Source organism: Hymenobacter aerophilus DSM 13606 (assembly GCF_000382225.1).
GTDB lineage: Bacteria > Bacteroidota > Bacteroidia > Cytophagales > Hymenobacteraceae > Hymenobacter > Hymenobacter aerophilus.
Window position 1 is genome coordinate 1 of the sequence record NZ_KB907816.1, and the last position, 56,662, is coordinate 56,662.

Genomic DNA, 56,662 nt, shown 5'->3' on the forward strand with positions numbered 1-56,662 from the left:
CCATAAACTTAGTGGGGTAAAACAGTGGCTAGCCGGGCGGGGCGTGGAACTGCTGTTTCTGCCGCCCTACTCGCCCGACTTCACCCCCGTCGAGCAGGCTTGGAGCAAGCTCAAAACCAAGCTACGGGCGGCACAGGCCCGCACCCGCGAGGCGTTAATCGACGCGCTGCAAGAGGCCGTCAACTGGATTACCAGCGCTGATGCGCTCGGGTGGTTCAACCACTGCGGCTATCACGTCGCACAAGCGTAAAGATGGGCTAGATGTTCACGAAACCGCTATATACACTTATCCAGACTTATACAATTACCCATCACACCTGAATAACCCCCACATTGTACGCCTTCTCAATGGGCGCGTGGTTGGCCATGCTGATGCCCTGGGAAATAACCTTGCGGGTTTCGCGGGGGTCGATGATGGCATCGACCCAGAGGCGGGCGGCGGCGTAGTAGGGCGAGAGTTGCTCGTCGTAGCGGGCCTTGATGGTGTCGAGCAGCTCCTTCTCGGCTTCGGGCGTGATTTCCTGGCCCTTGGACTTAAGCGAGGCCACCTGAATCTGGAGCAGCGTGTTGGCGGCTGCCGCGCCGCTCATCACGGCCAGCTGGGCCGTGGGCCAGGCCACGATGAGGCGCGGGTCATAGGCCTTGCCGCACATGGCGTAGTTGCCGGCGCCGTAACTGTTGCCCACGATTACCGAGAACTTGGGCACCACGGAGTTAGCCATGGCATTCACCATCTTCGCCCCGTCCTTGATAATGCCGCTGTGCTCACTTTGCGAGCCCACCATGAAGCCCGATACGTCGTGCAGGAACAGCAGCGGAATCTTCTTCTGGTTGCAGTTCATGATGAAGCGCGCGGCCTTGTCGGCCGAATCGGAGTAGATGACGCCGCCCATCTGCATGGCGCCCTTCTTGGTTTTCACGATTTTGCGCTGGTTGGCCACGATGCCCACTGCCCAGCCATCAATGCGGGCCAGCCCGCACAGTAGCGTCTGGCCGTAGAGGTCCTTGTAGGGCTCAAACTCCGAGTTATCGACCAGCCGGTTGATGATGTCCATCATGTCGTAGGGCTTGGCGCGGTCGGCGGGCAGCAACCCCAGGATTTCCTCGGGGTTTTCTTTGGGCAGCGCGGGCTCCTTGCGCGAGAAACCGGCCGTAGCCTGGCCGCCGAGCTTGTCGAAGATGTTGCGCAGGTGGTCGAGGCACTCCTCGTCGTTGGCGAACTTGTAATCGGTCACGCCCGAAATTTCGGAGTGGGTAGAAGCGCCGCCCAGCGTTTCGTTGTCGATGCTCTCGCCGATGGCCGATTTCACCAGGTAGGAGCCCGCCAGGAATACCGAGCCGGTGCCGTCCACAATCATGGCTTCGTCGCTCATAATGGGCAGGTAGGCCCCGCCGGCCACGCAGGGGCCCATAATGGCGGCCATCTGCACGATGCCCATGGAGCTCATCACGGCATTGTTGCGGAAGATGCGGCCGAAGTGCTCCTTGTCGGGGAAAATCTCGTCCTGCATGGGCAGGTACACGCCCGCCGAATCGACGAGGTAGATGATGGGCAGCTTGTTTTCGATGCTGATTTCCTGGGCCCGCAGGTTTTTCTTGGCCGTAATCGGAAACCAGGCGCCCGCCTTCACGGTGGCGTCGTTGGCCACCACCACGCACTGCCGGCCCTGCACCCAGCCAATCATCACCACCACGCCGCCGCCGGGGCAGCCGCCTTCGGCCTCGTACATCCCGTCGCCGGCAAAGGCCCCGATTTCCACGCTGTCGGCACCCTCATCGAGCAGGTAAGCAATTCGCTCGCGGGCCGTGAGCTTGCCTTTGGCTTTGTGCTTGGCCATGCTTTTCTCGCCGCCGCCCAGCGCCACGCGCTTTTGCCGCTGCGAAAGTTGAAACAGGAGTTGCTTGAGGCTGTCTTCGTTCTTGTTGAATTCGAGGTCCATTGCGTGGGTGGGAATGAGTAGGTGGGATGGGTAAGGTTAGCTTTTTATCTAAATGTCATGCAGAGCGCAGCGAAGCATCTCGCGTGCTGACGTTGAAGTTACTTCGGCAACGTCAGCACGCGAGATGCTTCGCTGCGCTCTGCATGACGTTCTTCGGTGTTCATTACCAGTTCAGATACCAGTTAAAACCAAAGAAATCCGCCTGGGTGGGCGGATTTCAAAGGTAAGCAGATTGGCGAAAGCCGGCCGGGCTATTTCACCGTTTTGGTTTCCACTTCGGTTTCGATAGTCGTGCCGTTGGGCTTGGTAACGGTGGTTTCGACTTCCTTCTTCGACTTCTTGCCGCCGCCGAATACCGAGAAGTGCACGTATTTCTTGGGGTTGGCCTGCAAATCGGAAATCAGGGCGTTGGAGCTGGCCGCAGTGGCGTTGAGGTTGCGGTAGAGCGTGCTGTCGGAGAGCAGCTTGCCCAAAGAGCCCTGCTGGTCGGAGAGCGAGCGGTTGAGCGTCGTAACGGCACTCTGGGCCTCGGTCATGGTAGCGTTGAGCTTGCGCATGGCCGGACCGATGGGCGCATCCTTGAGCGAGTCGCTGAGCACGGCGAAGTTGGCGGCAATGCGGTCGAACTTCTGGCTCGTCTTGTTCAGGTCGGCCGTAAGGCGGGCCATGTTGGTGGTGATTTCGTTGACGTTGCGCTGGTTGAGCAGCAGCAGGTTTTTGAGGCTCTCGGTGGCGGCCTGGCTGTTGAGCAGCGTGGCCTGCAAGCTCAGGCGGGCGTCTTTGCTGAGGAAGGCATTCACCTTGGTCAGCGTCGAATCGACGGTGCCGAGCACCGGCAGGGCCTTGGCCTGGAAGGCGTCGGTGAGGCTGGCCACGGTGTACGATTTCAGCTCCTCGCCGCCGTCATACACTTTCGAGTTGCGACCCAGAAACAACGTGATGGTTTTCGAGCCCAGCAGCGAGCCGCTCAGGCTGGCCACCGTCGAGTCGCCCACCACAATGCCTTTCTGGAGCTCCACGGCCACTTTTACGCGGTTGGCCTCGTCGGGCAGCAGCTCCATCTGCTTCACCTGGCCCACCTTCACGCCGTTCAGAATGACGGGGTTGCCCACGGCCAGCCCGTCTACGTTGTCGTATTTGGCAAAGTAAGTACGGTCCGACGACAGAATATTACTGCCTTTCAGGAAGTTAAAACCGAAAATAAGTAGCGCCACGGCCACAATGCCCAGCAGGGCCACTTTTATTTCTTTGGACACGGGAGGTCGCGGTTATATGGATAGTGAGTCAGCAAGCGGGGCCGTAGTTGCACGGCCCGGCTAGTCGCCCGAGCCGATTTCCAGCTCCTGCTTGTATTCGCGGAAGGCCTGGTAGATACCCGAGGCCATATACGCCTGATTGGTTTTATCGTTCAGATAGATCTCTTCCTGCCGGTTGGTCAGAAAGCCCGACTCAATCAGCACCGAAGGCATAGCCGATTTCCAGAGCACCAGAAAACCCGCCTGCTTCACGCCCCGCGAGGGTCGCTTGAGCGTGGTGCGGAACTGCCGGTCGACCTTCTGGGCAAAGCGCAGGCTGTTGACCATGTAGGCGCTCTGGAACAAGCTGAACAGGATATGACTCTGGGGTGAGGTGGGGTCGAAGCCGTTGTACTGCTCCTTGTAGTTGTCTTCCTGCAGAATAACCGAGTTTTCGCGCTTGGCCACGGCCAGGTTGGCGTCGGTTTTGTGCGGGCCCATCGTCCAGACTTCGGTGCCGTGGGCCGAAGGCGAGGCGGCGTTGCAGTGGATGGAGATGAACAGGTCGGCGTTGTGATTATTGGCGATGTTGGCGCGGTCGGCCAGCTCCACAAACACGTCGGTTTTGCGGGTGTACACCACCTTCACGTCGGGCATTTTCGTCTCGATTTCCTTGCCCAGGGCCAGCACCAGCTTCAGCGCCACGTCGGCTTCGCGCGCCGATACGCCGGCGCAGCCGCGGTCTTTGCCGCCGTGGCCGGCGTCGAGCACCACCGTCCGGAGCTTGTAGCGCACGGGCGGGGGGGCTGCCGACCGCGGGGCCGGAGTGAAGGGAGATGTGAATTCGGCGAAAAGAAGGAGGGCCGCCGTGCCCAGAGCGACAATATTCCGCACGGTGTTCGTTAGTTGAGGTAGCTACCGGCTACCTTTGCAAACCGCTACAAAATAAACGATAAATAACTACGTGGCCCCATTCGCGCCTGTGTTTCATCTAGTAACACGCTTATTCGGGCACCGGCCGGTGCAGCTGGTGGTGCTTACGCTGCTGCTGAGCCTGGGGTTGCTGGCCGCGCCCGCCCGGGCCCAGCAGACGCCCGCCCCGAAGACGCCGGTGCGGCAAAAGCCGCTGCCCGCCCAGCAGGTGCCCCACCCTACCCCGCCGCCCGGCACGGCCGTGTCGCCAGCCACCAACGTGCCCGGCGACGTGCGCCCACTGCCCACCATCGTGAACCCGCCCAAGCCCGACGGGCGGGTGCGCACCGACACCACCGGCCTGCAGGTGGGCGGCACGCCCGATTCGCTGGGCGTGGCCGCCGGCCGCAAGGGCGCCGTGGAAACCACGGTGGTCTACAAGGCCCAGGACTCCATCCGGTTCGAGGTGCAGAACAAGCGCGCCATCCTCTACGACAAGGCCGACGTAACCTACGGCGACGTGAACCTGAAGGCGGCCCTGATTACGGTGGACTATGAGCGTAACCTGGTAACGGCCGAGGGCGCGGCCGACTCGACGGGCAAGGTGCAGGACCGGCCGCTGTTCACGCAGGGCGCCGAAACCTACCAGGCCGGCCGCATCGACTACAACATCAAAAGCAAGCGCGGCCGCATTACCGATGTGGTGACCAAGCAGGGCGAGGGCTTCATTCATGCCGATAAAATCAAGCGCCAGCCCAACGGCGACATCAACGGCCTGCATGGCAGCTACACCACCTGCAACCTCGAACACCCGCACTTCTACATCAACGCTTCCAAGATGAAGCTCATCCCCGGCCAGCAGGTGATTACGGGGCCTTTCAACCTGGTTATCGGGGATATTCCGACGCCGCTGGGCTTTCTGTTCGGCTACTTCCCGACGCCCAAAACCAACAAGCGGGCCTCGGGCCTGATTATCCCGACGTTCGGGCAGGCGGCCGACCGCGGCTTTTTCCTGCGCAACGGCGGCTACTACTGGGCCGCCAACGAGCACATCGGCGTGCGCCTGACGGGTGACATTTACGCCGGCAACGGCGACCGGTTTGGGGGCTGGCGGGGCACGGCCGAGATGCAGTACATCACCCGCTACAAGTACGACGGCCTGTTTTCGTTCGGCTTCAACTCGCAGCCGATTGAGCGCATCTTCAACAGCACCGACGCCAACACCGACCCCACGTACAAGCCGCCTACTTCGTCGAACTCATTTATGCTTTCGTGGCGGCATACGCCGGTGCCGCGGCCGGGCGGCGGCCGTTTCTCGGCCAGCGTGAACCTGCAATCGAGCGACGGCTCGTACCAGCGCAGCTCTACGTTCAATACGCGCAACTACCTGAGCGCCTCGTTTCAGTCGAACATCAGCTACTCCAAGCAGCTGCGCAACCTGCCCATTAACTACTCGCTGCAGCTCAGCCAGACCCAGGACACGCGGCTGGGCACCATGACGGCCAACCTGCCCGACGTTTCGGTGGGCCTGGCCCGGCAGTACGTGTACGATATTCTGAAGCTGCAGCCCCGCAAGGCCTACGAGCAGTTTGCATTTTCCTACAACCTCACGTTCCGTAACAGCCTCAGCAACAACGTGCCGGCCCGCCTGCTCAACAACGGTACTATTCCGCTGCTGGGCGGCTCGCGCGAGCCCTTCATTGTGCCCATCAAGCTTGGCAACCTGAACCAGTTGCTACGCAACTCCCAGACGGGCATGAAGCACGATTTCAACATCACGCTGGGCAGCTACACCATCAAGCACATCAATATCAGCCCCGGCGTCACGTACAACGAAACCTGGTATTTCAAGAAGCTCGACTACAGCTACAACCCGCTGGCCCGGGCCGTGGCCATTGATACGATGGTGGGCCTTTACCGCCTGCCCACGGGCTCGGGCAACCTCAACCTGAACACGTCGTTTTACGGCACCTGGATTCGCAAGGGCAACCGCAAGATTCAGGCCCTGCGCCACAAGGTGACGCCCAGCATCGGCTACAGCTATGCGCCGGGGCAGCTGGGCCGCAACCCCTTCCAGAGCGTGCAGCTGGGCAACCTGCGTGACCCGGCCACAGGCCAGCTCTATTCTGATATCGAATTGTATAAGAAGAATGGGGTGCCGTTTTCGCAATTCAACAACTTTATCTACGGCGTACCGCTCAACAACTCCAACAACCGGCTGTCATTCCAGCTGCAGAACTCGGTGGAAATGAAGGTGCGCAACTCCGACGACACCACCGGCACAGTACCCTTCAACAAAGTGGCCCTGATCCGGGACCTGACGTTTTCGGGCGGCTACGATTTGGGGCGCGACACTTTTCAGCTCGACCCCATTTCCTTCTCGTTCAACACCGAAATTGCCCGCAAGCTCACGGTATACATCAACGGCCAGCTCAACCCCTACCAGCAGGATTCGCTGGGCCGGCTGCGCGACAAGTACCTGTGGCAGCAGTCGAAGGTGCGGCTGTTACGCCTGACGGGCGCCAGCATGAACCTGGCCTACCAGTTCAACCCCAGCCAGGGCGGCCGCAAATCGGCCATCAAGCGCGATGTGGCCCCCGTGAATGACCCGCAGCTGGGCGCCGTGACACCGCTCAACCCGTACGAGGACTACGTGAACTTTGAGATTCCGTGGGAGCTGAACACCACGTTCGGCCTGACTTACCAGAACCAGGGGCCGCTGCCGGCCCGGCCCGGCCGGGTGCGCAAGGGCCCCTACACGGCCGCTTCGCTCAACCTCAACGGCTCGGTGAAGCTGACCGAAAGCCTGCGCTTCGGCTTCAGCTCCAACTACGACTTCGTGAACAAAACGCCGGCCTTCACCCGCCTCGACCTGACCAAGGACCTGCACTGCTGGCAGATAAACGGCACCTGGACGCCCTTCGGCCCGGCCCGCGGCTACTTCATCACCATTGCGGCCAAATCGGCGCTGCTGCAAAGCCTCAAGCTGAGCCGTAACCGCACCTTCCTCAACAACCTGTAGCTTTTTAGCTGTTAGCTGACAGCTATCAGCGGTTAGCTTTGCGCACATCTTCTGAAAAAACCGCAGCTTTGCTTTCCCGCTCCGACAAGACCCGGCAAGCTTGAAGCCGGCCGATTACTTTGCAGCCTCCCAATTCCCCTGCTACTTGCTCGTGAGCACAGGCAGATTGCGCGGCGCTAAAGCAGACCGGAACTACTATTCAGAACCTCAGCTAACGGCCATCAGCTGGCAGCTAACAGCTAAAACCCATGTCCATACACAAGGAAGTAAAGATCGTAACCACGCATCAGCTGCTGAGCATGAAGGAGCGCGGCGAGAAAATCTCCATGCTCACGGCCTACGACTTCTCGATGGCCCAGATTCTCGACGGTGCGGGCGTCGATGTGCTGCTCGTCGGCGACTCGGCCTCCAACGTGATGGCCGGCCACGAAACCACGCTGCCCATCACCCTCGACCAGATGATTTACCACGCCCAGAGCGTGGTGCGGGCCGTGAAGCGGGCGTTCGTGGTGGTCGATATGCCGTTTGGCTCCTACCAGGGCAACTCGTCGGAGGCGCTGCGCTCGGCCATCCGCATCATGAAGGAGTCGGGCGGGCACGGCATCAAGCTGGAGGGCGGCGCCGAAATCAAGGACAGCATCACCCGCATTCTCACGGCCGGCATTCCGGTGATGGGCCACCTGGGGCTTACTCCGCAAAGTATTTATAAATTTGGCACGTACTCGGTGCGGGCCAAGGAAGAAGTGGAGGCCCAGAAGCTCATCGACGACGCCCTGCTGCTGCAGGAAATCGGCTGTTTTGCCCTCGTGCTGGAGAAAATTCCGTCGGGCCTGGCCAAGCGCGTGGCCGAGCAGCTCACCATCCCCGTCATCGGCATCGGCGCCGGCCCCGACGTGGACGGGCAGGTGCTGGTGGTGCACGACATGCTGGGCATCACCAAGGAGTTCAAGCCGCGCTTTTTGCGCCGCTACGCCGACCTGGGCGACGCCATGCACGACGCCGTGCAGCGCTACATCAGCGACGTAAAATCGCGCGACTTCCCCACCGCCGACGAAGCGTATTAATTTAATTAGTAATGAATAATTAATAATTAGTAATTGGCATTGAAGCCGGCTTACGCTTGCCTTGTTGCAAACAGTGGCTGTTCTTTTAATTCCTAATTACTAATTATCAATTATTAATTAACACTCAGTGAACCGTCCCAACCTGTGGTCGGAGCAGAAGGAAATTCTGTTCGAAGACAACCATCTGCTCATCATCAACAAGCCCGCCGGCCTGCTCGTGCAGGGCGACGCCACCGGCGACGAGCCGCTGTCCAACAAGGCCGAGGAGTACCTGCGCTTCAAGTACAAGAAGCCCGGCGCGGCCTTCGTGGGCGTAGTGCACCGGCTCGATAGGCCCGTGAGCGGCGTGGTGGTGCTGGCCAAAACCAGCAAGGCCCTCAGCCGCATGAACGAGCTGTTCCGCGACAACAAAATCAGCAAAACCTACTGGGCCCTTACCGGCAAGTGCCCCGCCCCCACCGAGGGCCACCTCACGCACTGGCTGGTGAAAGACCCCATCCGCAACGTGGTGAAAGCCTACTCCGAGCGCCACGGCCAGGGCCAGAAGTCGGACCTCGACTACAAGGTGCTGGGTGAGGCCGGCAGCCGCTTTCTGCTGCAGGTAAACCCCATCACGGGCCGGTCGCACCAGATTCGGGTGCAGCTGAGCACCGGCCTGGGCACGCCCATCGTCGGCGACGTGAAGTACGGTTTCCTGGCCCCGCTGCCCGACGTGAGCATCGCCCTGCACGCCCGGGAATTGGTCTTCAAGCACCCGGTTACGAAGGATGATATGCACATCGTGGCCCCGCTGCCCGATATCGCCCATTGGGAAGCTGCCGAGGCGTATTATTAATTTTGAGCTGTTAGCTGAAGGAACGTCATTCAGAGCGAAGCGAAGAATCTCGCGTGCCAAAGTAATCCTATCATCAGGAGTTACCATTGCACGCGAGATTCTTCGCTTCGCTCTGAATGACGTTCTGGTTTTCCGACGTATTCGGTTCTCACCCCTACTGGCTCCCCAACAACATTATGACCTTTTGGGCAGGGAAATTGCACTGGCGGCGGGGGTAGCCGTAGTTTTGCGGTATGGTTGCTGAACTTATATAGCATTTCCGCGCTTTGCTGCCTGTATGCTCCGGCGGCATCTCCCCGAGACCTCCTCACCTTTTCTGCCCTTTTCATGGCAATACTCGTTTTCTTCGTCGCGCACTACTACCTGTCGCTGTTCACCCAGACGTTTTACCTGCACCGTTACGCGGCGCATAAGATGTTTACGATGAACAAGTTCTGGGAGAAATTCTTCTTCCTGTTCACCTACATCTGCCAGGGCTCCTCGTTCCTGTCGCCACGGGCCTATGCGCTGCTGCACCGCATGCACCACGCCTACTCCGACACCGAGCTCGACCCGCACTCGCCGCTGTACTCGTCGAACGCTTTCACGATGATGTGGAAGACCAAGAACATCTACAACGCCGTGCTCAACCGCAACTACGAAGCCGCCGAGCGGTTCGAGGGCGACTACCCCGAGTGGAGCCTCATCGAGAACCTGGGCGACAAGTGGTACTCGCGTTTGGCTTGGGGCACGTTCTACGTGCTGTTCTACGTGAACTTCGCCACGGCCTGGTGGCAGTTCCTGCTGCTGCCGCTGCACTTTCTGATGGGCCCGATTCATGGCGCCATCGTGAACTGGGGCGGCCACAAGTACGGCTACCAGAACTTCGACAACCACGACCACTCCAAGAACACGCTGCCCTTCGACTTCCTGGCCTTCGGCGAGCTGTTTCAGAACAACCACCACAAGCTGCCCATGCGCGTCAACTTCGGCGTGAAGAAGTGGGAGCTGGACCCGACTTACGCCTTCATCTGGGCGCTAGACAAGGTGAAAATCGTGAAAATCAAGCGCAAGTGGCAGGAAAACGTGCAGATGGCTGCTTAGTTAGCTGTTAGCTGTTAGCTGTTAGCTGGCTACTGAATTGTAGTGAAAAGGGTTTCTCCGCATGGAGAGACCCTTTTTCATTGGCTTGGGCTTGGCCGCAAGCCAACTCCGGCTAAATTAATCAGCGTAATCAGCGTAATCCGATAAATCAGTGATTACCTTTGCACCTCATTTTCAACCAGACGCACGGGATGCGTCGCTTAACCCCACCGGTTTATGGCAGTTAAAATCCGCCTCGCCCGCCGCGGCCGCAAGAAGGCCGCAATGTTCGACATCGTTATTGCTGACTCGCGCGCTCCGCGTGATGGTCGCTTCATCGAGAAAATCGGTACCTACAACCCCCAGACCAACCCCGCCACCATCAATTTCGATGGTGAGAAGGCGTTCGACTGGATTATGAAAGGTGCCCAGCCCACCGACACCGTACGGGCCATGCTCTCGTACCGCGGCGTGCTCTACCGTAAGCACCTGCAGCTGGGTGTTATCAAGGGCGCTATTTCGCAGGAAACTGCCGATGAGCGTTACACCGCCTGGAAAGAAGACAAGGATGCCAAGATTGAAGGCAAGCGCACCAGCCTCGGCACCGCCAAGGAGGACGCTCGTCAGCAGCGTCTGGCCGCCGAAACCAAGGTAAAGGATGCCCGTTCGGAGGCTCAGCGCGCCAAGCAGGCCGCCATCGACGCCGCCAACGCCCCGGCTCCCGTAGCCGAGGAAGCCACGTCGGAAGCCGAAGGCGAAACGACCGAAGCCGCTGCTTCGACCGAGGAAACCACCGAAGCCGCCGCCGAATAGTTAGCGAGCTGAGCAGCTGGAAAGCACCAATGCCGCCAAGGCGCTGATTCTTTCCGGTTGCTCAGCTTCTATCGCGCCAAGCACCACCCCGCCATGAAACTCGACGACTGCTACCAGCTGGGCTCCCTCGGGAAGCCCCACGGCCTGAAAGGGTTTGTGGTGGCCTTCTTCGACGTGGACGACCTCAACGACTACCGCAAGCTCCAAACGGTGTGGCTGGAAATGCCCGCCGCCCCCGGCAAGCTGGTAGCCTACGACGTCGAGAAATTTCAGCCCCAGACCGATAACAAGGTCCTGTTCAAGCTGAAAGGCATCGACCGGATTGAGGACGCCGAACCGCTGCGCAACGCCAAACTCTGGCGCCCGCTGGCCGAGCTACCCGCTCTGGCCGACGACCAGTTCTACTTTCACGACGTGGTAGGTTACCTCGTGGTGGATGAGGCGCTGGGCGAGCTGGGCACCGTGGAAGCCTTCTACGAACTGCCCCGGCAGGACGTGCTGGGCATGCGCTACCAGGGCCAGGAAGTCCTGATTCCGGTGGTGGATGAGCTGGTGCTGCGCGCCGACCAAACGGCCCGTCGCCTGCTGGTGAAGCTGCCCGACGGTTTGCTCGACGTGTACCTGAGCCCTTCCTCGCCCAACGACGAGCAGGATTCGGATGACGACGAGCCGGCCGCGTAACCGTTCAACTGATGCGGATCGACATTGTCACGTGCCAGCCGGATTTGCTGGTCAGCCCCTTTGCGCATTCCATCGTGAAACGCGCTCAGGAAAAAGGTCTGGCCGAAATCCATCTGCACGATCTGCGCCGCTACGCCATCAACAAGCACGGCCAGATTGACGATTACGTGTTTGGAGGCGGAGCCGGCATGGTGTTGCGCGTGGAGCCGATTGCCGCTTGTTTCGACGAGTTGCTGGCCCAGCGCCCGTACGATGCCGTCATCTACCTCACGCCCGACGGCGAAACCCTGCGCCAGCCGCTGGTCAACCGTCTGTCGCTCAGCGGCAACTTACTGTTGCTGTGCGGGCACTACAAGGGCGTGGATGAGCGGATTCGGCAGGCCTACATCACCCACGAAATCAGCGTCGGCGACTACGTATTGAGCGGGGGTGAGTTGGGCGCGGCGGTGCTGATAGATGCGGTGGTTCGGTTGCTGCCCGGTGTGCTGGGCAACGAAGAATCGGCCCTGAGCGACTCGTTTCAGGATAATCTCCTTTCGCCGCCCATCTATACCCGGCCCGCTGAATGGCGCGGCCAACCGGTACCAGAGATTCTTCTTTCGGGCAATACTCCGAAAATTGACATCTGGCGCCACGAACAGGCCCTGGCCCGCACTCAACAGCGGCGCCCGGACTTACTAGAGTAGTGAAATGGTGAGCTGGTGAAATGGTGAGTTTTATGTTCCAGGAGCCTGTCGGCAACCCGGGTGCATTTAGGACCACAAGAACATAAAACTCACTATTTCACCAGCTCACCATTTCACCATTTAAAAACAGAGCGCTATATTTGCGCCTCTTTACCAGAAACCCTCGGGGCGGCGCGACCGTCCTTTATAGTCTTTTTCAGCCATGAGCGTACTACTCGATTTTATTGAGCAAGAGTCCCAGGAGCGCCGCGCCAGCTTCCCCCGGTTTGCCGCCGGCGACACCATCAACGTCCACGTGAAAATTCGCGAGGGCAACAAGGAGCGCGTGCAGCAGTTCCAGGGCGTTGTTATCCAGCGCAAGAACGCCAGCACCAACGGCGAAACCTTCACCGTGCGTAAAATCTCGAACCAGATTGGTACCGAGCGGATTTTCCCCCTCCTCTCGCCCAACATCGAGAAAGTGGAAGTTATCCGTCGTGGTAAGGTGCGTCGCGCCCGTCTGTACTACCTGCGCGGCCTGTCGGGCAAAGCGGCTCGTATCAAGGAGCGTCGCCTGAACGCCCCCAAGGAAGTAGCCGCCGCGTAAGCAGCGTTGCTTTCAACACAAAAAGCCGGCTCCCTACAAGGGGAGCCGGCTTTTTCTATGTGGTATCGGTAGTATTGCTTTATGTCATCCTGAGCGGAGCGAAGGACCTATACAGAAGCTAACGTCAATTATACCTTCTGTATAGGTCCTTCGCTCCGCTCAGGATGACACAAGGAATAAGCGGACCTACTTGTTCTGGGCCGAATCCTGCTTCAGATCCTGGGCCGGCGTGTTTTCGTTGCTGCCGCGAAGCTGCTTGGCGGCGGCGCCCAATGCCTCGCCGAGCTTGGTGATGCGCTCAGCCGTGTTAGGGTTGTCGGCGAAGATGGCGGCCGATACGGTGTTGGCGCCCAGCCGGGCCATCAGGCGGGTAACGGTATCCTGGTTGACGGCGCCGCCGCCGAAGTGGGCTTTCAGGTCCTGCAGGTCGACTACAATCTGGTGCAGCTGGGGATTGTCGACATCCTTGAGGTCTTCAATCCAGCGCTGGAAGTGGTTGTCGAGGCCGGCACGGCTGGCTTCGGCCTGCAGGTCATTGCCGAGCAGCGTAATGGCGCCGTCGAGGTGAACCTGGTGCTGGGTATCGTCTTTGGGAATCTTGTGAAAGGACATGCGGAGAGTGGTTGGGGCCGCCGGGCGGCCGGTTGAAAAGTGTCTTTTTGGCAAACGCGGCCCTTCCGCTAAAGGTTGTGCGTACTTTCGGGCCGGCGGCGCTACTTTCGCCGGGCTCCCCCGGCTGACTGCGGGGCAGCTGGATACCCTTTTTGCCATGCGCCGACACGCCTTCCTTTTCTGCCTGCTGCTGGCCGGTTGCGAGCCGCGCTACGCCGATTTGCCCACTTTTTCGGCCGAGCGTAAGCTGCTGCAGCTGGTGGTAGAAACGCCCGCCGGCACCAACCGCGAGCAGCGCTACAACCCGGCCACCAATGCCTTCGAGCCGCGGCGGCTGGCGGGACTGGCGGCCGTGGTCGAGTTTCTGCCCGCTCCCGGCAACCTGGGCTTCGTGGCCGGCACCAGTTCGCCCGCTACGGCCCAGGGCCAGCCCGTAGCGCCCCTGCCGGCGTTGCTGCTGGCCGAGAGCCAGCCCACCGGCACGGTGCTCGAAGTGCTGCCCATTGCCCTGCTTACGCTCGATATAAACGGCCAGCTACGGCCGCTGGTAGTGGCCGTGCCGGCCCGGCCCAGCCAGCGCATCCTGCCCGAGGCCACCGACTGGGCCAGCCTGCGACGCGTTTACCCCGGCGTGCAGCCCTTCGTCGAACTCTGGTTTCGCCACCGCGCGCCCAACACGCGCATTGTGGGCTGGAAAGACGAGAAAGCCGCCAGCCAGCTCATCCGGCAGTGGATGCGCTAAGCTGGCGGCCACCGGGCAGCACACGCAAAAGCGCCCCGTCGGTTGTACCGACGGGGCGCTTTCTATACCTATTAAGCTACTGGGCTTACTGAATCTTGTTCAGACGCTCCTTTACGGCTTCCAGGGCCACGCGCATGTTCACGATGTCGGCGCGGGCACCCTCCTGCTCTTTCAGGTTGGTATCTACCTGGTTGTTGAGCTGCTGCAGCTCGGCCGCGTTCTGGGCCAGCTGCTGCTGGATTTCGATTTTCTTCTGCTTGTTCTTTTCGATGTCCTTCTTGTAGGCATCGGCCTTGGCAATAACGGCAATGTGCTGGGTTTGGGCCTGCTCCAACGACTTCTCGGCGGCCATCACCTGCACGGCCATGTCTTCACGGTAGAGCTTGCGGGAGAAGTCCTTCAGGTAGCCTTCGGCGGCAGTCCACTGCACGGGCGTGGCCTCCTTGCTCAGGTAGGCGTTGCCCAGGTCAATCGACCACCAGATGGTGGTGCCCGTAGGCACGGCATCAACCTTGCTGATGACGCGCACCGGCGTTTTAGACAGCGCATCGATGACTACGCCGTCCATCGTGTAGATGCCCTTATCGGCTTTCACCTTGTTGCCAAACTGCTCGTCGAGCTGTTTCTTCCAGGATTCTTCTACCCTTTTGCTGTCGAGCTGCATGGAAACCCGCTGGCCTTTGCGCGGGATGCCTTTGATGGCCATTTCGGTTTCGTCAACCTGGGCAGACTGTGCGAAGCCGGTTACCGACGATACCAGCACCAGCAGCAGCGGAAAAAGTATGCTTCGTTTCATAAGGGGAACAATTGATTGAAAAAGAAAAGCTTGCGCAACAAGGTTGTAGCCGAAAAAAAGCTCTCCGACTGACCAAATTTAACCAGCCTGCGTGCATGTTGCTACACCCGGCTTTGTTTTTTTTCGGGAAATTAGACTTTTAGGGGAAATTTACTATATTAACTTATTTATATGATAAACTTATTCCTCGCCTTACTTTGCGAAACAAAAGCCTCGCGGGCGGGGTTGCCTGCTCACTATGACCATAACCATCTGCCGCCAGGAACACTTCAACGCCGCCCACCGTTTGCACAATCCGGCCTGGTCGGAGGAGCGCAACCAGCAGGTGTTCGGCAAGTGCAACAACCCGAACTACCACGGCCACAATTACCAGCTGATTGTGCGCCTGACGGGTGAAATAGACCCGGAAACCGGCTACGTGTACGACATGAAGCGGCTGAGCGACCTCATCAAGCGGGAGATTCTGGATACCTTTGACCACCGGAATCTGAACTTGGATGTGGCTGATTTCCGCGACCTCAACCCCACGGCCGAAAACATTGCCGTGGTAACCTGGAACCGGCTCCGGCCGCACCTGGCCGAGAACCTGGCTTTGTCGGTTACGCTGTACGAGACCGAACGCAACTTTGTAGAATATCATGGATAACCTGCCCCTGTCGGTAGCAGCCGGCGACGCTGCCGCTACCACCGACGCCCAGCTTCCTCCCGACCTGCGCACCCCATTGCGAACCGACGCTTTTGAGCTAAGCGAGGAAGCCAAGATTGAGGCCATCAGCGGCCACTTTCGCGAAATTATGCAGCTGCTGGGCCTCGACCTGACCGACGATAGCCTGGCCGGCACGCCCCGGCGAGTGGCCAAAATGTACGTGCAGGAGTGGTTCCGGGGCCTCAACCCCGCCTACCACCCCGAGGTGCGCCTGTTTGAGAACCGCTACCAGTACCAGCAGATGCTGGTGGAGCGCGATATTACGCTGTTCTCGTGCTGCGAGCACCACTTCGTGCCTATCATCGGCAAAGCCCACGTGGCTTACCTGCCCGGCGAGCACGTGGTGGGCCTGAGCAAGCTGAACCGCGTAGTGCAGTACTTTGCCCGCCGCCCCCAGGTGCAGGAGCGCCTCACGCGCCAGATTGCCGAGGAGCTAAAAAACAGTCTGGGCACCAACGACGTGGCCGTGCTCATTGAGGCCGACCACCTGTGCGTAATGAGCCGGGGCGTGAACGACACGAGCAGCAGCACCCTCACGGCCGAGTACGGCGGCGCCTTCGGCCAGGATGCCAGCCTGCGCCAGGAGTTCCTGCGCCTGATTGGCAAATAGAGCTGTTAGCTGTTGGTACGGAACTCCGTAGTAGCTTGCGGCGCTGATTACGATTTTCACTTAAAAACATAAGCTAACAGCTAGTAGCTGTCAGCTATCAGCTCCATACATATGTCGCGTAAAGTTCTGATTACGGGAGGCACCGGTATGATTGGAACCCGGCTGGCCGAAATGCTGATTGACGGCGGCTACGAGGTGGCCCTGCTCAGCCGTACGCCCGGCGACAACCGCTACTTCAGCTTCCGCTGGGACCCGCTGGCCGGCACCATCGATCCGGCGGCCGTGCCCTACGCCGACTTTATCGTGAACCTGGCGGGCAGCAGCGTGTCGGACGGCAAATGGACGGCCGAGCGCAAGCAGCAGATTCTGTCGAGCCGGGTGGCGGGCACGCAGCTGCTGGCCCGGGAGCTGCGCAAACCCGGCCACCACGTGCGCGGCTTCGTGTCGGCTTCGGCCATCGGCATCTACGGCGACCAGGGCGATCAGCTGCTGACGGCGGAAACCCCGCCCCCGGCCGACGACTTTCTGGCCACCGTATGCCGGCAGTGGGAAGAAGCCGCCGAATACGTGGAGCAGGACGGCATCCGCACGGCCATTCTGCGCATTGGCATTGTGCTCAGCCCCGAGGGCGGCGCGCTGGTGCCGCTGGCCCGCACCGTGAAGCTGATGGCCGGTGCCCCGCTGGGCTCGGGCAAGCAGTATATGTCCTGGATTCACCTCGACGATTTGTGCCGGCTCTTCATTCGGGCCATTGAAGACGAGCAGTGGCGCGGCGTGTACAACGCCGTGGCGCCCCACCCGGTTACCAACAAGGAGTTCACCGAAACCCTGGCCGAGGTGCTGCACCGCCCGCTGGTGCTGCCCAAAGTGCCCGAGTTCGGCCTGAAGCTGATGATGGGCGAGATGAGCGAAATCGTGCTGGCCTCGCAGCGCGTGAGTGCTGAAAAGGTGCTGGGCCTGGGCTTCCGGTTCGAGTACCCGACGCTGAAACCGGCGCTGGAATCGTTCTACGGGGAGGAATAGCCTGGCCCATCGCGCGAAAACTGCTCTTCCAGCAGTCAACAGCATTCACCTGCCAGTCTATTAACCCAACCTGCCCGCATCCGAAGCGTATCGGAACGCTCTTAGAGGGTGTGGAAACGCATCCGAGGGATGTGGAAATGTATTAGAGGGGTGTCGGAACGCATTCGAGGGATGTGGAAATGCATTCGAGGAGTATCGGAACGCATTCGAGGGATGTGGAAATGCATTCGAGGAGTATCGGAACGCATTCGGGGAGTATCGGAAAGCTCTCGAAGAGTGTGGAAACGCATTCGAGGGGTGTCAGAACGGTGTAGAGACGCGACCCATCGCGTCTCGTCGTTGAACGGCGACGCCTGACGGGCAACATCAGCAACGCCGAGACGCGATGGGTCGCGTCTCTACATGGCCTACAGCTTCAGGCTGTCGGGAATGGCGATGGCGCCCCGGTTGATTTGCTCCAGCAGATTATCCACCACGATGCTGTCGACGGGCTCGGGGCGGCGGCGGGGTTCGGCCGTGACGCACTGGTACTTCTTGCTGATTTTGACGGTGGGCTGCGGAAACGGGCCCATTTTGATGTCCAGCTCGGGGTCTTTGTAGAGCTTCTCCATGTAGGTACCGAAAATGGGCAGCGCCGTGCGGCCGCCCTCGCCCTGCTGCGAGCCTACGAAGTGGATGCTGCGGTCTTCGCCGCCCACCCACACGCCGGTTACCAGGTCGCGGGTGATGCCCATGTACCAGCCATCGGAGTAGTTGCTGGTGGTGCCGGTTTTGCCGCCAATCTGGTTGTTCTTTTTCCAGAGCTCGTAGTCCCAGAGGGCCTGCGAGGTTCCGCCCGGCTCCTCCATGCCACCGCGCAGCATGTAGGTCATCAGCCAGGCCGTTTCGGCCGGAATCACGCGCTTCTGGCGGGGGTCGAACTGCACCAGCACGTTGCCGCTCTGGTCTTCGATGCGGGTGATGAGCATGGGCTCGGGCCGGAAGCCCTGGTTGACGAAGGTGCTGTAGGCATTCACCATCTCGTACACGCTCACATCGCCGCCCGAGCCCAGGCCGATGCTCGGCACGCCCAGCAGCTTGCTCTTGATGCCGACTTTGTGGGCGTACTTGGCCACGTTGTCCCAGCCGACTTTCTCGGTGAGCTGGGCCGTGACGGAGTTCACCGAGCGGGCCATGGCGTAGCGCAGCGTCATGTTCATACCGGTGTACTCGCGCGTTACGTTGTCGGGCTTCCACTCCATGGGCTCGCCGTTTTCCACGTACTTGATGGTCACGCGCTCATCCCGAATTCGGTCGCAGGGGGCGTAGCCGTTGTCGAGGGCCGTCAGGTACACGAAGGGCTTGAAGGTGGAGCCGGCCTGGCGCTTGCCCTGCTTCACGTGGTCGTACTGGAAAAAGCGGTAGTCGATGCCGCCCACCCAGGCCTTGATCTGGCCCGTGAAGGGGTCCATCGTCATCAGGCCGGCGTGCAGGAAGTGCTTGTAGTAAGCCAGCGAATCGAGCGGTGAGAGCATGAGCGTGGTGTCCCGGTCGCCTTTCCAGGTGAACACCTTCATGGGGCGCTTGGCGTGCAGGGCCGAATCGAGGCGCTCGGGCTGGCCTTTGTAGCGGGCGGCTAGGCGCTTGTATTGCTGGGTGCGCTTTATCTGGGTTTCGATGAAGTTGGGAATCACCTTGCCGCTTTCGTCCACCCAGGGGTCGGTGCCGCGGTTGCGCCAGAACCGGTCGAAGGTCTGCTGCAGGCTCTTCATCTTCTTGTCCACGGCCTCCTCGGCGTAGCCCTGCATGCGCGAGTCGATGGTGGTGTACACCTTCAGCCCGTCGCGGTACAGGTCGTAGCCGTTGGCCTTGCACCACTCGTTGGCCTTCTGGCTGATGGCGCTGCGGTAGTAGGTTTCGGGGCCATCGACGTGCTTTTCGACCTGGTATTGCAGCACGATGGGCGTGGCCTGCTCGGCGGCCACCTGGGCGGCCGTCAGCTCGCCGGCCTGGCCCATGCGGGTCAGCACCAGGTCGCGGCGGCGCTTGGCAGCCTCGGGGTGGAACTGGGGATTGAAGGCGGTGGGGTTGTTGAGCATGCCCACCAGCATGGCCGCCTGCTCGATGGTAAGCGAATCGGGCGAGGTGCTGTAGAACGTTTTGGCGGCCACCTTCACCCCGTAGGCCTGCGAGCCGTACTCGACGGTGTTGAAGTACAGGGCCAGGATTTCGCGCTTGGTGTAGCGCCGCTCCAGCTCCACGGCCGTCAGCCACTCCTTGGTTTTGCTGATGATGGTGCCCACGAGCGGCACCCGGCCCAGCAGGCCGGTATTTTCCTTGCGGCGTGTTTTGTAGAGGTTTTTGGCCAGCTGCTGGGTGATGGTGGAGCCCCCGCCCCCGCTGCCGCCGGTAGCCACGCCCGCCACGGCCCGGGCAATGGCAATGGGGTCGATGCCCGAATGGTCTTCAAAGCGCACATCCTCGGTGGCTACCAGCGCCTTTATCAGCCAGGGCGACATTTTGCTGAGCGGCACCGGGCTGCGGTTTTCGCGGAAGTAGCGGCCCAGCAGCACCCCATCGGCCGTAAACACCTGCGAGGGCTGCTCGACGCGCGGGCTCTCCAGCTCCTCCAAACTCGGCGACTTGCCGAACAGGAACATGAAGTTCATGCTCACCAGAATCGGGTAAAGCAGAAACACGCCCAGCCCCACCACAAAACCGGCCCACAGCAGCCGGGAAACCCGGTTGGGCCAGCGGCGCCGGGGCCGGGTTGGGGTAGCAGAATCGGTTGGTTGAGAGGGCGTGGAAGCGGACATGCAGGGCGCGTGAGGCAGGCGGGGCCAGGCAAGCCGGCCGCGGGACTGCAAATATACCAGTTGCGGTCGGGCCGCCGGGAAAGCAACGCTATGTACTTTGGTCGGCAGATTCGCCTTCCCGAATTGCAAAGTGCTGTAGACCGGACTCCAGTCCGCTAATCTGCCTTAACTATGTTGCCAACTCCAACCATTCCGACGGCCTACGACGCCGCGGCTCGCGTCCAGCGGCACACTTGGCTCACAGTAGGCGGCGGGGCCGCACTGGTGCCGTTGCTGGTTGCGACATTTATTGTCGGCAGTGGCTCGGAACCATCGATAGGGAGTGGTTTCATCTTGTTTCTTCAAGTGAGTGCCTTGCTGCTAGTCGTGGGGATAGTACCGGCGCTATTATTTGCTTTCCTCCGGGAGCCAGCCATGCGGCGGCTATTCACTAAAACAAGCCAACTGATTCATCCCTGGGGCCGCGCTGTCATGCTTCTTACCGGTACATTATTCATTTTCCTGAGCTACGCTGCCGTTGCAGCCATACTCTTTTCACTGTATATGTGGCTGGAGGGGCCCGCGCACCGCCTGAGCTACTGGCAATACGTAACGAGCCAGTCTGATATGCTGGCTATCATCCGCATATTTTCCATTTTTGGGGCCCCCTGGCTGCTGGCGGCGCTGGTTTCGACCTGGTACGTCAACCGCGACTTGCTGCCGGGTAGCCAGTTCAGGAACTGACCATAAGGGCAATCAGCAAAGCAAACAGCGCAACAACCCCCGCGAGGTAGCCCCCGATGGTAACCAGACGCCAGAAGCTGCGCCACCACCAGCGCTGCACCTGAGAGATGAGCCGCTGAGCGGTGTAAACGCCCAACCACGGCAGCAGCGCCAGACAGAGCATCAACCCGGCCGCAAACCACGTTTCCGCCTGCGGATGATGCGGCCACAGCTCCGCCCGCAACAGCAGGTTCAGCCAGCTGAACCCCAGCAGCCCCAGCGTCCACCACGCCAGCCGCGGCACGGCCGGCAGCAGCGTCGCCCAGGCAAAGCGCCATAGTTGCGCGGTGTAAGAGCCGTTAACCATTAGTATTCGAGTAGTTATCGAAGCCGAGCATTGTGGGTTTAGCTCAGCAAACGATAATCAAGTCAATCAAAAAATCAGTCCATCACCTGGGCTATCATCCAAATCAGACCAAACGGCGGACTGAGTAGATGAAACAGTAGGCAAGGCACCAGCACTGCCCCGCGGTAGAGGTCTTGGCCGACGCGGGGCCGGGTACCGCGCCACAACGGCCGGGTAGCGCCTTGGAATACCAGCCAGTTGAGTCCTATCATGAGAAGGATAATATTCCCGCCGCCAAAAATGGTCGCCGGTAGCTGTAACCAAACTCCAATTAGGAGCAGCGCGGCTAGCAACACGGCCAGGCAGCGGGTGGGGGAAGTTGGATTGATGGGTTGCATAAGCGAAGTTACCGCGCCGCCAGTGCCGCGCCCGGCCCCCAGAGTAGCATCACGTGCAGCAGCGTCCAGAGGACGGAGCCCAGCAGCAGGGCCGCCGCGGGCAGCACTACGGCCAGCAGGCGCCAGCTGCGAGCGGGCGGCGTGGCGGCCCGCTCGCGCCAGGTAAGCAGCGTGGCCAGAATAACGATGCTGACCACGCACCAAAGCAGGCCGAGAAAAGTGAGGAAGAAGTTCATGGCTTTTGCAGTTAGGTATCGTTCTGTTATCCACCCCACCCCCCGGCCCCCTCCCCTCCGGGAGAGGGGGAGCCAGACGTAAATTCTGTCAGAACGCACCCCTCTCCCGGAGGGGAGGGGCCGGGGGTGGGGTAGCTACTTCAGGGCTTTGTAGGCTACCGATTCGGCGCCGGTCCAGCTTTGCCAGGTGCGCTGGCGCGAGTAGGTGCGCTGCCAGGCTTGCAGGCGCTGTTGGATGAGGGCGCGGGCCGCGGCGGGCGGGGCCGTTGTTTCGCGGTAGCTGCCGGGCGGGCTGATGATGATGCGGCGCATGCCGTCGAGCACCTGCTGGCGGGCGGCCAACTCGGGCAGCACGCGGGCGGGCATTTCGAGCAGGAAGCCCAGGTCGAGGGTTTGGAAGCGGGCGTTGAGGTTGTAGCGGGCAATCCAGATTTCCCAGTTGCCCAGCGCCAGCAGCAGCAGCAGCCCATAGGCGGCCAGCGAGTTGAGGCGCACCAGGGCAAAGGCCGAGCGGCGCTGCCAGATTTTGAGCAGCACCGTAATCAGCCCGAAAAAAGTCAGCAGCAGAAACCCATACACCCCGATGCGCTTGTAGGCCAGGCCCGTGTGCTGAATATAATAGTAGTTGCGCAGGCCCACCGACACGGCCAGCACCGCATTCTGCACCACCCACACGGTAGCGCCCCAGCGCAAAGCGGCCAGACCGGGCTGGTAGAAGTTGAGGTTGCGCCGGAAAAACCACAGCACAATGCCCATGGCCACCAGAATGCTGAAGATGAGCACGTAGGTCCCCTCGTGCACGAACTGCGTGAGGTCGAAGCCAGGGGCCGGCACGAACCCGAACCAAATCCAGCGGATGTCGATGATGTTGACCACCAGCAGCAGCGCGTTTACGAGGCCGAAGACGGCCAGCGCCGCCAGGTACTCCTTGCGCAAATCGAGGGCTTTGCGGTCGAGAGCCCGGAAATCGGGCCGGCGCACGCCCAGCGAGGCCACCCGGTCGCGCTGCCGCCGCACAAACTCGCCCAGCCGCGACTCCTGGTCCTGGAAATAGTGTAGCGGCACGACTACCAGCGCCCCGGCCGTGAGGGCCAACCCGACCAGAAAAAACAGCAGATGCGGCACGGAAACGGCCGGCAGCAGCGCCAACAGCCAGTCGCCGAGCCGCTCGAACACCTGCCCGGCCAGGGCGGCGTAGCGCGGATTGGCCAGCACGAACAGGAAATGGAACACCACCAGCACCGCCAGCGGCGCCAGCAGCAGCCGGCCATAGAAGCGCGTGCGGCTCCATTTACCGGCCCCGTTGCTCGGCAGCCGCAGGTAGGGCAGCAGCCCCGGCAGCACCCGCACGGCGCCCCCCAGCGCCGTCAGCAGCGCGAAGAACACCAGCCGCAAATGAGGCTGGTTCACGAAGCCGAGCAACATGACGAGCGAAGCCACGCAGGCCAGCCAGGCCGCCGCCGAGCCGTACCACAGCACGGCGCCCGCGCTCAGCAGCGTGCCAGCCAGCACCGCCCGGAAGTAGCCCGAGCGCCACACCGCCGCATGCTTCGGCAGCCCCATGAGCGTAGCCGCCACCACAAACAGCGTGTAGAGCGCCAGATTCAGGCCCACGCCCTGCCGGTAGAACAACACGTCGAACAACACGGCACCCAGCGGGAGCAGCAGTTTCTGGAGGGCCGTGAGGGGCAGCGGCCGGCGGCGGGCCGCGGCAGCAGGGGCCGCCGGTGCGGCGGGAACAGCAAATGTCGTCATCATAATTATTTTAAAAGAACTTTGTAATTCAAAGTTTAAAGCCAAAAAAAAGAGCCTGGCTAGCCCCGCAGCAGTTTTTCCAGCGCCGCCAGATGCTCTTGGAAAGCGGTTTTGCCTTCTTTGGAAGCCGAGTAGGTGGTGTTGGGCTTCTTGCCGACAAACTGCTTGCTGACGCTCACGTAACCCGCTTTTTCGAGGGCCGCCACGTGGCTGGCGAGGTTGCCGTCGGTGAGGTCGAGGGCCTCTTTGAGTTCAGTGAAGCTGACCACCTCGTTGGCCATGAGCACCGCCATCACGCCCAACCGCACCCGGTTGTCGAAAGCCTTATTGAGCGTGTGAATCAGGTGCTTCAAAGCGGTGAGATAGTGAAATGGTGAGCTGGTGAGTTTGATGTTCGAGGGGCCTGGGGGCGCGAACGGTGCATACGGTGCGAATGGTGCATTCTGGCAAGTGGAACGGCAAACTCACCAGCTCACCATTTCACCACCTCACCTTTCGTAGCGGTTATACATCAGCAGGCCGTAGCCGATGTGGCCCAGGCCGAAACCGAGGGCAAAGAACAGCAGGCCGAGGCCGGGAATCAACATGGCGACCAGGCCAAGGCCGATTTCGGTGAGGCCCAGCCAGCGGATTTCGTCGAGCGTATACTTGCTGGCATTGAGCAGGGCCAGGCCGTAGAAGATGAGCATGCCCGGCACCACCTGCGTTACGGCGCCATCCACATACAGGGCAATGCAGAACAGGCCGCCCGCCACCAGCGGAATGGCCAGGCTGATGGCCAGCCGTCGGCCCAGCGCGCTCCAGAGCGGCTGCCCGTTGCGGCGGGCCCGGCGCACCGTGAAGAACATGGCTACCAGCAGCGCCACCACCACAATGCCGCCCGCCAGCCCCAGCAGAAACGGCAGCACCGCCCGCCGCTCGGCGGCTGAGCTTTCCAGCAGGCCCAGGTAGCCGGCATCGGGGTACAGCCCTTTCAGGTACCAGTGCCCCAGTCCGGCGCCGGCCAGCGCCACCAGCCCCGCCCCTACCCCGGCCAGCCCGCTCAAGGAAATAAAGCGCGACGACCGCTCCATGATGGCGCGAATCTCGGTGAGTTGGGCGAGCGGGTCGGGAGTGGGCTGGGCCATAGGTCTGAAAGAACTTTGCGTTACAAAGCAACTAGTATTTCGGCGGTTTCCCAAATACTACCGCTTCTTTTTTTGCCCAACCTCCCGTCTGTCCGGCTAAATCGGCGCAAGCTGGTGGGGCTGGAACTCGCTGCCCGCTCGCCAGGCACTGTCCCAGAATGGACTACCGGCCGCACATAGCGACTGTAGTGCGGGTCTGTAACTGCCCTGGCAGCTGCCTGGAGACAGATGGAGTACGAACCAATTTGAAACAGGATTTTCCCAACAAAAAACCGCCTTAAAACAAACCACAAGGAACTTTTGCGGCGTAAGTTCCTGCATCAGCTACCTTCTTCACCGCACTTATTTTCTCATCTCTTACGCGCTACCGCTATGCCTCACCTGTACACTTCGGCCAATCAATCTACTATCGCCCGCACCCTTATTCTGTGGCTGCTAAGCAACGTGGGTGGCACCCTTTGGCTGACGCTGGATTTTGCCAGCGAACGACTTGATGACTACCCGATTGCCCTGATGGTGGGCCTGACGGCGGCGCTGACGTCGCTGGCCATTGTGCCGCTGGTGCTACCCTTCTTCGTGCTGATGGGCCGCTTGCGAGCCGACTGGCCGCGCCGCACCATAGCCCTGACGGGCATTACTCTGTTTTTCCTGCTGGCCAACCAGCTGCTGCTCGGTTTCATCCCGATGAAGTCGGTGGCCGCGCTGCTGCCCTTTTCTTTGCCCTACGGGGTGGCCGCAGTGCTGGGCGTGCTCTGGCTCTACGGTCCGGCCCGGCACGTGGCCGCCCCTAAGCAGTCGGTTCGCTAGCTGCCGGCCGGCGCCAGTGGGGCCAACGCAGCGCCCACTCTGCCCGTAAGCCCACGGCATGAAGCTGCGCCTGCATCTGTTCGAGTTTGAGGATTTGCCCTGGTTTCCGAAGTTGATTCGGGCCGGGATGATGGACTATTTGCGGTTTATGATTTCGGCCCTGGGTACCTACCGGCCCATTGTGCCGCTGCTGCGGGCGGCACTGCGCCACACGGGCCAGTCGCGGGTGCTGGAGCTGGGGGCCGGGGCGGGCGGCGGCACGGCCGGGGTGCTGCGCGGGCTGCGGGCCGGCGGCCTGCCCGATGCCCGCATTTGCCTCACCGACCTCTACCCCCAGCCGGCGGCCTGGCGCCCGCTGCAAGCCGCCACGCCCGGCCTGGAGTTTGCGCCGGAGCCCGTAAACGCGCTGGCCGTGCCGGCCGAACTCACGGGCTTCCGCACCATCTTCTCCGCTTTCCACCATTTCCCGCCCGTCGCCGCCGAGGCGCTACTAGCCGATGCCGTGCGACAGCGCACCGGCATTGGCGTGTTTGAGGGCGCGGGCAAACACTGGCTGGAGCTGCTGCTGGCCGTGTCAGTGCTGCCGGTGGCCCAGCTGCTCATCACGCCCTTTATTCGTCCGTTTCGTCTCAGCCGGCTGTTTTTCACCTACGTGGTGCCCCTGATTCCGCTCTTCACCATCTGGGACGGCTGCGTGAGCATTCTGCGCATGTACCCGCCCGAGCAGCTGCTGGTCCTGGCGCACCGCGCCGACCCGAAAGGCCGTTTCAACTGGCAGGCCGGCAAGGTACGCCACTGGTGGGGCCCCGAGGTTACGTATCTGATTGGCGTGCCGCGGGTGAAGGGTCCGGAGGATACCGAGAACGTCATTCAGAGCGGGGCGAAGAATCTCGCCTGAACCGGTGTACGACAAAGGCGCAAAGATTCAGGCGAGATTCTTCGCTCCGCTCAGAATGACACCCCTCTTTTATCTCCTGAAACATCCTGCTTTCTCACTCATCCTCCCATTCTACTACATTTGCCCCACCCACTTCTCCCCCACGCGCATTATCCATTCCTGATTGCCAATTACTAATTATAAAAACGCCCTGCCGCTGCTGCGGATACCGTTTTCGGTGTACCTGATGCCGGTGTTCTGGTTTGGGCTGAGCGCGTTGCGCGAGCCGTTCAGCGGGTGGCGGGCGGTGGGCGTGTTCGTGGTGCTGCACCTGCTGGCCTACCCCGCTTCCAACGGCTACAACAGCTACTACGACCGCGACGAGGGCAGTATCGGCGGCCTGCGCACGCCTCCGAAAGTGTCGCCCGAGCTGCTGCATCTGGTGTGGCTGTTCGATGCGCTGGCGGTGCTGGGCGGCTGGCTGCTGAGTCCGGTTTTCGCGGGGCTGGTGGCGGTGTACCTGCTCGTATCGAAGGCCTACAGCTACGAGGGCATCCGGCTCAAAAAGTACCCGCTGCTGAGCACGGCCGTAGTGGTGGTATTCCAGGGGGCCTACACGTTTCTGATGACCCAAGTGGGCGTGGGGGCCAATTCGGGCCAACTGCTGGCCCCCGACAATCTGCTGCTGGCCTTGGTGAGCAGCCTGTTTCTGTGTGGCTCCTACCCGCTCACCCAGGTGTACCAGCACGCCGAGGATGCCCGCCGCGGCGACCGAACGCTCAGCCTCCGGCTGGGCCTGCGGGGCACGTTCGTGTTTGCCGGGCTGGCGCTGGCCGCCGGGGCCGGGCTGCTGGCCTACGCCTACCTGCGCCGCGCCGAGCCCACGCACCTACTACTGTTTCTGGTAGCTACCGGCCCCGTAGTGTGGCTGTTCGGGCGCTGGGCCTGGGCCGTGTGGCAGAATGAGGCCGCCGCCGACTTCGACCGCACCATGCGCATGAACCAGGTTTCCTCGCTGTGTTTGAGCTTGGCCTTTGCGCTGATGCTGTTCTTTTAAACCTGCCGGCAGAAGTGTGGCAAGGCCGTGGAGCGGGCTTATCCGGAGCTTCAACTGTGGCGCTTACTTTTCGTAGAAAACCCCACCCACTTCTCCGTCTCTGCTATGCTTCACCGCCGCCTGCTGCTCCTCGCTTCGCTACCCCTGGCCGTTGCCTGCTCCGGCCCCACCGACCAGCCAACCGACCCGGCCGCCACTTCCGCCGCCACTGATACGCCAAAAACTCCGCTGGAACCGCTCGATACGGCCCGCGCCGCCGCTGTTGCCATGGAGTCCGACACGCTGCTGACGAGCCGGAGCCGCCACGTATTCTCGGATCCGGCCGCGCCCGACGTATTTGCGCTGGTGCTGCGCGGCCCGTCGGTGCTCAGCGGCGAGGCGGCGTTTACCATTACCACGGCCGCCGGGCAGGTTATTTTCCGCGAAATCCTGACTTCGCCCGACCTGGAAGCGGCGCTGGTGTACGAAATGAAAACGCCCACCGCTACCCAGGCCGAGCGCGAGGCCTACGTGCGCCGCCGCGTGCGGGAGTTCTTTGCCGAAAGCAACTTCCGGCGCCCGGCCCTGGCCGCTGCCTACCCCAGCCCCGCGCCCGCCAGCCCCGACCGTACCACCTGGAACGACCTGCGCCAGCGCCCCGACGCCGTGCGTTTCGACTATTTAGTCGGGAAAGAAGACCGCCGCCACATCGCCTGGTCGCCGCTGAGCAAGCAGGTCGTGCATCTGCCCTGAAGCTGTAACCCGTCAGTTGCCGGCCTGCTCGCTGGCCGCCTGCGCCAGCGCGTCCTGCAGGTTGCGGGCAAACACCTCGTAGCGCTGGAAGCCGCGGCTGAGCACGTAGCCCTGCGAGCCGGCCCGCAAAACAATGGTTGGAAAGCCCTGCACGCCAATGCGGCCCACGGCCTCGAACTCGCGCCGCACCGCATTGCTAGTTTCGGGTAGCGCAAACCGCCGCGCAAACTCGCCGAAATCCAGCCCCAGCGCCTGCACCAGCGGCTCGTAGGTGCCTACGGCGTTCAGGTCTTCGCCGCGCGCAAACAGCGCCAGCTGCACTTCGTGGGCAAAATCCAGCACCCGTGCCTGGGCATCGAGCTGGCGCACCACGTACAGGGCGCGGGCCGGCGCTTCGGAATCCTGGAAATACGTGCCGGCGGCGCCCAACTGCTTGTAGGCTTCGCCAAACTGCACGCCGGTAGCCTGCTCTACCTGCAAAATGGCGCCTGCAATGTAGCTCCAGTTGGCGCCGATGGGCTCGGCCCGCTCGCCGGCCAGCATGCCGCCGCTGAGCACGGATACCGTCAGGCGGCCCGCAAAATCGGCCTGGATGCGCTGCATCACCGGGCTCATGCCGTAGCACCAGCCGCAGTAGGCGTCGTAGATATAGAGGAGTTCGGGCAGGTCGGGGGTGGCAGAAGTAGTTGGTTGCATAAACTAGGGGGACTTTAGAACGGCCGTAGCGCGAAGCTTCCGCTTCGCGTATCGTTGCGGACGGCCGCGCCAAGCGGTTTCGTTCTACGATACGCGAAGCGGAAGCTTCGCGCTACAACCAGGCTTGCGCTACAGAAACATAAACTATCAGCTAATGGCTAAAAGCTAACATCTCAAACGTTAGCCGTTCATGGCCAGCAGGAACTCTTCGTTGTCCTTGGTGCCTTTCATGCGGTCTTTGAGGAATTCCATGGCCTCGGAAGCCGTCATGTCGGACATGAACTTGCGCAGCACCCAGATGCGGTTGAGCTCGTCCTTGCTCATGAGCAGGTCTTCGCGGCGGGTGCCGGAGGCCGGCACGTCGATGGCGGGGAAGATGCGCTTGTTGGCCAGCTTGCGGTCCAACTGCAGTTCCATGTTGCCAGTGCCCTTAAACTCCTCGAAGATAACCTCGTCCATTTTGGAGCCGGTTTCGATGAGGGCAGTGGCAATGATGGTGAGCGAGCCGCCGTCCTCGACGTTGCGGGCCGCGCCGAAGAAGCGCTTGGGCTTGTGCAACGCGTTGGCATCGACACCACCCGACAGAATCTTACCCGAGGCCGGCTGCACCGTGTTGTAGGCGCGGGCCAGACGGGTAATCGAGTCGAGCAGAATCACCACGTCGTGGCCGCACTCAACGAGGCGTTTGGCCTTTTCCAGCGCGATAGTGGCGATTTTTACGTGGCGGTCGGCCGTTTCGTCGAAGGTCGAGCTGAGCACTTCGGCCTTTACGGTGCGGGTCATGTCGGTTACTTCCTCGGGGCGCTCATCGATGAGCAGAATCATCAGGTACACCTCGGGGTGGTTCTCGGAAATCGAGTTGGCAATTTCCTGGAGCAGCACCGTTTTGCCGGTTTTGGGCTGGGCCACAATCAGGCCCCGCTGGCCCTTGCCGATGGGGGCGAACAGGTCGAGAATGCGGGTGCTGTACTGGGCCGATTTGGTGGACAGCTTCAGGCGCTCGTCGGCGAAGAGCGGGGTGAGGTTGTTGAACGGGATTCGGTCGCGGGCTTCTTCCACCGAGCGGCCGTTCACGCTTTCCACGCTCACGAGGGCGAAATACTTCTCGCCTTCGCGGGGCGGGCGAATGGTGGCTTTCACCGAGTCGCCGGCCTTAAGAGCAAACTGCTTCACCTGCTGGGGCGCCACGTAAATGTCGTCGGGCGAGGTGAGGTAGTTGTAGAACGGGCTGCGCAGGAAGCCGTAGCCGCCGTCGGGCATCATTTCCAGCGTGCCTTCGCCGGGAATCACGAGGTCCATTTCCGGCACCTTGCTGGCGCGCTGCTCCTGGCGGTCCTGGCGCTGGTCGTTGCGCGGCTGGTCTTGGCGGTCCTGGCGCTGCTCCTGGCGGCCCGAATCCGAGCGGCCGGCGTCGCCCCCGCCGTTCTGGCGCTCGGCCAGGCGCTGCTGGCGGGCCAGCTCGCGGGCGGCAAACCGCTCTTCGCGGCGCTGTTCGCGCTGCTCGCGGCCATCGGGGCGGTTGCCGTCGCGCTGGCGGCCTTCGCGGGGCTGGTCGTTGCGGTTTTCGCGGCCGTCGCGTCCATCCCGGTTCTCGCGTCCTTCCCGGTTTTCGCGGCTACCGTCCCGGTCGCCGCGGCCTTCGCGGTCGTCGCGGAAGTTGCGGGGCTGGTCGGAGCGGCCGTTGCGGGCTGGTTCGCCGGTTTCGCGCGCTGCTTCGGCCGGGGCGGCGCTTTCGGTCATCTCGTCGGAAAGCGCCACGTCGGTCAGGGCAGCATCGGCCAGCGCGGCGTCGGAGGCGGCAATGGGGCGGCCGGCGCGGTCGGTGCGGGCGCGGCGCTCGGGGCGCTGGTAGAGCTTAACGGGGCGGTCGGCGCCGGTTGTTTCGGTGGTTGCGGCTTCGGGAGTCGAGGCAGTGGCCGGTTCGGCGGGCGCGGCGGCTACGGTTACATCGTCGAAAGTGGGCGACGGGGCCGGCGCGGCGGTTTCGGGGGCCGGGGCCGGCGTTTCAGCGGGAGCCGGCGCGGCGGGCTCAGGCTGGGCGGGGGCCTGCTCGGCGGCAGCCGCGGCAGTGGCTTTGGTGCGGCTGGCAGCGGCCGTACGGGCAGCGGGCTTCTTTTCGGCCGCGGCTTTGGGCGCGCGGGCGGCGGGCTTTTTAGGCGCCGCGGCCTCAGTGGCTTCGGGGGCCGTTTCGGCTTTAGCCCGCGGCGCAGGCTTGGGCGCGGGGCCCTTCGCCTGGTGGTCTAAAATCTTGTAAATCAGGTCCTGCTTGCTTAGCTTCTTGAAGTTGCCGACCTGAATGGTTTCGGCAATTTCCTTCAATTCGGACAACAAACGGTCCTTCAGCTCGTCGATGGTGTACATATACTGAGGTAGGGGCAACAAAAGGGGGTTCGGGGCCGCGCACTCCCCACACCGGCGGGGAAAGGGGCATTCCGGGCACCAGCGGCAACCGCTGAGCGGGGCCTGACGCAGGGAAAAGCAGGAAATAGGGTAAGTGAAGCCGGCTGGCGCGGGGCAACAACGGGCGGGGCGTACAGAATAAAAAAGCTAACGGGCCCGCCGGCCAGGGCCGACTTGTACGTGCAATGTTAAGGGAATAAGCGGGAACTGCCAAATCGGCCTTTCGGCCCGGGCCCTCAGGCGGGTACCGGCGGCCGGGCGGCCAACCGGCAGAGCGAATAAGGCGGTGGAAAAGAAGGCGTTTCGGCCGGAATCCGCTGTTGCCCCATACGGCGGCGCGCCGCGAAAGGATGCATCCGGCTGCCACACCTGCCTGCTAAACCCGCGCGGCCGCCCGGCAGGTTCCCGGGTCGAGGGGCTGATTTGGCGGACCGAAGCCGGGGCGCGAAACGGCCGGCGCTTGGCCGCCGAAATCAAACGGCTACTTTTGGACTTCCGAATCTGATATTTCTGCGCCCCGCCGATATGCTGCAAGTTGCCGTTCTGAAAGAAAACACCGCCGCCGTGCTGGCGGCCTTGGCCAAGCGCCACTACCCCACCGCCGAAGCCGACGTGCAGGCCGTGCTCGACCTCGACCAGCGCCGCCGCGAGCTGCAAACCGGCCACGACCAGGCCCAGGCCGAAGCCAACGAGCTGGCCCGCCAGATTGGCGGCCTGATGAAAAGCGGCCAGAAAGCCGAGGCCGAAACCCTCAAGGCCCGCACCGCCGAGCTCAAGCAGCAAACCAAAGCCCACTCCGAGGAGCTGGCCGACACCGAAAAGCAGCTCCAGCAGCTGCTATACAAGCTGCCCAACCTGCCCCACGCCAGCGTGCCCGAAGGCCGCGGCGCCGACGACAACGAGGTGGTGCGCGAGTGGGGCCAGAAGCCCGAACTGGCCGCCGACGCCAAGCCCCACTGGGACCTGATTGAGCAGTACGACATCATCGATTTCGCGCTGGGCAACAAGATTACCGGCGCCGGTTTCCCGGTGTACAAGGATAAAGGTGCCCGGCTGCAACGCGCCCTCATCAACTTTTTTCTGGATGAAGCCCGCGCCGCCGGCTACATCGAAGTGCAGCCCCCTATTCTGATAAACGAGGCCAGCGGCTACGGCACGGGCCAGCTGCCCGACAAGGAGGGCCAGATGTACCACGCTACCGCCGACGACCTGTACCTGATTCCGACGGCCGAGGTGCCCATCACCAACCTCTACCGCGACGATATTATTGCCACCGACCGGCTGCCCATCCGCAACAGCGGCTACACGCCCTGCTTCCGCCGCGAGGCCGGCTCGTGGGGCGCGCACGTACGCGGCCTCAACCGCCTGCACCAGTTCGACAAAGTGGAAATCGTGCATATCACCCAGCCCGAAAATAGCTACGCGGCCCTCGACGGCATGGTGGCCCACATTGAAGGGCTGCTGCAGAAACTGGAACTGCCCTACCGCGTGCTACGCCTGTGCGGCGGCGACATGGGCTTCACCTCGGCCCTCACCTTCGATCTGGAAGTGTGGAGCGCCGCCCAGCAGCGCTGGCTGGAAGTCAGCTCGGCTTCCAACTTCGAAACCTACCAGGCCAACCGCCTCAAGCTGCGCTACCGCCCCGAAGACGGCGGCAAAACCCAGCTGCTGCACACGCTCAACGGCTCGGCGCTGGCGCTGCCCCGCATCGTGGCCGCCCTGCTCGAAAACAACCAGACCCCCGAAGGCATCCGCCTGCCCGAAGTGCTGCACTCGTACTGCGGGTTTGCGATGATTGGCGGATAATCAGGGAAGTTATGTGGTGAAAAGCCACTGTCATTCTGAGCGGAGCGAAGAATCTCGCGTGCAATAGTAAACCTATCGTCAGGAGTTACTTTGGCACGCGAGATTCTTCGCTCCGCTCAGAATGACAGGTCTACTCACTCTACCTCCTCACTCACTCACCGTCGTGACGATGCGCAGGCTGGCCTGCAGGGTTTTCTGGACGGGGCACTTGGCGGAAACAACTTCCAGCCGCTGGCGCTGCTCGGACGTGAGGGGGCCCAGCAGGCGCAGCTCCTTCTCGATTTGCTCCAGCATCTGGCCCGAATCTTCGCACTGCTCGCAGTCCTGGGCGTGCACGCGGCCGTGGCGCAGGTGCACTTCAATGCCTTCGAGCGGCCACTGCTTGCGGCTGGCGTAGAGGCGCAGCGTAATGGCCGTGCAGGCCCCCAGCGCCGCCAGCAGCAAATCGTAGGGCGTGGGGCCGCGGTCGAGGCCGCCTACGCTCACCGGCTCATCCACGAGCATGGTGTGGCGGCCGGCCAGAATATCGGCCGTCAGGGCCTCGGGGCCCACTTTCACCAGCACGGCGTACTCGTTGGCGGGCGTATCGGTCGTCATGGCGGCAGGGGGTAGGTTTTGGTGGAAGTAGCGCAAGGCCGCTGCTCTTCTGGCAATACGCAGCCGTTGGCCAGCCGTTGCGGCGGGCAGGGCCGGGGTGGGCAAAAGCGAAGGGCCGCCCGTGCTGTTGCACGGGCGGCCCCTGGTAAAAAGCAGGTTGCGGGTCGGCTGGCGGCCTGATCAGGATTTGGGGGTGTAAGGGAATCTCTTGGAGGCATTGCGCATCAGCGCATCCACCACCGAGGCCGACGAGCTGAACACCGAGCCGGCGGCTACATAATCGTATTTCCAGAGCAGTTTGCCCTCTCCGGCTTCGTGAATATTGACGCTGATGTTGGCCTGGTTGGTGGCGCCCCAGGCGCCTACTAGCAGCCCCACGGCCACGGCCGCCCCGTCGCTCATGGGCTTGGTGGTGCGCACGCTGGTTACCAGCACGGCATCTACGCCCAGCAAATGGGCCAGCTCCTGCGGCGTGTGGCTGCGCAGTTCGGCAACCGGAATGCCACTTTCGCGCAGCCGGGCGTTGGTTTCCATCACGTTCTGGAACTGCACGGTGTAGCCGCGCTGCTGGCTGCGGCGCAGCAGCCAGGCAAAAATCTGCTCCTGGAAGTCAGCACCGCTTTTCTCCTCCATCGACAGCCGCTGCTCAGCCGAAGTGCTGCGGGCTTGGTTGGGGCGCATCTCCATCGTTACCGCGGCGGGCAGGATGGCGACGGTTTTATGCTGGGGCGCGTAGGCGCGGAAATCATTAGCCAGATAGATAGAAGGCCCGCAGGCCGTCAGGAAAAGGCATAGCAGGGACACAGCCCACACGCTAAGGGTAGAGGTTTTCATCAAATGAAAAAAGAAGGATAGAAAAAGAGGGAAAGTACGCCACCCGACCAATCGGCGCCCCACCTGCAAAACGGGCATCCGACTGAATTGAATTTCGCCGAAAAATAGTAATTGTTCAGCAAAAATACTCTTCCGCTAAAAAATTTTCAATCGATTATAAATCAGTTAGAAGCCGCTGCATAAAGCTTTACCGCGCCCTTCCCTGATCTGAGCAGACACCCGGCATAAGTTCAATCTTTGCATTGTACCATCACCGTCGGCACTCCCTGCCTCTGCGCCGTTGCGCCCGGCCCTACCGCCCGTCGCGGGCCGGGGGCAGGTCGAGGTTGAACACGATGTCGCGCATGCACTTGAAATGGCCCTGGGGGCACTTGGCAAACCCGATTTTCGAGCACGGCCGGCAGGCGAGGCCTTCTACCTGCAGCAGCCGGAACTCGGTGCGGTAGGGGTACATGCCGAACTCGGGCACGGTGTTGCCCCACACGCTGAAAATCTCCTTCTCAAACGCCGCCGCCACGTGCATCAGCCCCGTATCGTGGCTCACCACCAGCTGCGCCTGCCGCACCAGCGAGGCCGATTGGTTGAGGTTGAACTTCCCGCAGGCGTTATAAATAAGGGTTCTTGGGGCCGGAGAAGCTGGTTGCCGCGGGAAATAGTACGGGCTTTCCGGAATCCGGGGCTCGGCGGGCGGCGAGGCGGCGGCACCCGCATCAAAGGCCAGCTCGATGATGTGGCCGGTGCTTTCGTCGGTGGGGCCGCCGAGCAGCACCACCGGCCGCCGCAGCAGCCCGCACAGCTCGATGATGCGCTCGGTGGGCAGGCGCTTGGTGGCGTGCTGGGCCCCGATGGCGAAGGCCACGTAGCCCTGCCGGAACGCGGGCGGCAGCACTTCAGCCACGTCCACTTCGTCTTCCTCGGGGATAAAGTAATCGAGCCCGCGGTTGTCGTTGCGCACGCCCAGCGGCGCGGCGGCGGCCAAATAGCGGTCCACGATGTGCACGCGGGGCAGCGTGTCAATCTTCCAGTTCACCAGCAGCCATTTGCGGGCGTTGAGCTTGTCGAAGCTGCTCGATTTCACCCCCAGGCGGGCCTTGATGATGGCCGTGCGCAGGTTGTGGTGCAGGTCGATGATGAAGTCGAACTGCTCGGCCCGCAGCTCAGCCACCAGTTCGCCCAGGCTGCCCGTCAGGCAGTGCACCCGGTCCACGTAGGGGTTGTTTTCCACGATGCCGCGAAAGGCCGGCTTGGTGGCAAAGTGCACCACGGCCCCCGCCACCTGCTGCTTCACGGCCCGGATAACGGGCGTCGTCAGCACAATGTCGCCGATGGAGGAAAACCGCAGAATCAGTATTTTCATGTGCGTTGAGAGCAGAGAAAAAGTGTCATGCTGAGCGTAGCCGAAGCATTCTACTGTTATGCTAATCCTGCCATTAGAGTTACCAATGCGGTAGAGATGCTTCGACTCCGCTGCGCTCCGCTCAGCATGACACCGTTCTTTATAAGTACTTACGCAAAGGGGGCCGTAGGCTTGTAGCGCGAAGCTTCCGCTTCGCGTACCTTTGAACATAATCACCTAACAGTCAGCAGCGATACGCGAAGCAGAAGCTTCGCGCTACATTCGTTCTGCGTAAGCCCTATTTATATTCAGCCAAAACCTGCATTACCCAAACAACGAATCCTGGAATTCGAGCGGGGGCTTGATGTTGGCTTTGCGTTTCGCAAAATACTCGGCCGCTTCTTCTACTGACTTCGTGTTGAAGGTTGTCGCCTTGGTGAGGCCGCCTTTGCGGCCCATCAGCACGCCGTAGCGCATGTCGGCGTAGCCGTTGGTGTGGTGGGCATCGGGGTTGATGCTGAGCTGTACACCCTGCTCCAGCGCGTAGTGCACCCAGCGCCAGTCGAGGTCGAGGCGCCAGGGGTTGGCGTTGATTTCGATGATGACGTTGTGTTGGGCGCAGGCGTCGATGACGGCTTTGTGGTCGAGCGGGTAGCCTTCGCGGCGCAGCAGCAGCCGGCCGGTGGGGTGGCCCAGCATGGTGGTATACGGGTTCTCGATGGCCCGCAGCACCCGCGTGGTGGCTTTGCGCTCGTCCATTTTCAGGTTGGAGTGCACCGAGGCCACGATAAAATCGAAGGTTTCGAGCACCGCCGGCGGGTAGTCCAGCCCGCCATCCGACAAAATATCCGACTCGATGCCCTTGAAAATGCGGAACGGCGCCAGCTCCTCATTCAGCTGGTCGATTTCCTGGTGCTGCTGGCGCACGCGCTCCACCGAGAGGCCGTTGGCGTAGTGGGCGGCCTGCGAGTGGTCGCAGATGCCGAGGTACTCGTAGCCCTCGTCGCGCAGGAAAGTGGCCATTTCGCGCAGGCTGTGGGTGCCGTCGGAGTAGGTGCTGTGGTTGTGCAGCGAACCGCGCAAATCGCCGGGCTCCAGCAGCTGGGGCAGCTTGTGCTGGCGGGCCAGCGGCAGCTCCCAGAGGCCCTCGCGCAGCTCGGGCTCGATGTATTGCAGGCCGGCGCGCTTATACAGGTCGGCCTCGGTGGCGAATTGCTCGCGCTTGAGCCACTGGCGCAGGCTGGCGGGCTGGCCGGCGGGTTGGGGCTCGTCGGTGAGGGCGCCGCTCAAGTGGGCGTCGGTGGCCGAGGTCAGCAGCAGCTGGTTGGTGAAATCGGCGGGCGAAACCAGGCGCACCTCCACCTGCACGCCCGAAGCCGTGGCCGCGCCGCGCCAGGCAAACGGGCCGCTGCGGCGCGGGTCGGCGGTGAGGCCCTCCAGCTCGTTGAGGGTCTGGCGGGCGGCCGCGGGGTCGGTGGTGGCCACCACCAGCTGCACGGTTTCGATGGTTTCGAGGCGGCGGCGCACTTCCCCGCTCACGGCGGCCTGCGCGGTGCCGGGGGCGGCTTCGAGGCGCGCCAACAGCTCGTGGGCCAGCTCCTCGCCCTGCGGATAGAGCACTTTGCCCCGGCTCTGGTCGGTGAAATCGAGGGCGTCGAGCAGGGCCTGCTGGGTTTTCTGGCCGAAGCCCTTGAGCTTGCTCACCTCGTCGTTTTCGGCGGCCGTGCGCAGCTGGGCAGCATCCTCAATGCCCAAATCTTTCCACAGCGTGCGGATTTTCTTGGGGCCGATGCCTTTTATTTTCAGCAGCTCGACTACGCCGGGCGGGGTGGCGGCCAGCAGCCGGTCGAGTTCCTCAAACGAGCCGGTGTCGAGCATTTCGGCCACTTTGGCGGCGGCGGTTTTGCTCAGGCCGGTGCGGTCGGGCAGGCCGGTGCGCTCCACGTCGGCCACCGGGAAGCTGAGGGCCTCCAGGGCGTTGGCGGTGCCTTCGTAGGCCCGGATTTTAAACTGGTTTTCGCCGTGCAGCTCCAGCAGCTGGGCCGCCAGGCGGAAGGCTCGGGTTAGGGCGCGGTTGTCCATGCGGGCAAAGGTAATGCGTGGGGAGGTTGGGTGATGGGGTGATGGGGTTGCGTTGGGTGATGAGGTGATGAGGTGATGAGGTGATGAGGTGATGAGGCTATACGCTGATTCCGGCCCGCCCGCTGCCCGGCGCCAGCGGCCGGCCCGCACGGGGCGCCCGGCTAAGCCCGCAGCACGCTTTTGCCGTACTCCTTTCCATGACGACTCCCCGACTATTGCTGACGGCGCTGCTGCTGAGTGGCGCCACGCTTCCGGCCTGCGCCCAGACCACGCCCGCGCTCAGCCCCGACCAACAGGCCTTCCGGCAGGGCACTTTCCAGGGCGCCACCGCTGACAAGGCCCAATACAAGGCCATTTACCAGCTCAATACCGACGACGCCCGGCATATTAAAATGACGCTGCGCAACATCCGCAACGCCCTGGCCGACCCGCGCCTGCAGGGCCGGCTGGAGGTTGAGCTGGTAGCCTTTTCGGGCGGCATCGTGGCGTTTCGGCGCGACCAGCCCTACGAGGCCGAGCTGCGGGCGCTGCTGGAGCAGGGCGTGATTCTGGCCCAGTGCCTGAACACCATGCGCGAGCGGAACGTGAGCCAGCAGGAGCTGTGGCCGTTTCTGGCCTACGTGCCCAGCGGCAATGGCGAGCTGATTATCCGCCAGGGCCAGGGCTGGGCGCTGGTGCATCCGTAGCCGCGGCCCGGCCGGGTGGGCGGCTATCCGTTCCCAAATCTGTATTTTACCGGCCCAACTCCCCTCACCCCTTCCCTTTCCGCTATGCGTCTGTTCACTGTTTTTGCCGCTCTGAGCGTACTGTTGCTGGCCGCCACCTGCAAGCCGCAGGGTGCCCGCCTGCCCCCCAACCTCAAGCAGCTGGAAGGCACTTGGCTGCACGCCCACGAAGAGGACCAGGCCGACGTGCTCGTGTACCGGCCCAACACCTACCCCTTCCCGCCCTCGCGGGGCCGCACGGGCTTCGCCTTCGAGCCCTACGGCCTGTTTACGCAGTACGACATTGCCCCCACCGATGGCCTCGAGGGCCACAAGGGCCACTGGAAAATGCAGAACGACCACACGCTGCTCATCAGCCTCGACGATAAGCAGGAACCCGATTATACGCTGGAAGTGGTGTCGCTGGAAGACAACGTGCTGAAGGTGCGGCGCAAAGATTTGTAGGCGGCTGCAACGCATTGGCGGGGCGCCGGCTCCTGCTGATGGGTGCTTTTGCCCGCTTTCTTTCCGCTCACTTTATGCGTTTACCCCTTTATTTATCAGCCGCCCTATTGATGTTTTCGGCCGGCTGCCAGAAGTCGGATGAGCCGACGCCCGACACCCTGCTGGGCAAAAACTGGTACAACACCACCCAGGCCGGCGACGACGGCCACACGATTTTCTCGACCACCAACCCCAACCTGGCCTGGACCTACGACGGGTTTCGCCTCGATGCCGACGGCAGCTTTGTGGAGTACGGCCTCGATGCCGCTTTCAACCCCGAAACCCGGCCTGGCAGCTGGAAGCAGGAAGGCAGCCTCAAGTACCGCATCAGCTTCCAAAACCCGGCCCGCAAAGGCTACCTGCTGCGCATTGCCAAACCCGCCGCCAACCAGCTCCAGGCCCGCCGCGACTACTAAGCGGGCGGCATTTTTCGGATCGGCTGCGTATGCATTACCGACCGGCTGACTCCCGGCCCACGCGGCTGGCGTAAGTGTCAAGTATTGGTAGCACAGGTCCCTTTCCTGCTACGTTTACACCCTATTACCCTCTTGGCTTATGCGCATCCCTTCTCTTCTGCTCGGCCTGTCATTGGTCCTGGTCGCTCCCACCTTTTCCAGTTGTAAGCCGGACAACGCCACGCCTCGCGAAAAACTGCCCCCCGCCACGGACAAGGGCCTGGAGACCGGTGGCTTCCGGCTCGACGGTGTGCTGTGGGTGGCGCTGCAACAGCACCTATTCGCCCCCAGACAAGTAAGCGCCTCCATTATCCGCGCCTACGACGGCCAGCCCGGCTACGCACTGAGCGTTTTCCTGTATCGTAGCCCCGTCGACGAAGGCTATTCCAACCCCGGTACCACACTGATACTGTATGTGCCCAACATCACGGGCCCCGGGCGCTTTGAGCTGGGGCAAGTCGTGCCCACCAGCATTCCCTCCGATTGGCCGGCCTACGGGCTTTATACGGCCCCCGACAACTACCCGGGCACTGTTCCTTACAGCAGCTACTACACCGGCCGCGGCCCCGGTTCAACCGGTCATGTGCTCATCACGCGCTTTGATAGGACGGCCCGCGTAGTCAGCGGCACCTTCGAGTTTACGGCCGGTACGGGCAGCAGCCAGGTTAAAATAACCGAAGGCCGCTTTGATGCCCCGTTGGAGGTCAAGTTTTAAGCCAGTTCTTAACCCTGAGTTGGTTGTATCGGGCCAGCGGTTGGTCAAACCATTATCTTCCACCATTTAATTAATAACAACATGCGTGCTTCCCTGCTGACTTTATTAACCGCTACGGCGCTGGCCCTGGGCGCCTGCGCATCCAATCAGCCGGAAGCTCCGGTGGAAAAGCAACTGGATTCGCAAAGCGCTGATACGGCGTTGTTCGGGCAGCTGTGGCTGAATTCCTACGAGTCGCGGCCCACCGAAACGCCCACCTACCGCCCCGAGCAGTACACCTGGGCCACCCAGCCCGAGCGCTACAACATGCCCATTGAGGGCGGCGACGGGTTCCGGCTCGACGCCGACGGCAAGGGCGTGTACGTGGCGCCCGGCATCGGCACCGGCCCCACCACGCACCCGCTCACCTGGCAGCGCGAAGACCCCGCCAAGCGCGTGTTCCGGCTGCACCTGACCGACGATTCGCAGCCAGATATGCGGCTGGAAGTGGAGTCAGTAACGGCCGACCGCCTTACGGCCCGCTACCTGCCCTAGCCGGCCCGGTAGCCCGGCGCGGCTTTGCGGCCCGGCAGCTCCCTGGGGGTGGCCGGGCCGTTTTGCGTTATGTTTGCCCCCAAACCCACCGGCATTTTCATGAACTACTGGCTTGTTAAATCGGAACCCGCGGCGTATTCCTGGGACGAGTTCGTGCGCGAAGGTGGCACCGACTGGACTGGCGTGCGCAACTTCCAGGCCCGCAACTTCCTGCGCCAGATGCAGCCCGCCGACCTGGTGCTGTTCTACCACAGCGTGAGCGACAAGCAGGTAGTAGGCATAGCCGAAGTAGCCGCCCCCGCCGCCCCCGACGCCACCGCCCCCGCCGGCACCGACTGGGTGGCCGTGCGCCTCACGCCCCGCCAGCCCCTGCCCACGCCCGTTACGCTGGCCCGCATCAAACAGGACGAACGCCTGACCCAGATTGCCCTGCTGCGCCAGTCGCGCCTCTCGGTAATGCCCCTCAAACCCGAGGAATTCGACGTGCTGCTGGAGTTGGGAGAGGTGAGGTGGTGATTTGGTGAAATGGTGAACTGGTGAGATGGTGAGTTGACGTTCACTGTCATCCTGAGCGCAGCGAAGGACCTATATAGAAGCTATTATCTGATGTTAGCTTCTGTATAGGTCCTTCGCTGCGCTCAGGATGACAGTGAACGTCAACTCACCATCTCACCACCTCACCATCTCACCTCAGGGCATCATTGGGTGGGCGCCGATGTTAGGCGGAGCCCGGGCTTCTGCGTATCTTACGTAAGCCCTTCTCCCTGAACCCCTGGTGCCCGCCGCTATGCGCTACGCTTTCCTGCTTTTTTGCCTGCTGACTGCCGCGCCGGGCCTGCTGGCGCAGAAACCCGACGCCCCCCGCCCACCTCTGGAGCCCCGGCAGGAGCGCCGCACCGAACTGCCGCTGGAGCTTTACAACAGCGACGTGCAGGTGCAGCCGCTGGCCGAAGACAGCAGCGTGGTCGTGCTGGTCGAGCAGGACGGCCGCCTGACGAGCAGGCCTACCTATTATTTTCAGAAGCTCGATTACCGGCTGCAGCCTGGCCCGGTGCAGCTGCTGGAGGTGCCGCGGGGCTACGAGTTCCAGCGCATCTGCGCCGAGGGCACCGACGTATACGCGCTGTTCAGCGGCCTGGTAGAAGGTACGCTTTGGGTGGCCGCCTTTGATACGCGCACCGGCGAGCTGGCCACCGGCGAGTTCAAAACCAAGCGCGCCCGCCAGGTGCACAACCTCACGGCCCTCGATGGCAACCTGTTTGTTACCGTGGAAGTTGACCAGCACCTGACGGTGTTGCTGCTGAATCTGCAAACGGCCCAGTTCCAGTTTCTGCCCTCGGTATATGAGCCGCTGCCGGCCCGCTTTACGCTGGTAGCCGACTCGGCCACCCGGCGGGCCGAGCTGATTCTGAGCGAAACCAACGGCTTTAAGTCGCGCCTGCAGCTCAAGCAGCTCGACCAGCAGGGCCAGCTGCTGCGCTCCGAATTCGTGCAGGCCGGCTCCGAACGCGGCCTGCTCGATGCCCAGCTCAGCTCGGGCGACAGTGCGGCCCGAGTGCTGGCGGGCACCTACACGCTGCGCGACTCGCGCTTCTCGCAGGGCCTGTTTGCGGCCGACCTGACGGCTGGCACCACGCCCACCGGCCAGCGCCGCTCACTGCGCTTCTACGACTTTCTCAGCTTCAAGCACTTCTTTGATTTTATGAAGCCGGCGCGGGTCGAGCGGCTGCGCCAGCGCCAGGCCCGCCTGCGCGACGTGGCCCGCCAGCCGCGCCACCGCTACCAGCTGCTCATGCACGATATGGTGCCCACGGCCAACGGCTTTACGCTGGTGGCCGAGGTGTACTACGCCCGCTACACCGGCGGCAGCGGCAGCTACGGCCTGCCCGGCAACTTTGGTAGCCTGCCCTACGGCCTGCCTACGGGCTTCGGCTACCCCTCGCGCTACAACAGCTTTTATAGCAACAACAGCCGCCGCCCGCCCAACGGCTACCACTTCAGCCATGCCATCGTGATGGGCCTCGACCGGCAGGGCAACCTACTCTGGGACAACTCCTTCCTGCTCGAAGACATCAACCGCTACCAGCTGGAGGAAGTGGTGGCGCTGCGGCCCATGGCCGACGGCCGGCTGGTGCTGGCCTACCTCAAGGACGACAAGTTCTTCTATAAAATAGTCGACCAGACCACGCCCTCGCCCAACGACTGGCAGGTTCGCCTGCGCACCAACCCCGCCGCCGCCGCGCCCGCCGAAACCGCCCGCAAAAACGGCGAAAAAGGCGGCGAGAAAGGCGGCGAAAAAGGCGGCGAGAAAACCCTCAGCACCTACCAGGAGCACCTGCTGCCCTGGTACGGCAGCCACTTTCTGGCCGTTGGTTACCAGAGTGTCCGCCCCGAAAGCGGCCGGGTGCGCGACGTATTCTTCCTCAACGACCTGGCCTTTTAGCAACCCATACCGGCTGGCTGCTGACGCTACCACAGCCAGACGCAGAAGCCGGAAAAGCGCCGGCCCTTACTTCCCGAACCGAACCAGATAGCGGCTCAGTTCGGGAAGTAAGGACCGGCGCTTTTCGTTTAGAAAGCCGTTTCCTAGCTTGAAAACGGGCGTTAGAAGCCGCCGGTGGCTACGTTGGGCAGCACTTTGCTTAGCTCGGCCACCTGGGCGCGGGTGAAGCTGCCACTGATGGCCATCAGCACAAACGAGCCGGTGGTTTTCTCGCCGCCCACTGCCACCAGTTCCGTTATCCGGTCGCCCTGCTCGCGCACCGAGTAGCGCAGCTGGTTCGGAATATCGGGGTCGGTGTCGGCTACGGGCAGGGGTTTGTACCGCTCGCTGGCCAGCAGGCCCGCCACTTCCCGGTCCAGCCCGTCGGCCACCAGTTTCTGGGCGCTGTTGCTGGTGGGCGTGAAGCTGAGGATTTTGGCGCTGCGGATGGACGTAAGGGCCTGGCTCAGGTCGGAGTTGCCGCCGAGCTTGCCCAGGCGGCCCAACAGAAACCGGGTGGCCAGCCCGGCATTCCAGTCGGTGGCCTTGAAGCCCGAGCGGTTTTCGTATTTGTTGAAGAACTGGGCCACCGTGCGGGCCGGAGTTTCGGGGCCGCTGGCCCGGCAGCCCGCCAGCCACAACAGGGCAAAGGCCAGCAGAAACGGAGCGAAACGAATTTTCATAAGCGTCTGATTCAGGTAATTCGGAATAGGAAAAATGCGGGCGGTACCACCGGCGCCACCGGTTGCTGTACGCAATACCCGGCCGGCCGTTGGGGCTACCGGGCCCGCGCCTGGGCCAAGCGCCAGGGCCCGGGCAACAAAAAAGCGGCGCACCCACCGGGTACGCCGCCTTTTTAGTTTGCACCGGCAGCCTTAGGGCTGGGGAGCGTTCGGGATGAAGAATTCAAATTTGAACTCTACCCGACGGTTCTTGGCCATGTTGTTGGCCGACGTGTTCGGAGCAGCAGGCTCCGACTCACCCTTGCCTTCCGTCACGATGCGGGCGGGGTCGAGGGCTTTGCCAGTGAAGTAGCGCTTCACCGAACCGGCACGACGCTCCGACAGACCCTGGTTGTACTCATCGGTACCGCGCGAGTCGGCGTGGCCGATTACCCGCAGGCTGTACTCGGGGTTGTCTTTGAGGGCCTGTACCATCTTGTCGAGGGTACCGTACGAGGTACGCTTGATCACGGTGCTGTTCGTCTCGAAGCGAATTGGCTGCTCCAGCTTGCGCAGGGCGGGGTTCACTTCCATGGGGCAACCGTTGGCATCAACGCGGGTACCGGCCGGGGTGTCGGGGCACTTGTCGAGGTTGTCGGCTACACCGTCGCCGTCAGCATCCAGCACCAGCGGGCAACCCGTAGCATCTACCTGCGTGCCGGCGGGGGTATCGGGGCACTTGTCGTTCTTGTCAGCTACACCGTCGCCGTCGGCATCAGGGCAACCGCGCAGAGCGGGCAGGCCAGCCTGGTCGGGGCACTCGTCGTCTTTGTCGGCCACGCCGTCGTTGTCACGGTCGGGGCAGCCCATCATGGCTGCGGTACCGGCTTCGGTCGGGCACTGGTCCTGGTAATCCGGAACGCCGTCCTTGTCGCCGTCGAGTGGGCAACCGTTTTCATCCACGGCTACGCCAGCCGGCGTGTCGGGGCACTTGTCTTTGCGGTCCGAAACACCATCACCGTCGGTATCCTTGGCTTTGCCGAGGTTGAAGCTCAGGCCCAGCTTGTGCTGCAGGTACCGGTCGTTCTTCTTACCCACGTTGGTAATACCGTCCACCTGGTCGGTGAGCGGGTAGTGCTGGCCGGTCTGGATGAACAGGCCCACCGTCTCGGAGAAGTTGAACTTGATACCAGCGGCGGCTTCGATATCGAACGCATACACGTCCGAGTTCTTTACCACCTTATCGTTGATATCATACAGGTCGGGGCTGGCGAAGAATACGCCGGGCTGCACCACCAGGTAAGGCGCGATGAACGCATCTTCCTTCAGGGCCCAGCCGTTGTTGAGCTTCAGCTTAATCGGAACGCCCACGTTTACCACGTTGGCATCGAAGCGCCGGATGGGGTAGTAGGTGTTCTTCGGGTAAGGGGCCGAGAACTTCATGTCGCCGTAGCTCAGGTCCAGGCCAATGTCGAGGCCGGGCGCGATGTAGCGGCTCACCGTTACGCCGGCGCCGTACTCTACCTTGTCGTGCTTAAACCACTCCGAGCCCAGGTCGCCGTGGTACTGCAGCCAGTTGTAGTACACGCTGATGTTGGTCTTACGGTCCGATGTCTGCGCTTGCGCATCGGGGGCCAACGACAACATCGCCAAGCCACAGGCCGCGATGGAGGTTAGGATTTTTTTCATAAAGAAAGAGGTTTGAAAAGGCAAAGGTATCTTTTCCGGCCGTTGAACCGCACCGGCGGCTGTGTGCCCTGTTCTCCTGCCTATACCGGCCGAAACAAAATTAGGTTGCTCTAATATGTCTTTAATTTTGCCGCCAGTACCACTTCCAGCGCCGCTACCGCCCACCGAATCAGGCGAATCAGGCCGATTCCGGGTTCGCGCAGGCAAACCCAAACATTGGTGCCAGCAGTGGCGGCCCGGCAGCGAAAAAGCGGGCGAAAAATATTTTTAAACGAGCCGAATTCCGGTCCAAAAAGTAGGGCTGGCCGCCATTTCCGGAGTCGGAAACGACGGCCAGCCCTATTGACTAACGCGGTGGCGGCGCGGGGCCTAGCGGCGCATCAGCCGCTCGATGTCGTCGGCTTCGAGCGGGATGTTCTTCATCAGGTCGTCGTTGCCGGTTTTGGTGATGAGGATGTCGTTTTCGAGGCGGATGCCCAGGCCCTCGGCCGGAATGTAGATGCCCGGCTCGCAGGTGTACACCATACCCGGCTCGAAGGTGCGGTACTTGTGGCCCACATCGTGCACATCGAGGCCCAGGTAGTGGCTGGTGCCGTGCATGAAATACTGCTTGTAGAGCGGCGCGGCGGGGTCCTGGTTTTTCACATCGGAAGCATTCAGCAAGTCCAGCTTAATGAGCTGCTGCTCCATTTCGGTGCCCACGGCGGCGTGGTACTCCTCGATGTTGCCGCCGGCCACGAGCCGGGCCGTGGCAAATTTCATCACGTGCAGCACGGCCTCGTACACCTCGCGCTGGCGCTTGGTAAACGTACCGCTGATGGGAATGGAACGCGACATATCGGCCGCGTAGTTGGCGTACTCGGCCCCGAAATCGAGCAGCATCACGTCGCCGGCCTGGCACTCGCGGTCGTTGCTGACGTAGTGCAGGATACAGGCGCTGGGCCCCGAGGCGATAATGGAGCCGTAGGCCGGCCCGCGCGAGCCGCTGCGCAGAAACTCGTGGAAGATTTCGGCTTCCACCTCATACTCCATCACGCCGGGCTTCACAAAGCCCAGCAGGCGGCGGAAAGCGGCCTCCGTAATGTCGGCGGCCTTTTGCATGAGCCGGATTTCCTCGGGGCTCTTGATGGCCCGCAGCTGGTCGACGAGCCGGGAGGCGCGGCGGTACTGGTGCAGCGGGTAAGCTGCCTGCAGCTGCTTGATGAAGCGGGCGTTGCGGGTTTCCACCGCCACCACCGCCCGGATGTGCTCGTTGCCGGGCAGATACACGTTGTCGGCCTCGTTCATCAGGGCCGGCAGCACCGACTCGAACGAATCGAGCCACATGATGGTGCGCACGCCGGTTTGCTCGCGGGCCTGCTCCTTGGTGAGTTTGTAGCCTTCCCAGATGAGGATTTCGGGGCTGGTTTCCTTCAGGAACAGGATTTCGCGATGCTGGGGCAGCGTAGCATCGGGGCAGATAACGAGGATGCTTTCCTCCTGGTCGACGCCGCTCAGGTAGAACAGGTCGTTGTTCTGGCGGAATGGCATGGTGCCGTCGGCGTTGGTGGGCATGATGTCGTTGGCCTGGAAGATGGCCAGCGAGTTGGGCGGCAGCAGCTTGCGGAAGCGGCGGCGGTTTTCGATGAACAAATCGGGCAAAATAGGGCCGTAGCGCATGGTAGCAGGGATGAGGTAGAATGGATGGCTGCCGCCGAAACGGCCGGGCCAAGTTAAGTAGATTACGGTTCGGGGCGAAAAAGAACCGACTCTGCCTTCGCCGCCGCCGTATCTTTGTGGCCTCACCCGCCCTGCCATGCCCGCTGCCGCTCCGCCCGCCGTCCTGCTCATCCAGACCGCCTTTATCGGCGACGTGATTCTGGCCACGGCCCTGCTGGAGTACCTGCACCGCACCGAGCCCGCTACGCCGGTAGATTTTCTGGTGCGCAAGGGGAATGAAGGGCTGCTGAGGGGCCACCCGCACGTGCGGCAGGTATTAGTCTGGGACAAAAAGCACGACAAGTACCGCGGGCTGCTGGGGCTGCTGAAGCAGATTCGGCGCACGGGTTACGGCCGCGTCGTTACGCTGCAGCGCTTCGCCAGCACCGGCCTGCTGACGGCCTTTTCGGGCGCCCCCGAGCGCGTGGGCTTCGATAAAAACCCATTCGCCCGCTTCTTCACGCGCACCGCGCCACACATTATTGAGGACGGCGTGCACGAGGTAACGCGCAACCTGCGCCTGTTGGCCCCCGCCTACACGGGCCCGGTGGTGCCGCCCCGCCTCTACCCTTCCGTGGCCGACGAGCAGGCCGCGGCCGACGTGGTGGCAGCGGCCGGCGGCGGGCCGTATATCTGCATTGCGCCCACGTCGGTGTGGTTTACCAAGCAGTTTCCGGAGGCGCAGTGGGTGAGGCTGCTGGCCGCGCTGCCGCCCGAGTACACCGTGTTTCTGCTCGGCGGCCCGCCCGATACCGAAGCCTGCCAGCGGCTACTGGCGCAGAGTGGCCGGTCGGGGCTGGTGAATCTGTCGGGGCGGTTGTCACTGCTGGCTTCGGCGGCGCTGATGCGCGGGGCGGTGCTCAACTACGTCAACGACTCGGCGCCCATGCACCTGTGCTCGGCCGTGGGCGCGCCGGTGTGCGCGGTGTACTGCTCCACGGTGCCGGCCTTCGGGTTCGGGCCGCTGAGCCCGTTTTCGCGCATCGTGGAAATCGAGCAGCCCCTGCCCTGCCGGCCCTGCGGCCTGCACGGCCACGCCGCCTGTCCGCTGGGCCACTTCCGCTGCGCCCACGACATCCGGACGGAGCAGCTGCTGGCGGTGTTAAGTGAGGTGGTCAGGTTGTAAAAGAACGGTCATTCAGAGCGAAGCGAAGAATGACCGTTCACGCATTCACCACCCGTATCTTTGCAACCTACCGCGCGCCGGCGTGGTTATACCGGGCCGGGCTGGTGGGCGGCTTACACGAATGCAAGTTCCTCAGCCCCCAAAGTCCCCAACACCCTACGAAATGACTGATTACGACCTGTACGAGTTGCCCAACGGAATTCGGGTGCTGCATAAGCAGGTTCCGCACACCAAAATTGCCCACTGCGGGTTTCTGCTCGATATTGGTTCGCGCGACGAGAAGCCCCACCAGCTTGGGCTGGCGCACTTCTGGGAGCACATGGCCTTCAAGGGCACCGAGAAGCGCAAGAGCTTTCATATTCTGAACCGCCTCGAAACGGTGGGCGGCGAGCTGAACGCCTATACTACGAAGGAGAAAATCTGCTTTTACGCCTCGCTGCTGAGCACCCACTTCGAGCGCGCCTTCGAGCTGCTGACTGACCTCACCTTTAATTCGGTGTTCCCCGAAAAGGAGATTGAGAAAGAGCGCGGCGTGATTCTGGAGGAAATGGCCATGTACCACGACGCGCCCGAAGACGCCATCCTCGACGACTTCGACGACGTGGTGTTTGCCCGCCACACGCTGGGTCACAACATCCTGGGCACCCGCGAAAGCGTGTCGGGCTTCCAGCAGGCCGATTTCCACCAGTTTCTGGCCGACAACGTGCGCACCGACCGGGTGGTGTTCAGCTCGGTTAGCAACCTGCCGTTCAAGGAGGTGAAGCGCCTGGCCGATAAGTACCTGGCGCCGCTGCCGGCCCGGCTGGGGGCGCGGCCCCGGCTGGCGTTCAGTGGCTACCAGCGGCTGGAGCGGCTGGAGCGCAAGCCCATCACCCAGGCCCACTGCCTCATCGGCGGGCCGGCCTACGCCCTGCACGACGAGCGGCGGATTCCGTTTTTTCTGCTCAGCAACCTGCTCGGCGGCCCCGGCATGAACTCGCGCCTCAACCTGGGCGTGCGCGAAAAGTACGGCCTCGTGTACACCATCGACGCCACCTACTCGCCCTACACCGACACGGGCCTGTTTGGCATCTACTTCGGCACCGAGAAAAAGCAGGTCAACCGCACGGTTTCGCTGGTGCAGAAGGAGCTGAAGCGCCTGCGCGAGCAAACGCTGGGCACCTCGCAGCTGCATACGGCCAAGGAGCAGCTCATGGGCCAGTTGGCTATGGCCGAGGAAAGTAACAGCGGCCTGATGCAGCTGCTGGCCAAAAGCACCCTCGACCTGGGCCGCGTCGAGTCCATTAACGAAATCTTCGACCGCATCCGCCGCATAACCGCCCCCGAGCTGCTGGAGCTGGCCAACGAAATCCTCACCGACGACAACCTGAGCGCCCTCCAGTATGTGCCGGAGTAGGTGAAATGGTGAGGTGGTGAAATAGTGAGTTGACTTTATTGTCATCCTGAGCGCAGCCAAGGACCTTATCACGTCTGAGCAGTCACAACAACGGCTCGTTTTAATGTGATAGGACTTACGCAGAACGACTGTAGCGCGAAGCTTCTGCTTCGCGTATCATTGCTGGTTTTTAGGCGATTATGTTCAACGGTACGCGAAGCGGAAGCTTCGCGCTACAAGCCTATGCTCCCTTTTGCGTAAGTCCTATGTGATAAGGTCCTTCGCTGCGCTCAAGATGACAGGTCCTGCAAACATAAAACTCGCCATTTCACCAAATCACCTTATGCCCATCTTCGGCCACGTCGGCTACTACCGGCCGGGCGATGTGCTGGACAGCCGGCTGGCGCTGAGCCGGGCGGGGCTGCACCGACCCACGCGCACCGGCGTAAGCGGCTCGGCCGAGGAAGGCGCGGAATCCATTATTCTGGCCGACCAGTACGAGGACGACGACTTTCGGGAGCACGACCTGACGTACTCGGGCAGCGGCGGGCGCGACCCGCGCACCGGCCGGCAAACGGCCCACCAGGAGCTAACCGGCCGCAACCTGTATCTGCACAAAAGCCTGGAAACCGGCCGCTCGGTGCGGGTTTTCCGGCGGGTTGCGGTTGATTCGGGCCGCGGCTACCGCTACGAAGGGCTGTACCGGGTGGTAGCGGCCGTGTACGAGCCGGGCAAGGCGGGCTTTCGGGTCTGGAAGTTTCGGCTGGTGCCTGAAAAAAGCAACGGGGCAAAGGCTACATTGTGAAGGATGCGAGTAGGTTTGCAGCCGGCCGGTTACTTTTCCCGGCTTTCCTACCCCTGTTCTCTGATGGCTACTCGTCCGGTACCCGTTCATCTTGGCCCAGTTGCCGGTATCGAGCCGGGGCACGAGTTTCTGCGCCGCTCGGAAGTGAAAGATGCGGGGCTGCACCGGGACTTGTATAAGGGTATTTCGAGCCTTAAAGGCCATCCGGCGGAGGCCATCGTATTATCGGGCGGCTACGAGGACGACCAGGATTTGGGCTCGGTGATACTGTACACCGGCGAAGGCGGCAATCAGGAAGGCCGGCAGGTAGCCGACCAGCAACTAACGAGTGGCAACCGGGCGCTGCAACTCAGCTTCGAGCAGCAAACGCCGGTGCGCGTTATCCGCAAGGTGCAGGAGGGAAAAAGGGCCTTTTACCAGTACGCCGGGCTGTACCTGATTACCCGCTCTTCGGCGCAGCTGGGCCGCTCGGGCCACCTTATCTGGCAGTTCCGGCTGGAAATGCTGACTGCCGAAGCATTGCCGGATTCGGCAGCAACGCTTCTGCAGGAGCCGGCCGTAACCTACGAGCCGGCGCCGCGCCAGCTGGCCCTAACCAGCCGCGTGGTGCGCGACACCCGCCTGATGCGCGCCGTGAAGGAGCTTTACGATTTCAGCTGCCAGGTTTGTGCCGCCCGGCTGCCCACTCCTACCGGGCCCTACGCCGAAGCTGCCCACATCCGGGGCCTCGGCGGCCCGCACCACGGGCCCGACAAGCTCGACAACCTGCTGTGCCTGTGCCCGAACCACCACGTTACCTTCGACCGGGGCAGCTGGTCGGTGAACGATGACGGGACCTTGCAAGGCCAGTCGGGCCGGCTGATGCTGGCTCTGGCCCATGAGGTCAACCCGCTGCACTTACTCTACCACCGGCGCCGCATCTACCAGCCGCACCCGGCGCCTACTCTCTTCTAACGACCCGCATGTACTCTCCCGACGACGCCCAGCGCTACGCCGACGACCACACCAGCCCCGAAAGCCCGCTGCTGGCCCGTCTCAATCGCGAAACCCACGTGCAGGTGCTGCACGCCCGCATGCTGTCGGGGCACGCGCAAGGGCGGCTTTTGAGTATGCTGAGCCACATGGTGCGGCCGCGGCGGGTGCTGGAGCTGGGCACGTTTACCGGCTACTCGGCCCTGTGCCTGGCCGAAGGGCTGGCCCCCGATGGCCTGTTGCACACCGTGGAGCAGAACCCCGAGCTGGCCGGCCGCATCGGGCGTTACGTGGCCGAGGCGGGGTTGGAAGACCGGATTCAACTGCACATTGGCGACGCCCGGCAGGTGGTGCCCGCGCTGGCCGAAACCTGGGATTTGGTGTTCATCGACGCCGACAAAATCAACAACGACACCTACTACGAGCTGGTACTGCCCCAGGTGCGCCCCGGCGGCTTCCTGCTGATTGACAACGTGCTCTGGAACGGCAAGGTACTGCCCGGCTACCCCGTGAAGCCTGCCGACAAAGACACCCACGCCGTGCGCACCTTCAACGCCAAAGTGCAGGCCGATGCGCGGGTGGAAAACGTGCTACTACCCCTGCGCGACGGGCTGCTGCTGGTGCGCAAGCTGTAGCGCAACGGCAGTTTCCAATAGCCCGTCATTCAGAGCGAAGCGAAGAATCTCGCGTGCCACAGCAATTTCTGACGACAGAGTTACCATTACCCGCGAGATTCTTCGCGCTGCTCAGAATGACACGCCTTTTACTTATCAACCGAATCTATTTCAAAAGAAAACGGCGAGTCCGTTAAACGTTGGCGAAAATTTGGCGTCTATGGTGGCTAATGCCTGACTCATTCGCCTGCTGATGCTACGCTTCCTCTTTTCGCTGCTGCTGTTTATCCTTTTGCTGACCACGGCCCGCGCTCAGACGACCGTAAGCGGGCGGGTGCTCGATGCTCAGGACCAGTCGGCGCTGCTGGGGGCCAACGTGGTGCTGCTGCAGCTGCCCGACTCGGTGCGGCGCGGGGCGGCCGTGGATACGGAGGGCGCCTTTACGGTGCCCAACGTGCCGGCGGGACGCTACCGGCTCACGGTGTCGTTTCTGGGTTACCAGGATTTGCAGCGCACCGTGGAAGTGGGCAGCGCGCCGCTGAACCTAGGCGCCCTGACATTGCAGGCCGGGGGCGTAACGCTGAAAGGCGTGGAAGTGGTGGGCCAGGCCGCGGCGGCCGTGCAGAAGGGCGACACGGCCCAGTTCAACGCCGGCTCGTTTAAAACCAACCCCGACGCCAGCGCCGGCGACCTGATTCGCAAAATGCCCGGCGTGACCGTGGACCCCACGACCGGCAAGGTGCAGGCCCAGGGCGAGCAGGTGCAACGGGTGCTGGTGGACGGCAAGGAGTTTTTCGGCAACGACCCCGACGCCGTGCTTAAGAACCTGCCGGCCGAGGTGATTGACAAGATTCAGGTGTACGACCGGGCCTCCGACCAGAGCCAGTTTACGGGTTTCGACGATGGTAACCAGCAGAAAACCATCAACATCGTGACCAAGCCGCAATTCCGCAACGGCAAGTTCGGGCGGGTGGTGGCCGGCTACGGGCCGCTCGACGACCGCTACCGGGTGAGCGGCAACCTGAACAGCTTTAAGGGCAAGCGCCGGCTGAGCGTAGTGGCCCAGACCAACAACATCAACGAGCAGAACTTCGGCACCGACGATTTGCTGGGCGTGGTGGGCGGCTCGGGCGGCGGCGGCCGGGGTGGCCGTGGCGGCGGCCGGGGAGGCCAGGGCGGTGGTGGCGGGGGCAACGCGGGCGACTTTCTGGTGAACCAGCGGGGCGGCATCAGCAAAACGCACGCGCTGGGCCTGAACTACTCCGATACCTGGGGCACAAAAACCGACGTGCAGGGCAGCTACTTTTTCAACCTGAGCGATAACAACAGCACCACCAGCCTGCTACGCCGCTACGTGCCCACCGTGGGCCAGCCCCAGGATTTGCGCTACGCCGAGGATTCGCGCGCCACCAGCCGCAACCTCAACAACCGCTTCAACCTGCGCATCGACCACAAATTCGACTCGCTGAACTCGTTGCTGTGGCGGCCCAGCTTTAGTATGCAGCGCAACACGGGTACCAGCCTGCTCGATGGCAACACCTACCTGGCCCCGGCTGATGCGGCCGGCGCCACCACGCCGCAGGGCGCCAACGCTAGCTCCTACCGCTCGGCCCTGACGGGCCTGACGGGCAGCAGCCAGCTATTGTACCGCCACCGCTTTGCCCGGCGGGGCCGCACGTTTGCGGCGGGCTTCAACGTGGGCTACAACGACAACCGCGGCGACAACAACCTGCTTTCCAGTAACACCTTCTACCGCCAGCAGCAGCCCGTTACCAGCACGCTTAACCAGTTTTCGGAGCTGACCCAGACCGGCTGGAACTGGCGCGGCAGCCTCGACTACACCGAGCCGCTGGGCGAGCACTCGGCCCTGCAGCTGGAATACGACGTGGCCTACACGCCCAATCAATCGGACAAGCGCACCTACGATTTCGTGCCCGCCGAGCAGCAGTACACCCGCCTCAACGACACGCTCAGCTCGGTGTTCCAGAGCAGCTACCTCACCAACTCGGGCGAGCTGAGCTACCGCTACCAGAACAAGGAGCTGCAGTGGTCGGTGGGCGCCGAGGTGCAGGACGCCCGCCTGCAAAGCGACCAGGAGTTTCCGCGGCCCGGCAGCACGCGCCGCTCGTTCCTGAATGTGCTGCCCAACGCCCGGCTGCGCTACAACTTCTCGAAGCAGCAGAACCTGCGCATTAACTACCGCACCAGCACCAATCCGCCCTCCGTCAACCAGTTGCAGGAAGTGGTAAACAACGCCAACCCGCTGCAGCTGACCACCGGCAACCCCAATCTGCGCCAGGAAACCCGCCAGAATTTGTTCGTGCGCTACTCGTCGGCGGTGCCCGAGAAGTCGCGCTCGTTTTTCGCCTTTCTGGGCGGCAGCTACGTGAACAACTACATCACTAACAACACGATATACGCCAGCGGCGCCCCTTTAACGGTTGATGGCATCGTGATTCCGGCCGGCGGCCAGCTCACGCGGCCCGTCAACCTGAGCCGGCAGTATTCGCTGCGCTCCTTTGCCAACTACAGCCAGCCGCTGGCCTTCATCAAATCGAATCTGAGCGTGAATGCCGGGGCCAACTATGCCCAGACGCCGGGCCTGGTATTCGGCGAGCTGAACTACAACCGCACGCCTTCGGCCAGCCTGGGCGTGGGCCTGAGCAGCAACATCAGCCCCGAACTCGACTTCACGCTTTCGTCGAATTCGAGCCAGAGCTGGGTGCGCAACAGCCTGCAGCCGCAGCTCAACAGCCGCTACTTCCGCCAGAACACCAGCCTGCGTCTGAGCTGGATTATCCTCAAGGGCATCACGCTCAAGTCTGATGTCAACCACCAGCTGTACTCGGGCCTGGCGGCGGGCTACAACCAGAACTTTGTACTCTGGAATGCCTCGCTGGGCAAGAAGATTTTCGCCAATCAGCGGGGCGAAATCCAGCTGTTTGCCTTCGATTTGCTGGGCCAGAACAACAGCATCCAGCGCAACATTGCCGCCGCCTACACCGAGGACGTGCAAACCAACATCCTGCAGCGCTACTTCCTGCTGAGCTTCACCTACAACATCCGCAGCTTCGGCGGCGGCGCCGGCAACCCCACCGACTTCGAGCGCGGCGGCCGCGACACCAACGACGGCCCGCGCCCCGGCGGCTATGGCCGGCCCGGCGGCGGGGGCGGCGGGGGCCGGCCCGGCGGCTTTTAGCCCAGCCGCTGATTTTTGCGCTATTTTGCGGGCCGACGAGGCTGGTGCGGCACCCATTGCCGGCCGTTGCGCCTCCGGTTTGTCTCCGTCATGAAGCGAATTTACTTATTGCTACTATTGCTGCTCCCGCTGTTGGGCGTGGCCCAAACTGTGCCCGTGCCGGCCAACCTGCTGCTGGGCAACCTGCGCCTGCGCCTCACGCCGGGCGGCCAAGCGGCCGTGCAGCAGAAGGTGGATGCACTGCGCCGCCACCCGGCTTCGTTCCAGGCCAAAGTGGTGCTGGCTGATGCGTATTTCCCCATTATCGACCGGGTGTTTCAGCAGGAAGGGCTGCCGCTGGATTTCCGCTACCTGGCCATCCACGAAAGCGGTTTGCAGGGCAACGCCCAGAGCATCAGCGACGCCATTGGCTACTGGCAGTTCAAGCGCGAGTCGGCGCAGGATTTTGGGCTGCTGATGAACGAGGCGGTGGATGAGCGCAAGCATATTGTGGCCTCCTCGAAGGCGGCGGCCCAGTATCTGCTGCGCAACAACAAAACGTTTCATAACTGGATCAACACCCTCATCAGCTACAACCTGGGCCTGACCGGGGCCAAACCCTACACGCTGCCCACCGATTACGACGCCACCGAAATGGAAATTTCGGAGCGCACCAACGGCTACGTGCTCACGTTTCTGGCCCACAAGGTGGCCTTTGAGCCGGCTCTGAACCTCAACCCAAGGCCGCCGCTGCTGTTCCAAGAGTTTCCGGCCCCGGCCGGGCAGCCGCTGGCTCTGCTGGCTACCAGCCTGCGCCTGAATCCCGAGGAGCTGGCCAAGTACAACCGCTGGCTGCTGGCCCCCACCGTGCCCACTGACCGCGTGTACACCGTGCTGGTACCCATCACCGACCCGGCCCAGCTGACGCTGCTGGCCGCCCAGCAGAAGTCGGCCGCCGCCACCCAACTGCTCACCCCGCCCACCCCCGACCCCGAAAACGCCGAGCTGGTGCGCGTAAACGGCCTGCGCGCTTTGGTGGCCCTGCCCGGCGACACCAAGGAAAGCCTGGCCCGCCGCGGCAACCTCAAGCTGCGGCGCTTTCTGAAGTACAACGACCTGTACGCCTTCGACCAGATTGTGCCCGGCCAGCCCTATTTTCTGCAGAAGAAGCGCGACAAAGCGGCCGTAGAATACCACGTAACCCAGCCCGGCGAAAGCGTGCTGAGTGTGTCGCAGAAGTA

53 protein-coding genes (1 of these 53 cut by a window edge) are annotated in these 56,662 nt (G+C 62.4%); 33 read left to right on the forward strand and 20 right to left on the reverse strand.

Annotated elements, in window-relative coordinates; translation table 11 throughout:
* Window positions 1-250: transposase (locus H145_RS0112700; protein WP_019948535.1), on the forward strand; the 250-nt coding region annotated here is incomplete at its 5' end.
* A gap of 61 nt (window positions 251-311) precedes the next feature.
* Here H145_RS0112700 and H145_RS0112705 read toward each other — a convergent pair.
* The 3 genes from H145_RS0112705 to H145_RS0112715 all read right to left on the reverse strand — a co-directional run bounded on the left by H145_RS0112705 (window position 312) and on the right by H145_RS0112715 (window position 3,970).
* Entirely contained in the window at window positions 312-1,940 is a 1,629-nt protein-coding gene (locus H145_RS0112705) for an acyl-CoA carboxylase subunit beta (RefSeq protein ID WP_019948536.1), read from the reverse strand.
* Window positions 1,941-2,191: 251 nt separating this feature from the next.
* Window positions 2,192-3,196, reverse strand: a complete 1,005-nt coding sequence (locus tag H145_RS21210) for an MlaD family protein (protein WP_019948537.1) — start codon at window positions 3,194-3,196, stop codon at window positions 2,192-2,194.
* Window positions 3,197-3,256: 60 nt separating this feature from the next.
* A complete protein-coding gene (locus tag H145_RS0112715; RefSeq protein ID WP_019948538.1) occupies window positions 3,257-3,970 on the reverse strand; it encodes an N-acetylmuramoyl-L-alanine amidase family protein in 714 nt (237 codons plus the stop codon).
* 187 nt (window positions 3,971-4,157) lie between these two features.
* Between H145_RS0112715 and H145_RS0112720 the strand changes: the two genes are divergently transcribed.
* The 8 genes from H145_RS0112720 to rplS all read left to right on the forward strand — a co-directional run bounded on the left by H145_RS0112720 (window position 4,158) and on the right by rplS (window position 12,836).
* A complete protein-coding gene (locus H145_RS0112720) occupies window positions 4,158-7,109 on the forward strand; it encodes a putative LPS assembly protein LptD (RefSeq protein ID WP_157541519.1) in 2,952 nt (983 codons plus the stop codon).
* 248 nt (window positions 7,110-7,357) lie between these two features.
* Complete coding sequence (gene panB / locus H145_RS0112725; protein ID WP_019948540.1) at window positions 7,358-8,173, forward strand: 3-methyl-2-oxobutanoate hydroxymethyltransferase; 816 nt, start codon at window positions 7,358-7,360, stop codon at window positions 8,171-8,173.
* 127 nt (window positions 8,174-8,300) lie between these two features.
* The gene (locus tag H145_RS0112730; RefSeq protein ID WP_019948541.1) at window positions 8,301-9,008 is read left to right on the forward strand and encodes an RluA family pseudouridine synthase; all 708 of its coding nucleotides are present in this window, start codon (window positions 8,301-8,303) and stop codon (window positions 9,006-9,008) included.
* Window positions 9,009-9,335: 327 nt separating this feature from the next.
* Window positions 9,336-10,091, forward strand: a complete 756-nt coding sequence (locus tag H145_RS0112735; protein ID WP_019948542.1) for an acyl-CoA desaturase — start codon at window positions 9,336-9,338, stop codon at window positions 10,089-10,091.
* Window positions 10,092-10,307: 216 nt separating this feature from the next.
* On the forward strand, window positions 10,308-10,883 hold the full coding sequence (locus H145_RS0112740; protein WP_019948543.1) for a 30S ribosomal protein S16: 576 nt from the start codon (window positions 10,308-10,310) through the stop codon (window positions 10,881-10,883).
* A gap of 57 nt (window positions 10,884-10,940) precedes the next feature.
* A complete protein-coding gene (rimM, locus tag H145_RS0112745; protein WP_019948544.1) occupies window positions 10,941-11,564 on the forward strand; it encodes a ribosome maturation factor RimM in 624 nt (207 codons plus the stop codon).
* 11 nt (window positions 11,565-11,575) lie between these two features.
* Window positions 11,576-12,250 (forward strand): tRNA (guanosine(37)-N1)-methyltransferase TrmD, encoded by a 675-nt coding sequence (gene trmD / locus H145_RS0112750; RefSeq protein ID WP_019948545.1) that lies wholly within the window; start codon window positions 11,576-11,578, stop codon window positions 12,248-12,250.
* A gap of 202 nt (window positions 12,251-12,452) precedes the next feature.
* Window positions 12,453-12,836 carry a 50S ribosomal protein L19 gene (gene rplS / locus H145_RS0112755; RefSeq protein ID WP_019948546.1) on the forward strand — a complete coding sequence of 128 codons (384 nt, stop codon included), beginning with the start codon at window positions 12,453-12,455 and terminating at the stop codon, window positions 12,834-12,836.
* Between the two features lie 186 nt (window positions 12,837-13,022).
* Here rplS and H145_RS0112760 read toward each other — a convergent pair whose 3' ends face one another.
* A complete protein-coding gene (locus tag H145_RS0112760) occupies window positions 13,023-13,448 on the reverse strand; it encodes a hypothetical protein (protein WP_019948547.1) in 426 nt (141 codons plus the stop codon).
* 157 nt (window positions 13,449-13,605) lie between these two features.
* On the opposite strand from H145_RS0112760, the gene H145_RS0112765 reads away from it, so the two are divergent.
* The gene (locus H145_RS0112765) at window positions 13,606-14,190 is read left to right on the forward strand and encodes an inorganic diphosphatase (RefSeq protein WP_019948548.1); all 585 of its coding nucleotides are present in this window, start codon (window positions 13,606-13,608) and stop codon (window positions 14,188-14,190) included.
* A gap of 85 nt (window positions 14,191-14,275) precedes the next feature.
* On the opposite strand, the gene H145_RS0112770 is transcribed toward H145_RS0112765, so the two are convergent.
* Complete coding sequence (locus H145_RS0112770; RefSeq protein ID WP_019948549.1) at window positions 14,276-14,986, reverse strand: hypothetical protein; 711 nt, start codon at window positions 14,984-14,986, stop codon at window positions 14,276-14,278.
* 238 nt (window positions 14,987-15,224) lie between these two features.
* Between H145_RS0112770 and H145_RS0112775 the strand changes: the two genes are divergently transcribed.
* From H145_RS0112775 to H145_RS0112785, 3 genes are all read left to right on the forward strand, one after another.
* Entirely contained in the window at window positions 15,225-15,632 is a 408-nt protein-coding gene (locus tag H145_RS0112775; protein ID WP_019948550.1) for a 6-pyruvoyl trahydropterin synthase family protein, read from the forward strand.
* Complete coding sequence (gene folE / locus H145_RS0112780) at window positions 15,625-16,302, forward strand: GTP cyclohydrolase I FolE (RefSeq protein WP_019948551.1); 678 nt, start codon at window positions 15,625-15,627, stop codon at window positions 16,300-16,302. The genes H145_RS0112775 and folE overlap by 8 nt, the downstream gene beginning before the upstream one ends.
* 111 nt (window positions 16,303-16,413) lie before the next feature.
* On the forward strand, window positions 16,414-17,325 hold the full coding sequence (locus H145_RS0112785; RefSeq protein ID WP_019948552.1) for a TIGR01777 family oxidoreductase: 912 nt from the start codon (window positions 16,414-16,416) through the stop codon (window positions 17,323-17,325).
* A gap of 407 nt (window positions 17,326-17,732) precedes the next feature.
* Here H145_RS0112785 and H145_RS0112790 read toward each other — a convergent pair whose 3' ends face one another.
* Window positions 17,733-20,120, reverse strand: coding sequence for a transglycosylase domain-containing protein (locus tag H145_RS0112790; RefSeq protein ID WP_157541521.1), 2,388 nt, complete (start codon window positions 20,118-20,120; stop codon window positions 17,733-17,735).
* Window positions 20,121-20,291: 171 nt separating this feature from the next.
* Here H145_RS0112790 and H145_RS0112795 point away from each other — a divergent pair, with 171 nt between their 5' ends.
* Window positions 20,292-20,843, forward strand: coding sequence for a hypothetical protein (locus tag H145_RS0112795; protein WP_019948554.1), 552 nt, complete (start codon window positions 20,292-20,294; stop codon window positions 20,841-20,843).
* Here H145_RS0112795 and H145_RS0112800 read toward each other — a convergent pair.
* From H145_RS0112800 to H145_RS0112825, 5 genes are all read right to left on the reverse strand, one after another.
* Window positions 20,833-21,189, reverse strand: coding sequence for a hypothetical protein (locus tag H145_RS0112800; RefSeq protein ID WP_019948555.1), 357 nt, complete (start codon window positions 21,187-21,189; stop codon window positions 20,833-20,835). The genes H145_RS0112795 and H145_RS0112800 overlap by 11 nt on opposite strands.
* A gap of 385 nt (window positions 21,190-21,574) precedes the next feature.
* On the reverse strand, window positions 21,575-21,802 hold the full coding sequence (locus H145_RS0112810) for a hypothetical protein (RefSeq protein ID WP_019948557.1): 228 nt from the start codon (window positions 21,800-21,802) through the stop codon (window positions 21,575-21,577).
* A 135-nt stretch (window positions 21,803-21,937) separates the two neighbouring features.
* A complete protein-coding gene (locus H145_RS0112815; RefSeq protein ID WP_026351488.1) occupies window positions 21,938-23,560 on the reverse strand; it encodes a DUF4153 domain-containing protein in 1,623 nt (540 codons plus the stop codon).
* Between the two features lie 56 nt (window positions 23,561-23,616).
* Window positions 23,617-23,910 (reverse strand): winged helix-turn-helix domain-containing protein, encoded by a 294-nt coding sequence (locus tag H145_RS0112820; RefSeq protein WP_019948559.1) that lies wholly within the window; start codon window positions 23,908-23,910, stop codon window positions 23,617-23,619.
* Window positions 23,911-24,045: 135 nt separating this feature from the next.
* Window positions 24,046-24,684, reverse strand: coding sequence for a hypothetical protein (locus H145_RS0112825; RefSeq protein WP_019948560.1), 639 nt, complete (start codon window positions 24,682-24,684; stop codon window positions 24,046-24,048).
* Between the two features lie 372 nt (window positions 24,685-25,056).
* On the opposite strand from H145_RS0112825, the gene H145_RS0112830 reads away from it, so the two are divergent.
* From H145_RS0112830 to H145_RS0112845, 4 genes are all read left to right on the forward strand, one after another.
* Window positions 25,057-25,491: a hypothetical protein gene (locus tag H145_RS0112830; protein WP_019948561.1), complete on the forward strand. Its 435-nt coding sequence runs from the start codon at window positions 25,057-25,059 to the stop codon at window positions 25,489-25,491.
* A 58-nt stretch (window positions 25,492-25,549) separates the two neighbouring features.
* The gene (locus H145_RS21215; protein ID WP_019948562.1) at window positions 25,550-26,389 is read left to right on the forward strand and encodes a hypothetical protein; all 840 of its coding nucleotides are present in this window, start codon (window positions 25,550-25,552) and stop codon (window positions 26,387-26,389) included.
* Window positions 26,390-26,552: 163 nt separating this feature from the next.
* A complete protein-coding gene (locus H145_RS0112840; RefSeq protein WP_019948563.1) occupies window positions 26,553-27,425 on the forward strand; it encodes a UbiA family prenyltransferase in 873 nt (290 codons plus the stop codon).
* Between the two features lie 105 nt (window positions 27,426-27,530).
* Complete coding sequence (locus H145_RS0112845) at window positions 27,531-28,157, forward strand: hypothetical protein (RefSeq protein ID WP_019948564.1); 627 nt, start codon at window positions 27,531-27,533, stop codon at window positions 28,155-28,157.
* A 12-nt stretch (window positions 28,158-28,169) separates the two neighbouring features.
* On the opposite strand, the gene H145_RS21220 is transcribed toward H145_RS0112845, so the two are convergent.
* Both H145_RS21220 and rho read right to left on the reverse strand, forming a co-directional pair.
* Complete coding sequence (locus H145_RS21220; protein ID WP_019948565.1) at window positions 28,170-28,853, reverse strand: DsbA family protein; 684 nt, start codon at window positions 28,851-28,853, stop codon at window positions 28,170-28,172.
* 180 nt (window positions 28,854-29,033) lie between these two features.
* Window positions 29,034-31,214: a transcription termination factor Rho gene (gene rho / locus H145_RS0112855; RefSeq protein ID WP_019948566.1), complete on the reverse strand. Its 2,181-nt coding sequence runs from the start codon at window positions 31,212-31,214 to the stop codon at window positions 29,034-29,036.
* A 564-nt stretch (window positions 31,215-31,778) separates the two neighbouring features.
* Between rho and serS the strand changes: the two genes are divergently transcribed.
* Entirely contained in the window at window positions 31,779-33,059 is a 1,281-nt protein-coding gene (serS, locus tag H145_RS0112860) for a serine--tRNA ligase (RefSeq protein ID WP_019948567.1), read from the forward strand.
* A gap of 147 nt (window positions 33,060-33,206) precedes the next feature.
* Here the strand turns inward: serS and H145_RS0112865 are convergent, their stop codons facing one another.
* From H145_RS0112865 to H145_RS0112880, 4 genes are all read right to left on the reverse strand, one after another.
* Window positions 33,207-33,656 carry an OsmC family protein gene (locus H145_RS0112865; protein WP_019948568.1) on the reverse strand — a complete coding sequence of 150 codons (450 nt, stop codon included), beginning with the start codon at window positions 33,654-33,656 and terminating at the stop codon, window positions 33,207-33,209.
* Between the two features lie 180 nt (window positions 33,657-33,836).
* A complete protein-coding gene (locus H145_RS0112870) occupies window positions 33,837-34,490 on the reverse strand; it encodes a hypothetical protein (protein ID WP_019948569.1) in 654 nt (217 codons plus the stop codon).
* A 292-nt stretch (window positions 34,491-34,782) separates the two neighbouring features.
* On the reverse strand, window positions 34,783-35,847 hold the full coding sequence (locus H145_RS0112875; RefSeq protein ID WP_019948570.1) for a glycosyltransferase family 9 protein: 1,065 nt from the start codon (window positions 35,845-35,847) through the stop codon (window positions 34,783-34,785).
* A 303-nt stretch (window positions 35,848-36,150) separates the two neighbouring features.
* Window positions 36,151-37,908 (reverse strand): helix-hairpin-helix domain-containing protein, encoded by a 1,758-nt coding sequence (locus H145_RS0112880; RefSeq protein ID WP_019948571.1) that lies wholly within the window; start codon window positions 37,906-37,908, stop codon window positions 36,151-36,153.
* Between the two features lie 197 nt (window positions 37,909-38,105).
* On the opposite strand from H145_RS0112880, the gene H145_RS0112885 reads away from it, so the two are divergent.
* The 7 genes from H145_RS0112885 (at window position 38,106) to H145_RS0112915 (ending at window position 43,263) form a co-directional block, all read left to right on the forward strand.
* On the forward strand, window positions 38,106-38,594 hold the full coding sequence (locus tag H145_RS0112885) for a DsrE family protein (protein ID WP_033426226.1): 489 nt from the start codon (window positions 38,106-38,108) through the stop codon (window positions 38,592-38,594).
* An 84-nt stretch (window positions 38,595-38,678) separates the two neighbouring features.
* A complete protein-coding gene (locus tag H145_RS0112890; protein ID WP_019948573.1) occupies window positions 38,679-39,077 on the forward strand; it encodes a hypothetical protein in 399 nt (132 codons plus the stop codon).
* Window positions 39,078-39,151: 74 nt separating this feature from the next.
* Complete coding sequence (locus H145_RS0112895; protein ID WP_157541523.1) at window positions 39,152-39,532, forward strand: hypothetical protein; 381 nt, start codon at window positions 39,152-39,154, stop codon at window positions 39,530-39,532.
* Window positions 39,533-39,671: 139 nt separating this feature from the next.
* Complete coding sequence (locus H145_RS0112900; protein ID WP_157541525.1) at window positions 39,672-40,286, forward strand: DUF6252 family protein; 615 nt, start codon at window positions 39,672-39,674, stop codon at window positions 40,284-40,286.
* A gap of 81 nt (window positions 40,287-40,367) precedes the next feature.
* Complete coding sequence (locus tag H145_RS0112905) at window positions 40,368-40,820, forward strand: hypothetical protein (protein ID WP_019948576.1); 453 nt, start codon at window positions 40,368-40,370, stop codon at window positions 40,818-40,820.
* A 99-nt stretch (window positions 40,821-40,919) separates the two neighbouring features.
* Complete coding sequence (locus H145_RS0112910) at window positions 40,920-41,336, forward strand: EVE domain-containing protein (protein ID WP_026351490.1); 417 nt, start codon at window positions 40,920-40,922, stop codon at window positions 41,334-41,336.
* Window positions 41,337-41,607: 271 nt separating this feature from the next.
* Entirely contained in the window at window positions 41,608-43,263 is a 1,656-nt protein-coding gene (locus H145_RS0112915; protein ID WP_019948578.1) for a hypothetical protein, read from the forward strand.
* 161 nt (window positions 43,264-43,424) lie between these two features.
* Here H145_RS0112915 and H145_RS0112920 read toward each other — a convergent pair whose 3' ends face one another.
* The 3 genes from H145_RS0112920 to H145_RS0112930 all read right to left on the reverse strand — a co-directional run bounded on the left by H145_RS0112920 (window position 43,425) and on the right by H145_RS0112930 (window position 47,312).
* Window positions 43,425-43,985, reverse strand: a complete 561-nt coding sequence (locus H145_RS0112920; protein WP_019948579.1) for a DUF4252 domain-containing protein — start codon at window positions 43,983-43,985, stop codon at window positions 43,425-43,427.
* Between the two features lie 192 nt (window positions 43,986-44,177).
* A complete protein-coding gene (locus H145_RS24985; RefSeq protein WP_019948580.1) occupies window positions 44,178-45,653 on the reverse strand; it encodes an OmpA family protein in 1,476 nt (491 codons plus the stop codon).
* 369 nt (window positions 45,654-46,022) lie between these two features.
* A complete protein-coding gene (locus tag H145_RS0112930) occupies window positions 46,023-47,312 on the reverse strand; it encodes an aminopeptidase P N-terminal domain-containing protein (RefSeq protein ID WP_019948581.1) in 1,290 nt (429 codons plus the stop codon).
* A 136-nt stretch (window positions 47,313-47,448) separates the two neighbouring features.
* On the opposite strand from H145_RS0112930, the gene H145_RS0112935 reads away from it, so the two are divergent.
* The 7 genes from H145_RS0112935 to H145_RS24880 form a co-directional block, all read left to right on the forward strand.
* Window positions 47,449-48,477, forward strand: coding sequence for a glycosyltransferase family 9 protein (locus H145_RS0112935; protein ID WP_019948582.1), 1,029 nt, complete (start codon window positions 47,449-47,451; stop codon window positions 48,475-48,477).
* Between the two features lie 163 nt (window positions 48,478-48,640).
* Window positions 48,641-49,873, forward strand: coding sequence for a M16 family metallopeptidase (locus H145_RS0112940; protein WP_019948583.1), 1,233 nt, complete (start codon window positions 48,641-48,643; stop codon window positions 49,871-49,873).
* Between the two features lie 322 nt (window positions 49,874-50,195).
* The gene (locus H145_RS21230) at window positions 50,196-50,657 is read left to right on the forward strand and encodes a YDG/SRA domain-containing protein (RefSeq protein WP_019948584.1); all 462 of its coding nucleotides are present in this window, start codon (window positions 50,196-50,198) and stop codon (window positions 50,655-50,657) included.
* 63 nt (window positions 50,658-50,720) lie between these two features.
* On the forward strand, window positions 50,721-51,611 hold the full coding sequence (locus H145_RS0112950) for a YDG/SRA domain-containing protein (RefSeq protein WP_026351491.1): 891 nt from the start codon (window positions 50,721-50,723) through the stop codon (window positions 51,609-51,611).
* An 8-nt stretch (window positions 51,612-51,619) separates the two neighbouring features.
* Window positions 51,620-52,264, forward strand: coding sequence for an O-methyltransferase (locus tag H145_RS0112955; RefSeq protein WP_019948586.1), 645 nt, complete (start codon window positions 51,620-51,622; stop codon window positions 52,262-52,264).
* 232 nt (window positions 52,265-52,496) lie between these two features.
* The gene (locus tag H145_RS0112960) at window positions 52,497-55,442 is read left to right on the forward strand and encodes a TonB-dependent receptor (RefSeq protein ID WP_019948587.1); all 2,946 of its coding nucleotides are present in this window, start codon (window positions 52,497-52,499) and stop codon (window positions 55,440-55,442) included.
* A gap of 90 nt (window positions 55,443-55,532) precedes the next feature.
* Window positions 55,533-56,662, forward strand: the start of a protein-coding gene (locus H145_RS24880; RefSeq protein WP_083937786.1) for a LysM peptidoglycan-binding domain-containing protein. The gene runs 1,156 nt beyond the window's last position; only the first 1,130 of its 2,286 coding nucleotides appear in the window; the start codon lies at window positions 55,533-55,535; its stop codon lies beyond the right edge, outside the window.

Coding starts and splice junctions, on each gene's coding strand:
- H145_RS0112705 (WP_019948536.1), bottom strand. CDS start 1,940: ATGGACCTCGAATTCAACAAGAACGAAGACAGCCTCAAGCAACTCCTG.
- panB (WP_019948540.1), top strand. CDS start 7,358: ATGTCCATACACAAGGAAGTAAAGATCGTAACCACGCATCAGCTGCTG.
- H145_RS0112735 (WP_019948542.1), top strand. CDS start 9,336: ATGGCAATACTCGTTTTCTTCGTCGCGCACTACTACCTGTCGCTGTTC.
- H145_RS0112740 (WP_019948543.1), top strand. CDS start 10,308: ATGGCAGTTAAAATCCGCCTCGCCCGCCGCGGCCGCAAGAAGGCCGCA.
- trmD (WP_019948545.1), top strand. CDS start 11,576: ATGCGGATCGACATTGTCACGTGCCAGCCGGATTTGCTGGTCAGCCCC.
- rplS (WP_019948546.1), top strand. CDS start 12,453: ATGAGCGTACTACTCGATTTTATTGAGCAAGAGTCCCAGGAGCGCCGC.
- H145_RS0112760 (WP_019948547.1), bottom strand. CDS start 13,448: ATGTCCTTTCACAAGATTCCCAAAGACGATACCCAGCACCAGGTTCAC.
- H145_RS0112765 (WP_019948548.1), top strand. CDS start 13,606: ATGCGCCGACACGCCTTCCTTTTCTGCCTGCTGCTGGCCGGTTGCGAG.
- H145_RS0112770 (WP_019948549.1), bottom strand. CDS start 14,986: ATGAAACGAAGCATACTTTTTCCGCTGCTGCTGGTGCTGGTATCGTCG.
- H145_RS0112775 (WP_019948550.1), top strand. CDS start 15,225: ATGACCATAACCATCTGCCGCCAGGAACACTTCAACGCCGCCCACCGT.
- folE (WP_019948551.1), top strand. CDS start 15,625: ATGGATAACCTGCCCCTGTCGGTAGCAGCCGGCGACGCTGCCGCTACC.
- H145_RS0112785 (WP_019948552.1), top strand. CDS start 16,414: ATGTCGCGTAAAGTTCTGATTACGGGAGGCACCGGTATGATTGGAACC.
- H145_RS0112790 (WP_157541521.1), bottom strand. CDS start 20,120: ATGTCCGCTTCCACGCCCTCTCAACCAACCGATTCTGCTACCCCAACC.
- H145_RS0112795 (WP_019948554.1), top strand. CDS start 20,292: ATGTTGCCAACTCCAACCATTCCGACGGCCTACGACGCCGCGGCTCGC.
- H145_RS0112800 (WP_019948555.1), bottom strand. CDS start 21,189: ATGGTTAACGGCTCTTACACCGCGCAACTATGGCGCTTTGCCTGGGCG.
- H145_RS0112810 (WP_019948557.1), bottom strand. CDS start 21,802: ATGAACTTCTTCCTCACTTTTCTCGGCCTGCTTTGGTGCGTGGTCAGC.
- H145_RS0112815 (WP_026351488.1), bottom strand. CDS start 23,560: ATGATGACGACATTTGCTGTTCCCGCCGCACCGGCGGCCCCTGCTGCC.
- H145_RS0112825 (WP_019948560.1), bottom strand. CDS start 24,684: ATGGCCCAGCCCACTCCCGACCCGCTCGCCCAACTCACCGAGATTCGC.
- H145_RS0112830 (WP_019948561.1), top strand. CDS start 25,057: ATGCCTCACCTGTACACTTCGGCCAATCAATCTACTATCGCCCGCACC.
- H145_RS21215 (WP_019948562.1), top strand. CDS start 25,550: ATGAAGCTGCGCCTGCATCTGTTCGAGTTTGAGGATTTGCCCTGGTTT.
- H145_RS0112845 (WP_019948564.1), top strand. CDS start 27,531: ATGCTTCACCGCCGCCTGCTGCTCCTCGCTTCGCTACCCCTGGCCGTT.
- H145_RS21220 (WP_019948565.1), bottom strand. CDS start 28,853: ATGCAACCAACTACTTCTGCCACCCCCGACCTGCCCGAACTCCTCTAT.
- rho (WP_019948566.1), bottom strand. CDS start 31,214: ATGTACACCATCGACGAGCTGAAGGACCGTTTGTTGTCCGAATTGAAG.
- serS (WP_019948567.1), top strand. CDS start 31,779: ATGCTGCAAGTTGCCGTTCTGAAAGAAAACACCGCCGCCGTGCTGGCG.
- H145_RS0112865 (WP_019948568.1), bottom strand. CDS start 33,656: ATGACGACCGATACGCCCGCCAACGAGTACGCCGTGCTGGTGAAAGTG.
- H145_RS0112870 (WP_019948569.1), bottom strand. CDS start 34,490: ATGAAAACCTCTACCCTTAGCGTGTGGGCTGTGTCCCTGCTATGCCTT.
- H145_RS0112875 (WP_019948570.1), bottom strand. CDS start 35,847: ATGAAAATACTGATTCTGCGGTTTTCCTCCATCGGCGACATTGTGCTG.
- H145_RS0112880 (WP_019948571.1), bottom strand. CDS start 37,908: ATGGACAACCGCGCCCTAACCCGAGCCTTCCGCCTGGCGGCCCAGCTG.
- H145_RS0112885 (WP_033426226.1), top strand. CDS start 38,106: ATGACGACTCCCCGACTATTGCTGACGGCGCTGCTGCTGAGTGGCGCC.
- H145_RS0112890 (WP_019948573.1), top strand. CDS start 38,679: ATGCGTCTGTTCACTGTTTTTGCCGCTCTGAGCGTACTGTTGCTGGCC.
- H145_RS0112895 (WP_157541523.1), top strand. CDS start 39,152: ATGCGTTTACCCCTTTATTTATCAGCCGCCCTATTGATGTTTTCGGCC.
- H145_RS0112900 (WP_157541525.1), top strand. CDS start 39,672: ATGCGCATCCCTTCTCTTCTGCTCGGCCTGTCATTGGTCCTGGTCGCT.
- H145_RS0112905 (WP_019948576.1), top strand. CDS start 40,368: ATGCGTGCTTCCCTGCTGACTTTATTAACCGCTACGGCGCTGGCCCTG.
- H145_RS0112910 (WP_026351490.1), top strand. CDS start 40,920: ATGAACTACTGGCTTGTTAAATCGGAACCCGCGGCGTATTCCTGGGAC.
- H145_RS0112915 (WP_019948578.1), top strand. CDS start 41,608: ATGCGCTACGCTTTCCTGCTTTTTTGCCTGCTGACTGCCGCGCCGGGC.
- H145_RS0112920 (WP_019948579.1), bottom strand. CDS start 43,985: ATGAAAATTCGTTTCGCTCCGTTTCTGCTGGCCTTTGCCCTGTTGTGG.
- H145_RS24985 (WP_019948580.1), bottom strand. CDS start 45,653: ATGAAAAAAATCCTAACCTCCATCGCGGCCTGTGGCTTGGCGATGTTG.
- H145_RS0112930 (WP_019948581.1), bottom strand. CDS start 47,312: ATGCGCTACGGCCCTATTTTGCCCGATTTGTTCATCGAAAACCGCCGC.
- H145_RS0112935 (WP_019948582.1), top strand. CDS start 47,449: ATGCCCGCTGCCGCTCCGCCCGCCGTCCTGCTCATCCAGACCGCCTTT.
- H145_RS0112940 (WP_019948583.1), top strand. CDS start 48,641: ATGACTGATTACGACCTGTACGAGTTGCCCAACGGAATTCGGGTGCTG.
- H145_RS21230 (WP_019948584.1), top strand. CDS start 50,196: ATGCCCATCTTCGGCCACGTCGGCTACTACCGGCCGGGCGATGTGCTG.
- H145_RS0112950 (WP_026351491.1), top strand. CDS start 50,721: ATGGCTACTCGTCCGGTACCCGTTCATCTTGGCCCAGTTGCCGGTATC.
- H145_RS0112955 (WP_019948586.1), top strand. CDS start 51,620: ATGTACTCTCCCGACGACGCCCAGCGCTACGCCGACGACCACACCAGC.
- H145_RS0112960 (WP_019948587.1), top strand. CDS start 52,497: ATGCTACGCTTCCTCTTTTCGCTGCTGCTGTTTATCCTTTTGCTGACC.